The 55,473-nt window shown below is 51.4% G+C and carries 56 protein-coding genes; 29 read left to right on the top strand and 27 right to left on the bottom strand.

The window, feature by feature from the left end; genetic code table 11:
• Positions 1-225 precede the first annotated feature (225 nt).
• Together kamA and AC01YT_RS07570 are read left to right on the top strand one after the other, a co-directional pair.
• A complete protein-coding gene (gene kamA, locus AC01YT_RS07565) occupies positions 226-1,581 on the top strand; it encodes a lysine 2,3-aminomutase (RefSeq protein WP_476674187.1) in 1,356 nt (451 codons plus the stop codon).
• 35 nt (positions 1,582-1,616) lie between these two features.
• Positions 1,617-2,582: a potassium channel beta subunit family protein gene (locus tag AC01YT_RS07570; protein WP_476674189.1), complete on the top strand. Its 966-nt coding sequence runs from the start codon at positions 1,617-1,619 to the stop codon at positions 2,580-2,582.
• Between the two features lie 61 nt (positions 2,583-2,643).
• Here the strand turns inward: AC01YT_RS07570 and AC01YT_RS07575 are convergent, their stop codons facing one another.
• A complete protein-coding gene (locus AC01YT_RS07575; RefSeq protein WP_476674191.1) occupies positions 2,644-3,057 on the bottom strand; it encodes a hypothetical protein in 414 nt (137 codons plus the stop codon).
• A 367-nt stretch (positions 3,058-3,424) separates the two neighbouring features.
• On the opposite strand from AC01YT_RS07575, the gene AC01YT_RS07580 reads away from it, so the two are divergent.
• The 6 genes from AC01YT_RS07580 (at position 3,425) to AC01YT_RS07605 (ending at position 9,616) form a co-directional block, all read left to right on the top strand.
• Complete coding sequence (locus AC01YT_RS07580) at positions 3,425-4,591, top strand: ABC transporter substrate-binding protein (RefSeq protein ID WP_476674193.1); 1,167 nt, start codon at positions 3,425-3,427, stop codon at positions 4,589-4,591.
• 100 nt (positions 4,592-4,691) lie between these two features.
• A complete protein-coding gene (locus AC01YT_RS07585; protein ID WP_476674195.1) occupies positions 4,692-5,813 on the top strand; it encodes a branched-chain amino acid ABC transporter permease in 1,122 nt (373 codons plus the stop codon).
• Between the two features lie 12 nt (positions 5,814-5,825).
• A complete protein-coding gene (locus AC01YT_RS07590) occupies positions 5,826-7,184 on the top strand; it encodes a branched-chain amino acid ABC transporter permease (protein ID WP_476674197.1) in 1,359 nt (452 codons plus the stop codon).
• A gap of 12 nt (positions 7,185-7,196) precedes the next feature.
• Positions 7,197-8,000 carry an ABC transporter ATP-binding protein gene (locus tag AC01YT_RS07595; protein WP_476674199.1) on the top strand — a complete coding sequence of 268 codons (804 nt, stop codon included), beginning with the start codon at positions 7,197-7,199 and terminating at the stop codon, positions 7,998-8,000.
• Entirely contained in the window at positions 7,990-8,697 is a 708-nt protein-coding gene (locus AC01YT_RS07600; protein WP_476674201.1) for an ABC transporter ATP-binding protein, read from the top strand. Before AC01YT_RS07595 ends, AC01YT_RS07600 begins: the two co-directional genes overlap by 11 nt.
• 13 nt (positions 8,698-8,710) lie before the next feature.
• Positions 8,711-9,616 carry a radical SAM protein gene (locus AC01YT_RS07605; RefSeq protein WP_476674203.1) on the top strand — a complete coding sequence of 302 codons (906 nt, stop codon included), beginning with the start codon at positions 8,711-8,713 and terminating at the stop codon, positions 9,614-9,616.
• 5 nt (positions 9,617-9,621) lie between these two features.
• Here the strand turns inward: AC01YT_RS07605 and glgX are convergent, their stop codons facing one another.
• Positions 9,622-11,706: a glycogen debranching protein GlgX gene (gene glgX / locus AC01YT_RS07610; protein WP_476674205.1), complete on the bottom strand. Its 2,085-nt coding sequence runs from the start codon at positions 11,704-11,706 to the stop codon at positions 9,622-9,624.
• Positions 11,707-11,777: 71 nt separating this feature from the next.
• Between glgX and AC01YT_RS07615 the strand changes: the two genes are divergently transcribed.
• The 9 genes from AC01YT_RS07615 to AC01YT_RS07655 all read left to right on the top strand — a co-directional run bounded on the left by AC01YT_RS07615 (position 11,778) and on the right by AC01YT_RS07655 (position 21,170).
• Positions 11,778-12,770, top strand: a complete 993-nt coding sequence (locus AC01YT_RS07615) for an aldo/keto reductase (protein WP_476674207.1) — start codon at positions 11,778-11,780, stop codon at positions 12,768-12,770.
• 66 nt (positions 12,771-12,836) lie between these two features.
• Positions 12,837-14,702 carry an HD domain-containing protein gene (locus tag AC01YT_RS07620; RefSeq protein WP_476674209.1) on the top strand — a complete coding sequence of 622 codons (1,866 nt, stop codon included), beginning with the start codon at positions 12,837-12,839 and terminating at the stop codon, positions 14,700-14,702.
• Between the two features lie 73 nt (positions 14,703-14,775).
• On the top strand, positions 14,776-15,306 hold the full coding sequence (locus AC01YT_RS07625; RefSeq protein ID WP_476674211.1) for an FKBP-type peptidyl-prolyl cis-trans isomerase: 531 nt from the start codon (positions 14,776-14,778) through the stop codon (positions 15,304-15,306).
• 123 nt (positions 15,307-15,429) lie between these two features.
• Complete coding sequence (gene rfbC, locus AC01YT_RS07630; protein ID WP_476674213.1) at positions 15,430-15,978, top strand: dTDP-4-dehydrorhamnose 3,5-epimerase; 549 nt, start codon at positions 15,430-15,432, stop codon at positions 15,976-15,978.
• A gap of 21 nt (positions 15,979-15,999) precedes the next feature.
• The gene (rfbB, locus tag AC01YT_RS07635) at positions 16,000-17,085 is read left to right on the top strand and encodes a dTDP-glucose 4,6-dehydratase (protein ID WP_476674215.1); all 1,086 of its coding nucleotides are present in this window, start codon (positions 16,000-16,002) and stop codon (positions 17,083-17,085) included.
• Entirely contained in the window at positions 17,082-17,957 is an 876-nt protein-coding gene (gene rfbA, locus AC01YT_RS07640; protein WP_476674217.1) for a glucose-1-phosphate thymidylyltransferase RfbA, read from the top strand. The genes rfbB and rfbA overlap by 4 nt, the downstream gene beginning before the upstream one ends.
• Positions 17,958-17,959: 2 nt before the next feature.
• Entirely contained in the window at positions 17,960-18,838 is an 879-nt protein-coding gene (gene rfbD / locus AC01YT_RS07645; protein ID WP_476674219.1) for a dTDP-4-dehydrorhamnose reductase, read from the top strand.
• A gap of 11 nt (positions 18,839-18,849) precedes the next feature.
• A complete protein-coding gene (locus AC01YT_RS07650; protein ID WP_476674221.1) occupies positions 18,850-19,659 on the top strand; it encodes a YveK family protein in 810 nt (269 codons plus the stop codon).
• Positions 19,656-21,170, top strand: a complete 1,515-nt coding sequence (locus AC01YT_RS07655; protein ID WP_476674223.1) for an O-antigen ligase family protein — start codon at positions 19,656-19,658, stop codon at positions 21,168-21,170. The genes AC01YT_RS07650 and AC01YT_RS07655 overlap by 4 nt, the downstream gene beginning before the upstream one ends.
• Here the strand turns inward: AC01YT_RS07655 and AC01YT_RS07660 are convergent.
• The 11 genes from AC01YT_RS07660 to AC01YT_RS07710 are packed head-to-tail and all read right to left on the bottom strand — an operon-like array spanning position 21,122 to position 31,245.
• Positions 21,122-22,684 (bottom strand): hypothetical protein, encoded by a 1,563-nt coding sequence (locus AC01YT_RS07660; protein ID WP_476674225.1) that lies wholly within the window; start codon positions 22,682-22,684, stop codon positions 21,122-21,124. The two genes, AC01YT_RS07655 and AC01YT_RS07660, sit on opposite strands and share 49 nt — an antisense overlap.
• A 27-nt stretch (positions 22,685-22,711) precedes the next feature.
• Positions 22,712-23,839, bottom strand: a complete 1,128-nt coding sequence (locus tag AC01YT_RS07665) for a glycosyltransferase (protein WP_476674227.1) — start codon at positions 23,837-23,839, stop codon at positions 22,712-22,714.
• Entirely contained in the window at positions 23,820-25,187 is a 1,368-nt protein-coding gene (locus tag AC01YT_RS07670; protein WP_476674229.1) for a lipopolysaccharide biosynthesis protein, read from the bottom strand. The genes AC01YT_RS07665 and AC01YT_RS07670 overlap by 20 nt, the downstream gene beginning before the upstream one ends.
• Entirely contained in the window at positions 25,184-26,161 is a 978-nt protein-coding gene (locus AC01YT_RS07675; protein WP_476674231.1) for a GDP-mannose 4,6-dehydratase, read from the bottom strand. Before AC01YT_RS07675 ends, AC01YT_RS07670 begins: the two co-directional genes overlap by 4 nt.
• Positions 26,158-27,480 (bottom strand): nucleotide sugar dehydrogenase, encoded by a 1,323-nt coding sequence (locus AC01YT_RS07680; RefSeq protein WP_476674233.1) that lies wholly within the window; start codon positions 27,478-27,480, stop codon positions 26,158-26,160. Before AC01YT_RS07680 ends, AC01YT_RS07675 begins: the two co-directional genes overlap by 4 nt.
• 19 nt (positions 27,481-27,499) lie before the next feature.
• On the bottom strand, positions 27,500-28,156 hold the full coding sequence (locus AC01YT_RS07685) for a uracil-DNA glycosylase family protein (protein ID WP_476674235.1): 657 nt from the start codon (positions 28,154-28,156) through the stop codon (positions 27,500-27,502).
• Positions 28,153-28,704 carry a ribosomal protein S18-alanine N-acetyltransferase gene (gene rimI, locus AC01YT_RS07690; RefSeq protein ID WP_476674237.1) on the bottom strand — a complete coding sequence of 184 codons (552 nt, stop codon included), beginning with the start codon at positions 28,702-28,704 and terminating at the stop codon, positions 28,153-28,155. Before rimI ends, AC01YT_RS07685 begins: the two co-directional genes overlap by 4 nt.
• Complete coding sequence (gene tsaB / locus AC01YT_RS07695; protein WP_476674239.1) at positions 28,704-29,369, bottom strand: tRNA (adenosine(37)-N6)-threonylcarbamoyltransferase complex dimerization subunit type 1 TsaB; 666 nt, start codon at positions 29,367-29,369, stop codon at positions 28,704-28,706. Before tsaB ends, rimI begins: the two co-directional genes overlap by 1 nt.
• Complete coding sequence (gene tsaE / locus AC01YT_RS07700) at positions 29,353-29,865, bottom strand: tRNA (adenosine(37)-N6)-threonylcarbamoyltransferase complex ATPase subunit type 1 TsaE (RefSeq protein WP_476674241.1); 513 nt, start codon at positions 29,863-29,865, stop codon at positions 29,353-29,355. The genes tsaB and tsaE overlap by 17 nt, the downstream gene beginning before the upstream one ends.
• An 8-nt stretch (positions 29,866-29,873) precedes the next feature.
• On the bottom strand, positions 29,874-31,034 hold the full coding sequence (locus AC01YT_RS07705) for an MGDG synthase family glycosyltransferase (protein WP_476674243.1): 1,161 nt from the start codon (positions 31,032-31,034) through the stop codon (positions 29,874-29,876).
• Positions 31,018-31,245, bottom strand: a complete 228-nt coding sequence (locus AC01YT_RS07710; RefSeq protein ID WP_315624025.1) for a DUF951 domain-containing protein — start codon at positions 31,243-31,245, stop codon at positions 31,018-31,020. The genes AC01YT_RS07705 and AC01YT_RS07710 overlap by 17 nt, the downstream gene beginning before the upstream one ends.
• A 48-nt stretch (positions 31,246-31,293) precedes the next feature.
• On the opposite strand from AC01YT_RS07710, the gene AC01YT_RS07715 reads away from it, so the two are divergent.
• Complete coding sequence (locus AC01YT_RS07715) at positions 31,294-31,950, top strand: site-2 protease family protein (protein ID WP_476674246.1); 657 nt, start codon at positions 31,294-31,296, stop codon at positions 31,948-31,950.
• Complete coding sequence (locus AC01YT_RS07720) at positions 31,947-32,930, top strand: prephenate dehydrogenase (RefSeq protein ID WP_476674248.1); 984 nt, start codon at positions 31,947-31,949, stop codon at positions 32,928-32,930. The genes AC01YT_RS07715 and AC01YT_RS07720 overlap by 4 nt, the downstream gene beginning before the upstream one ends.
• A gap of 15 nt (positions 32,931-32,945) precedes the next feature.
• On the opposite strand, the gene AC01YT_RS07725 is transcribed toward AC01YT_RS07720, so the two are convergent.
• The 4 genes from AC01YT_RS07725 to AC01YT_RS07740 are packed head-to-tail and all read right to left on the bottom strand — an operon-like array spanning position 32,946 to position 35,150.
• The gene (locus AC01YT_RS07725; protein ID WP_476674250.1) at positions 32,946-33,137 is read right to left on the bottom strand and encodes a ferredoxin; all 192 of its coding nucleotides are present in this window, start codon (positions 33,135-33,137) and stop codon (positions 32,946-32,948) included.
• Between the two features lie 33 nt (positions 33,138-33,170).
• Entirely contained in the window at positions 33,171-34,307 is a 1,137-nt protein-coding gene (gene galK / locus AC01YT_RS07730) for a galactokinase (protein WP_476674252.1), read from the bottom strand.
• Between the two features lie 27 nt (positions 34,308-34,334).
• Complete coding sequence (locus AC01YT_RS07735) at positions 34,335-34,889, bottom strand: phosphoribosyltransferase family protein (protein ID WP_424914358.1); 555 nt, start codon at positions 34,887-34,889, stop codon at positions 34,335-34,337.
• A gap of 27 nt (positions 34,890-34,916) precedes the next feature.
• Positions 34,917-35,150 carry a DUF2905 domain-containing protein gene (locus AC01YT_RS07740; protein ID WP_476674254.1) on the bottom strand — a complete coding sequence of 78 codons (234 nt, stop codon included), beginning with the start codon at positions 35,148-35,150 and terminating at the stop codon, positions 34,917-34,919.
• A gap of 167 nt (positions 35,151-35,317) precedes the next feature.
• On the opposite strand from AC01YT_RS07740, the gene AC01YT_RS07745 reads away from it, so the two are divergent.
• The gene (locus tag AC01YT_RS07745) at positions 35,318-36,661 is read left to right on the top strand and encodes a nicotinate phosphoribosyltransferase (protein ID WP_476674256.1); all 1,344 of its coding nucleotides are present in this window, start codon (positions 35,318-35,320) and stop codon (positions 36,659-36,661) included.
• A gap of 10 nt (positions 36,662-36,671) precedes the next feature.
• Here AC01YT_RS07745 and prmA read toward each other — a convergent pair whose 3' ends face one another.
• The 5 genes from prmA to hrcA form a co-directional block, all read right to left on the bottom strand.
• Entirely contained in the window at positions 36,672-37,592 is a 921-nt protein-coding gene (gene prmA, locus AC01YT_RS07750; RefSeq protein ID WP_476674258.1) for a 50S ribosomal protein L11 methyltransferase, read from the bottom strand.
• Entirely contained in the window at positions 37,585-38,703 is a 1,119-nt protein-coding gene (dnaJ, locus tag AC01YT_RS07755; RefSeq protein WP_476674260.1) for a molecular chaperone DnaJ, read from the bottom strand. The genes prmA and dnaJ overlap by 8 nt, the downstream gene beginning before the upstream one ends.
• 87 nt (positions 38,704-38,790) lie before the next feature.
• Positions 38,791-40,683 (bottom strand): molecular chaperone DnaK, encoded by a 1,893-nt coding sequence (dnaK, locus tag AC01YT_RS07760; RefSeq protein ID WP_476674262.1) that lies wholly within the window; start codon positions 40,681-40,683, stop codon positions 38,791-38,793.
• Between the two features lie 13 nt (positions 40,684-40,696).
• Entirely contained in the window at positions 40,697-41,362 is a 666-nt protein-coding gene (locus AC01YT_RS07765) for a nucleotide exchange factor GrpE (protein ID WP_476674264.1), read from the bottom strand.
• Positions 41,355-42,428: a heat-inducible transcriptional repressor HrcA gene (gene hrcA / locus AC01YT_RS07770; protein WP_476674266.1), complete on the bottom strand. Its 1,074-nt coding sequence runs from the start codon at positions 42,426-42,428 to the stop codon at positions 41,355-41,357. The genes AC01YT_RS07765 and hrcA overlap by 8 nt, the downstream gene beginning before the upstream one ends.
• A gap of 191 nt (positions 42,429-42,619) precedes the next feature.
• Between hrcA and AC01YT_RS07775 the strand changes: the two genes are divergently transcribed.
• From AC01YT_RS07775 to AC01YT_RS07795, 5 genes are read left to right on the top strand one after another with little or no spacing between them, the layout of a single operon-like run.
• Entirely contained in the window at positions 42,620-44,416 is a 1,797-nt protein-coding gene (locus AC01YT_RS07775) for an SLC13 family permease (RefSeq protein ID WP_476674268.1), read from the top strand.
• 7 nt (positions 44,417-44,423) lie between these two features.
• Positions 44,424-45,542: a tRNA guanosine(34) transglycosylase Tgt gene (tgt, locus tag AC01YT_RS07780; RefSeq protein ID WP_476674270.1), complete on the top strand. Its 1,119-nt coding sequence runs from the start codon at positions 44,424-44,426 to the stop codon at positions 45,540-45,542.
• Between the two features lie 10 nt (positions 45,543-45,552).
• Positions 45,553-46,371, top strand: a complete 819-nt coding sequence (uppP, locus tag AC01YT_RS07785; RefSeq protein ID WP_476674272.1) for an undecaprenyl-diphosphatase UppP — start codon at positions 45,553-45,555, stop codon at positions 46,369-46,371.
• A gap of 47 nt (positions 46,372-46,418) precedes the next feature.
• Complete coding sequence (udk, locus tag AC01YT_RS07790; protein WP_476674274.1) at positions 46,419-47,084, top strand: uridine kinase; 666 nt, start codon at positions 46,419-46,421, stop codon at positions 47,082-47,084.
• Complete coding sequence (locus AC01YT_RS07795; RefSeq protein ID WP_476674276.1) at positions 47,081-47,623, top strand: VTT domain-containing protein; 543 nt, start codon at positions 47,081-47,083, stop codon at positions 47,621-47,623. Before udk ends, AC01YT_RS07795 begins: the two co-directional genes overlap by 4 nt.
• Before the next feature lie 30 nt (positions 47,624-47,653).
• Here the strand turns inward: AC01YT_RS07795 and AC01YT_RS07800 are convergent, their stop codons facing one another.
• From AC01YT_RS07800 to AC01YT_RS07820, 5 genes are all read right to left on the bottom strand, one after another.
• The gene (locus AC01YT_RS07800; RefSeq protein WP_476674278.1) at positions 47,654-49,072 is read right to left on the bottom strand and encodes a DUF4129 domain-containing protein; all 1,419 of its coding nucleotides are present in this window, start codon (positions 49,070-49,072) and stop codon (positions 47,654-47,656) included.
• The gene (locus AC01YT_RS07805; protein ID WP_476674280.1) at positions 49,069-50,277 is read right to left on the bottom strand and encodes a DUF58 domain-containing protein; all 1,209 of its coding nucleotides are present in this window, start codon (positions 50,275-50,277) and stop codon (positions 49,069-49,071) included. The genes AC01YT_RS07800 and AC01YT_RS07805 overlap by 4 nt, the downstream gene beginning before the upstream one ends.
• Positions 50,274-51,212 (bottom strand): AAA family ATPase, encoded by a 939-nt coding sequence (locus AC01YT_RS07810; protein WP_476674282.1) that lies wholly within the window; start codon positions 51,210-51,212, stop codon positions 50,274-50,276. The genes AC01YT_RS07805 and AC01YT_RS07810 overlap by 4 nt, the downstream gene beginning before the upstream one ends.
• 27 nt (positions 51,213-51,239) lie before the next feature.
• Positions 51,240-52,031, bottom strand: coding sequence for an SAM hydrolase/SAM-dependent halogenase family protein (locus tag AC01YT_RS07815; protein ID WP_476674284.1), 792 nt, complete (start codon positions 52,029-52,031; stop codon positions 51,240-51,242).
• A gap of 117 nt (positions 52,032-52,148) precedes the next feature.
• Entirely contained in the window at positions 52,149-52,691 is a 543-nt protein-coding gene (locus tag AC01YT_RS07820) for an SET domain-containing protein (RefSeq protein ID WP_476674286.1), read from the bottom strand.
• Positions 52,692-53,082: 391 nt separating this feature from the next.
• Here AC01YT_RS07820 and AC01YT_RS07825 point away from each other — a divergent pair, with 391 nt between their 5' ends.
• From AC01YT_RS07825 to AC01YT_RS07840, 4 genes are all read left to right on the top strand, one after another.
• Positions 53,083-53,289 carry a dodecin gene (locus AC01YT_RS07825; protein ID WP_315624048.1) on the top strand — a complete coding sequence of 69 codons (207 nt, stop codon included), beginning with the start codon at positions 53,083-53,085 and terminating at the stop codon, positions 53,287-53,289.
• An 89-nt stretch (positions 53,290-53,378) separates the two neighbouring features.
• Entirely contained in the window at positions 53,379-54,302 is a 924-nt protein-coding gene (locus AC01YT_RS07830) for a DMT family transporter (RefSeq protein ID WP_476674288.1), read from the top strand.
• 94 nt (positions 54,303-54,396) lie between these two features.
• A complete protein-coding gene (locus AC01YT_RS07835) occupies positions 54,397-54,984 on the top strand; it encodes an RNA polymerase sigma factor (RefSeq protein WP_476674290.1) in 588 nt (195 codons plus the stop codon).
• The coding region (locus AC01YT_RS07840) for a hypothetical protein (protein ID WP_476674292.1) at positions 54,965-55,473 on the top strand (509 nt) is incomplete at its 3' end. The genes AC01YT_RS07835 and AC01YT_RS07840, both read left to right, overlap by 20 nt.

The following is a 55,473-nucleotide window of genomic DNA, read 5'->3' on the forward strand; positions in this document are numbered from 1 at the left end:
GTAAAATGACCTCTCTGGGTTACACCAAATCACTAGATGCGCCTGTTGACCATGCTCCGTAACGCCCTTAAAATAATTTGTGGTCATGGACTTTCTGCCTGCTGGTTTCTTCCGCCCGGATCATGATCCACCTTAGCGTGGGGGTTCTTTATTGTGTGTCATGATGGATTGTTTCCCAATTTATTGGAGAAAATTTATGGTTAAAAAGCCAAAGGAGTGGCGACCATGTTTATGAACCCTTTCCCTTCAAAGCGAGCCCCGGTTTATGCGGATGTACCTGATGAAAAATGGTATGATTGGCGCTGGCAACTCAGCCATCGTCTAAACACCGTTGAAGAATTTGAACGCGTGTTACGGTTAACCGACAGTGAACGCAAAGCCCTCAGCCAAAAAGGCCTCTTCCGCGTGGACGTAACCCCCTACTTTGTTTCCCTGATCGATCCTGATGATCCTGATGATCCCATCCGCAAACAGGTCATCCCGCGCGAGGAAGAAATCGTCCCGTTTACTGGGATGATGGAAGACTCGCTAGCCGAGGATCAGCATTCCCCGGTACCCGGGTTGGTACACCGCTATCCCGATCGCGTGTTGATGCTAGTGACCACGCAATGTGCTTCGTACTGTCGCTATTGTACGCGGTCACGCATTGTCGGTGATCCTAGCGCTACCTTCTCACGCAGCGAATTCGAAATGCAATTGGATTACTTGCGCCACACCCCGCAAGTGCGCGATGTCCTTCTCTCTGGTGGTGATCCCCTCACCCTAGCTCCCCGCCTGCTGGAGGAATTGCTCCAGAAACTGCGTGAAATCCCACATGTTGAGATCATCCGTATTGGAACCCGCGTCCCGGTATTTTTACCGATGCGCATCACCGAAGAACTCTGCACCATGTTGGAAAAATACCATCCGCTATGGATGAACATTCATGTCAATCATCCCAACGAGATCACCAAAGAACTTGCAGAAGCCTGCGATCGCCTCTCCCGTGCTGGCATCCCATTAGGGAATCAGTCAGTGTTGCTGGCAGGTATCAACGATTGTGTTCATGTTCAACGCAAACTGGTGCATGATTTGGTACGAATTCGTGTGCGTCCGTATTACCTCTACCAGTGCGATTTAGTAGAAGGAGCTGGCCACTTCCGCACCCCGGTCGCCAAGGGGATTGAGATCATTGAGGGTTTACGAGGACACACCTCTGGCTATGCCGTCCCCACCTACGTGGTGGATGCACCGGGGGGTGGGGGGAAAATCCCGGTCATGCCCAACTACCTCATTAGCATGTCCGATCACAAAATTGTTTTACGCAACTATGAAGGCTACATTACCACCTATGAGGAACCTTTAGACTATAAACCCCATGATCCTAAAACCTGCGTTTACTGCCAGAACAAACGCCCTGAACCAGGTCAGAAAGGCATCACCGCCCTGCTCGATGGCGAAGAGATGTTCATAAAACCTGAAGGATTTGACCAGTTGCATCGCCGTGGCGGAGGTATCCATCGCTTACGCGCCGACCCCACGAAGTGGAAACCTCTTGGGATAGGACAAGGTAACGACGAGGTCGAGCCGAAGAATGAGTAAAATCCCAAATAAACAACAAACTTAAGGAGGTATTTATGCATTACCGACGTTTAGGACGTTCGGGTCTGAAAGTCAGCGAAATTTCGCTGGGTGCGTGGGTCACCTTTGGCCATCAAATTGACGAAAAAACGGCCATTGACCTGATCCATGCCGCTTATGACCACGGCATTAACTACTTTGACAATGCCGACGTTTACGCCAACGGCCAAGCCGAAATTGTTATGGGCAAAGCCATTAAAGACTTGCCCCGTGAAGCCCTGGTTATCTCCACCAAGGTATTCTGGCCCACAATGCCTGGACCCAACGGGCGTGGCCTTTCCCGGAAACACGTCATGGAGTCTATCCACGCCTCATTACGTCGCCTGGGCACGGACTACGTAGACCTTTACTTCTGTCATCGCTACGACCCAGATACGCCCCTGGAAGAAGTTGCACGGGTCATGGACGATTTGGTTCATCAAGGCAAGGTGCTCTATTGGGGTACTTCGGAATGGCGCGGCGCTCAAATCACTCAGGTATATGGTATATGCCGTCAATACGGATTAATTCCCCCGACCATGGAACAACCTCAATACAACCTGTTCCATCGCCGCCGGGTAGAAGAAGACCTGGCGCCGGTATGCCATGAGTTGGGGATCGGCTTGACCACCTGGAGCCCACTTGCCTACGGTATCCTCACCGGCAAATATAACGAGGGGATCCCCGCAGGTAGTCGCGCTTCGCTTCCCGATATGGCGTGGATCCGAGACATGATCACCCCCGAGCGCATCGCAAAAGTGCGCCAGTTGACCGACCTAGCCAAAGAACTCGGAATCACCCCCGCTCAATTGGCCATTGCCTGGATCCTCCGCCGTAAAGAGGTTTCCAGCGTCATTACCGGAGCAACACGCCTGGAACAATTGGATGAGAATCTAGGTGCAGCAGAAGCCGTGGAAAAACTTACCGATGACGTGCTGGAGCGCATCGACCGTATCGTCGGCGTTCCCAGCGAGAACGATTAATGGCTCAAAAACGAAGACGCGGGCCAACACCCGCGTCTTTTTATTCCCTATGCGAGGAAACTCACACTTCTTTCTGTTTTACACCCCCCAACATAACCATGCGCACCTCGGGCAAATCAGTATACCAGATCAAAAAGGCCGAGAGCAGCATGGCAATGATTGTCATAAGCACGTAAGGCGCATTAAACACCTGAACGCCATTGACATTCACTGTGCCGCGAGAGAGCACTAGCATTAGCCGGCTAATGATATTGAAACCCTGCGAAAACGAAATCAGATACCACGGCCAAGGAGCAAGACTACGGCGCAGGATCTGAATCGCTCCGATTAGAGCCAAGACGGCTAGCACCACTGGTAACCACCATTCCTGCGAAGCAGGATCAAACGAGGCAGCAGGGTATAAAACCAACGGAACAACCTGAAGGATCAAAAAGGTAGCAATAACTCCCGGCCGAAAGAAGAACCTGGGTAACATGTTGGCTCTCCCTAAATTAAAGATCAGTTTCTTGGGGGATAATGATTTTTGATATTAGTGCACAATCTTGCCTTTGTCAAGCAAAAGCGCTAGAATATATTTATATTCTTCACAAGTTTATCCTCAAACTCTTGACAAATCCCAGAGGCTCACCTATTATTGTGCGCAATTAACCCCCTTGAGTTACAAGCCATCTCAATACAATCATTTCATTCCAGCCCCTGTAAGTCTAAAAATAAAGGCGTTGCACTCAAATTTTTTGAGTCAAAGGAGGTGGTTGGCTTACGCTTAGTCAAGATGATTTTCCAAATTTAACATCCCCAACCTCGTTGTACTTGCGATAAATCTAAAGCCATAGGAGGAGAGTATGCGCTCGGTTAAGTTTCTATCTATCATTTTGCTATTGGCAGTTATCCTAACTGCCTGCGCCCCTGGAGGCGGTGGCGCAGCCCAGCCCAAGGAACTAAAAGTCGCCATTCTTGCACCCCTCTCAGGCCCAGTACCAACGTTTGGTGTCTCTACCCGCGATGGTGCTCTAATGGCTATTGACGAGTGGAATGCCAAAGGCGGTGTCTTAGGCATGAAGATCGTGCCCATCGTCGAGGATAGCCAGTGCACCCCTGATCCAGCCGTCAACGCGGCGAACAAGGTAATTGACCAGGATGGCGTAAAATTCATCATCGGTGAAGTCTGCTCAAAAGCCTCTATCCCCGTCTCTGAAATTGCCAATGCGAAGGGTGTCATCCAAATCAGCCCCACCTCAACTAATGTCAATGTCACCGTTGACAGTCAGGGCAAGGTGAAACCCTACATCTTCCGCGCCTGTTTCATTGATCCCTTCCAGGGACAGGTTGGCGCCAAGTTCGCTTGGGAAAAACTGGGTGCCAAGAAGGCTTTCATCATGCTGGACCAGGCCAACGACTATGTGAAGGGCTTGGCTGAAGAGTTTGAAAAGGCCTTTACCGCTCTGGGCGGCGAGATTGTCGGCAAGGCTACCTACACCGCTAAAGATACGGACTTCTCCGCCATTCTGGCGCAGGTGGCCGAGGCAAAACCGGATGTGGTTTATCTACCTGATTACTACAACGTGGTTAACCTGGTCACCAAACAGGCTAAGGAAAAGGGAATCAATGTGCCCTTTGTCGGTGGCGATGGTTGGGATTCTGCCGATTTGGATCTGGCCGCAGCAGATGGTGGGTATTTCACCAACCACTACTCGCCGGATGATCCACGCCCCGAAGTTCAGAACTTCCGCAAGGCCTATGGCGAGAAATACAAGGATGAAAACGGCAATCCCAAGGTTCCCGATGCGCTCGCCGCGTTGGCCTATGATGCCACTAATCTGCTCCTAGAAGCTATCAATCAGGCTGGTACAACCGACACCGCCAAGGTGAAAGACACTTTGGAGAAAATTAAGTTTAACGGCGTCTCGGGCCAAATCACCTTCGATGCCAATCATAACCCGATCAAGTCCGCCGTAATCCTCGCCGTCAAGGATGGCGCTGTCAAGTTCGAAACGGTTGTCAATCCATGAGTCACGTCTCTTAAGTCTGAAGCAAAGCAGGGGGGCGCCATATCAATAAACTTGGTCGCCCCCCGCATGCTGCAAGATTAGGAGTGGGAGCCCAGAACCTATGCAAAATGTGTCAACATCCTCAACCCCGGTTGTTTATCATCGTCGACAACCTTTACTATGGGTTGGTAGAGGTTTCTTTGCCCTTTTAGGCCTCTTGGTTCTTTATATCCTCGGTGTCAACTTATTCAAAAACCCTACTCTGTTTGCCCAAATCTTTATCAGTGGGTTGCAATTAGGATTCGTCTATGCCATGATTGCCTTGGGCTATACCATGGTTTATGGTATTGTCAAATTGATCAACTTTGCCCATGGCGACGTTTTCATGGTTGGGGCTTTCACCAGTTTCTACGCAGTAGCCAAATATCGCTTGCATCAATGGCCTAATGCTGTCTTTCCAACCTTGGATCCTGGGCTTGGGGTTATCATCGGTGCAATAACTGTGATCCTGCTTTCCATGGTTGTTTGCATGATCCTGGCCGTTACCATTGAACGCGTGGCTTACAAGCCCCTCCGCGATGCCCCTCGCATTTCGGCGTTGATTACCGCCATTGGCGTTTCCTTCTTCCTGGAATTTTACGGAGCGTTAAACTTCGTTTTCTCGCCTCGTTTTATCCCCTACGAACGGCCCTTTGAAGTTGTTGCCTGGTATATCAAAGATGGCATTCACCGCGTTCTACCCGGACAACAAGCGCCAGAGAACAGTATTACATTCTCGAACATTTTCCTCATTATCATCGGGGTCTCTCTTCTTATCCAACTCTTTTTACAATACCTGGTCCGCCGCACCAAAATCGGTATCGCGATGCGAGCCTGTTCTTACGATCGTCAGGCCGCCCGGTTAATGGGTATTGATGTGGACCGGGTCATTTCTTTCACCTTTGCGGTTGGGGCCGCCTTTGCTGGCGCCGGAGGTGTGCTCTACGCCATCGCATATAGCCTTATCTGGACCCAGCTAGGCATCTTGCCGGGTCTGAAAGCCTTTGTTGCCGCCGTGCTAGGTGGTATTGGCAGCATTCCAGGGGCTTTCGTTGGGGCTTTGATCATGGGACAGGCCGAGGCAATGACTATGGGTTATATCTCCACCCCAATGCGCGATGCCGTAGCTTTTACAATTCTGATTGTCGTGCTCTTGCTTCGCCCAACCGGCATCTTTGGCGAACCCGAAAAAGAAAAAGCCTAAGGAGAACCCATTATGGAATTGGGATTTCTACTCGGTTCCCTGGTCAAAATTATCGCCATCATGGCCTATCTCTACGGGCTAATATGGGTGCTTGCCCGCCCCTCTATTTGGGTAAAGATTGCCGGCCTGATAGGGGCGTTTGCGGTGGTGCAACTAGCCTTAACGGATATCAATGGTTTCCGCCTTCTCAATAACTTTGATAATGGACTGCTCTTTCAGGCTTGTGCCATGACCATGGTCGCTTTGGGACTGAACCTGATCTATGGGTTCAACGGCCAATTCAGTTTGGGACAGTGGGGTTTCTACGGCATCGGCGCCTACGCCGCCGCAGACATCACCTATCGCTGGATTAATGGCGATGCACGGGGACTTTTGGTGTTGGGTTTTGGCTCCCTGTTGGGTACTCTGGTATTAATCGCCATCAATAAATGGCTCCAGCGATTCCGCGGAATCCCAGTGCTCTCTTCCTTTACTCTTTATCTGATCGGTGCCCTCGTCGCAGGCGCAGCTGCAGTATACCTGGGTAATCAACTAAACCCTCTGATCACCCCTCTATTAGGTACAGCGGGTGAACCAGGGCCCCTCAATACCCCTGCAGCGCAACAGGTTATTTATTTCCTAGCGGTTATCCTGGCCGGCATCTTCGCGGCACAGATTTCCTTCCTTTTTGGTCTGCCCGTGCTAACCTTGGGAAGCGATTATTTTGGTATCGCCACCTTGGGATTCACCATTGTGGTCAACACCCTCATGGTTAACTCGGATACCATCTTGCCCTTCCCAGAGATGAAGGGGGGACGCGGCATGATCGGTATTCCCAAACTCACCACCTGGTTCTCGGCCTTTTTCTTCATGATGCTGGTCATCATCATTATGCGTAATCTTATTCATTCCAGTACCGGGCGTTCTCTGGTTGCCGTGCGCGAAGACGAGGTGGCAGCTAAAGCCATGGGGATTGACGTCGCCGGGGCAAAATTATTTGCCTTTGTGGTGGGGAGTTTCTTTGCCGGCATAGGAGGTGCCGTTTACGCCCACTACATCGGATTCCTCAGTCCGGGAACGTTCGATTTCCTGGCGGGCTTCAACCCCTTAATCATCGTGGTTTTCGGCGGCTTGGGCAGCATGACCGGCACTATCACAGCCACCTTTGGGTGGATCTTCTTCCTGGAAGGGATGCTGCGAGTGCTTCTGAGCCAAATGGGCACCGAAGCTCCTACGTGGCGCTTTGTGCTCTATCCGATTACCTTGCTACTGCTGATGTTAATCCGCCCTCAAGGGCTGCTCGGTTCTGTGGAGTGGGGCTTTCTCAAAGGGCCAGAATTCACCCCCACCCCACGATCCCATCCTGAACCCGCTCATGAACGCGCAGCTTGAAAGGAGTAGCCCATGGAGATGAAGCCCAACGGAAGCAAACCTACCGTCCTTGAAATTCGCGGCCTCACAAAATTTTTTGGTGGATTGGCCGCTGTGCGTAATTTCGACCTGACCCTGAAACAGGGTGAATTGGTGGGATTAATCGGCCCCAACGGCGCTGGAAAGACAACGGTGTTCAATATGATCACCGGGCTGTATGTACCCACCAGTGGGGAGATATTTTTTAACGGAACGAATATTGTTGGCTTGGAACCTCACGAGATCACCCGCATGGGTATCGCCCGCACTTTTCAGAACATTCGACTCTTTCCTAATCTGACTGTGCTGGATAACGTGCGGATTGCTTACCACCCCCATTGTGGTTACACACTGACCGATGGCCTCCTGCGTACTCCACGTTTTAATATGAGAGAAAAGGAATTAACCGAACAGGCTCTCGATTTTTTGAGCATCTTTCAACTGGATCGCATCCACAACGAAATTGCTAAAAACCTTCCCTATGGTGAACAGCGTCGGGTTGAGATTGCCCGTGCTCTAGCCTGCAATCCCAAACTCTTGCTCTTGGACGAACCGGCTGCAGGCATGAATCCACGTGAGATCATCGAATTGATGGACTTAATCCATTTCATTCGTGAGCGATTTGACCTGACCATCTTGCTGATTGAACATCAAATGCGAGTGGTCATGGGAATTTGCGAGTGGATCACAGTCATGGATTTTGGTCAGGTGATTGCCCGGGGCACCCCCAAGGAGATTCAGGAAAATCCCTTGGTCATTGAGGCTTACCTAGGGAAAGGAGTCACCCATGCTGCTTGAAGTCCATAACCTCAACGTTTACTACGGGGCCATTCATGCCCTCCAGGGTATTTCCTTTCATGTTGACGAAGGTGAAATCGTTACGCTGATTGGCGCAAATGGAGCAGGAAAGTCCACCACCCTACGCACCATCTCGGGCCTGCTCCGCACCCGCACTGGTTACATCCGCTATAAAGGGCGCGATATTACTAACACCCCGGCCCAGGAAATCGTCAAAATGGGCATTAGCCATGTTCCTGAGGGGCGCAAGATTTTCGCTCCCCTAACAGTACGCGAGAACCTGCTCATGGGTGCCTACACCCGAAACGATCCCAATGAGATTCAGCGCACCATGGAACGGGTCTTTACATCCTTTCCACGCTTGAAGGAACGCATTAATCAGTTAGGGGGCACCCTTTCCGGTGGTGAACAACAGATGTTGGCAATGGGTCGCGGCCTGATGAGTCGCCCCACCTTGCTGCTCTTGGATGAGCCATCCATGGGTCTCAGCCCCATTCTGGTCGAAGAAATTTTCCGCATCATTCAGGAAATCAATCAACAAGGCACCAGTATTCTCCTGGTTGAACAAAATGCTCATATGGCACTTTCCATTGCACACCGCGCTTACGTGCTCGAGACCGGGCGCCTTGTGCTCTCAGGCACAGCTAAAGAGGTCGCTGAAAATCCAATGGTCAAGGCAGCATACTTAGGCGTCTAATCTTCCTGCGCCAATGGCGTTCCAACCCGCTTATCTTTACCTCTTGGCAAGCGGTGAACTCAAACGGCGGGTTGAACTCGCCTACGCCCATCTTGAAGCCTGTGATTTGTGCGCTTGGGCTTGTGGCGTCAACCGCCGTGCAGGGCAATTAGGCGTCTGCCGCACAGGCGAAAAAGCCAAAGTCAGCAGTTACGGACCCCATTTTGGGGAAGAAGCCCCTCTGCGCGGTTGGCGCGGCTCTGGCACCATCTTTTTCACGCGGTGTAATTTACGTTGTCAGTACTGCCAAAATTACGAGATCAGCCAAACTGACGAAGGGCAAGAGGTCGAGCCTGAGGAATTGGCCGAGATCATGCTTCGGCTCCAACATCTGGGCTGCCACAATATCAACCTGGTTTCTCCCAGCCATGTAGTGGCACAAATTCTGGCTGCAGTTCTTATTGCCGCTCAAGCCGGGTTACGCCTTCCTTTGGTTTATAACACCGGCGGCTACGATTCAATGGAAAGTTTACGCCTGCTTGATGGGGTCATTGATATTTACATGCCGGATATGAAATACGCCGATCCCGAAATTGCCAAACGTTATTCACGCATCCCCAACTATCCGCAGGTCAATCAAGCGGCCGTGCGTGAAATGCATCGACAAGTGGGTGATTTGCAACTGGATGCGAATGGGATTGCGGTGCGCGGTTTGCTGGTTCGCCATTTGGTTTTGCCCAACAATCTTGCTGGCACTGAGCAAATCGTCCGTTTTCTGGCCCAGGAAATATCGCCCAACACCTATCTTAACATTATGGATCAATACTATCCAACCTATCGAGCACATCTATACCCTGAGATCAACCGCCGCATCACAGCAGAAGAATACCGACAGGCTGTAGAAGCCGCCCATCGTGCCGGATTGCATCGGCTAGATTGATGGATTTAATGCCCAGATCTATGCACCGGCAAAGCCACAAGGATAAGGCTACTGCGCCCTTCCAGCGTATAGGTTAGGGATACAACAGGTGGTGATTGATGCAGGTCGCAGATATCCTCGGGGCTGGCAAGGCTAGTATCTACGAACCGATGCCAGCGCTGATCGGAAGGTAACCAGGGCAATTCAAAGGTTAGTGCTTCCCAATAGGCGTTGAACGCCACATAAACATGTTCCCCTGCTTCAGGCAAACACAGTTCCAACGCCAAGGCATGAGAGATCTCACGCCAATCCGGTTGATTGCGTTTGACCCCATGCCAGGCAAGACGCGGGGTGTTTTCACCTGGCTTGCGTGCCCAGAACGATTCCTCACGAAACATATGGTAAGATTGCGTAAAAGCCACCAGCGTTTGCACAAAGCGCCATAAACCTCGCTCTCGTTCCAGAAGTTGCCAATCCAACCAGGATATTTCGTTGTCCTGACAATAGGCATTATTATTGCCACGTTGAGAGCGCCGCACCTCATCCCCCATCAAAAGCATTGGCGTACCTTGAGCAATCAGCAACGCAACCAGAAAATTACGAATCTGCCGCTGACGTAAGCGCTCCACCTGGGAATCATCGGTAGGGCCTTCAACCCCGCAATTCCATGAGAAGTTTTCCTCAATACCATCCCGGTTGTCTTCTAAATTGGCTTCGTTATGCTTGTGGTTATATGAGACCAAATCATTCAGGGTGAATCCATCATGGCAGGTGACGAAGTTGATGCTACGATTGGGTTCGCGATCGGGTTGGCGGAATAGATCCGGACTGCCTATGAGACGATTGGCAAAATCCCAAATCGTTCGTTCATCTCCTCGCATAAAGCGACGCACATCGTCGCGAAAGCGCCCATTCCATTCTGCCCAACGGTGACCAATGAACGTACCGACTTGATAAAGTCCTGTCGCATCCCACGCCTCGGCAATAATCTTGGTGCCCGCGAGGACGGGGTCAGTTTCGATTTCCCACAAAATGGGCGGATTCTTGAGCAATTGTCCATCTTCGTCCCGTGCCATAACCGAGGCCAAATCAAAGCGAAATCCATCTACGTGCATCACCTGCACCCAATAACGCAAAGCATCCAAAATTAGCCGCCGTACAATCGAATTATTGGCATTGAGGGTATTCCCACAACCGCTAAAATTCAGATACTGCGATGGGTCGTGAGGATCAAGCATATAGTAAATGCTGTTCTCAAGTCCTTTTAATCCGAATACCGGCCCACGATGATCGCCTTCAGCGGTATGATTGAAGACCACATCCAAGATAACCTCAATCCCTGCATGGTGCATTGCCTTAACCATATCCCGGAATTCATCCACCGGGCCCAGGACATCTTTGCGTGAACTATACCCACGGTGAGGTGCAAAGAAGGCCACCGGGCTATAACCCCAATAATTCGTCAACCCGGGGGGTGCATCCTGCTCATCGAACTGTTGTACCGGCATTAGTTCTACTGCGGTGATCCCTAGCGATTTTAGATAGGGGATCTTTTCGATCAATCCTGCATACGTCCCACGCTTTTCCGCCGCCACGCCGGATGACGGATGGCGGGTAAAGCCACCGACATGAAGTTCGTAGATCACCGTCTGAGCGTAGGGCAGACGTAAGTGTTGATCGCCCTCCCAATTGTAGCCGCGGGGATCCATCACCGCGCACTTCAGCATGTGGCCCCAATCCCCGCCTGGTTGTAATGCGGCCTCACGGCGGTAATGTTCGGTATTAACAATCACCCGGGCGTAAGGATCTAACAGCAACTTGCTGGGGTCAAAGCGATGGCCGCGCTCAGGATCGTGGGGGCCAAATACTCGATATGCATAGATCTGGCCGGGTCCGATCCCATGCACATAGACATGCCAGTAGGCAAACGTACGATGTTCCTGGGGATCCAACCGAATCACGTGCGAGGGTTCAGCATCCTCGGGGTTGTCAAAGAGCAAAAGGTCTACCGCAGTGCTGTTCATCGAAAAGAGCGAGAAATTAACCCCTCCATCGTGAATCGTCGCTCCCAAGGGATAACTTTGCCCGCGGTGAATTTTTATCTCAGACATCATAACTCTCCCGCTTGGATGAAAAGGGTTAAAATGAAGCAATCATCTATTTGTTCCTGGGAGTTAAAGCCATGGAATACCGCTTTCTGGGTAAGACCGGAATCAAGGTTTCAAAGTTGTGCTTCGGCACAATGACCTTTGGCAACGAGGCGGATGAAGCAACATCTGTCGCGATATATCGGCGCTGCCGCGATGTCGGCATCAACTTCTTCGATTCGGCAAACATTTACGCTGGCGGTCAATCAGAGGTCATTCTTGGACGCCTGATCGCGGGTCATCGTGATGAGGTGATTATAACCAGTAAAGCCTTCTTTCCAACCGGACCCGATGTTAACGCCCGCGGTGCCTCACGCCGCCACTTGCGCCTTGCGGTTGAAGCCAGCCTCAAACGCCTCAATACTGATTATATTGACATTTACTACATTCACCACTTTGATGACGTTACCGCCCTCGAAGAAACCTTGCGCGGTTTGGAAGACCTTGTGCGCCAGGGCAAAATTATTTACCCGGCAGTGAGCAACTTCGCCGCCTGGCAGATTGAAAAAGCCTTGGGCATTGCTGAACGCCGCGGCTGGACACCATTGGCCTGCATCCAACCCATGTATAACCTGGTCAAACGCCAAGTCGAGGTGGAGATTCTGCCCATGGCTCAAGCCGAGGGTTTGGGCGTGGTGCCCTACAGTCCTCTCGGAGGCGGTTTGTTAAGTGGCAAATATGGGACTAGTCGCCAGCCTGAAAAGGGACGTCTGGTCGAAAATCCCATGTATCGCACGCGCTATGGGGAAGCCTGGATGTATGACGTTGCAGAACGTTTCACCCAATTCGCCCAAGCCCACGGGTATGAGCCGGCCGCATTAGCCGTTGCCTGGGTTGCCAGCCACCCCGCAGTAACTGCGCCGATCATCGGTGCTCGGAATCTTGATCAGTTGGAGGGGGTGTTAAAAGCCCTGGACATCCACATGACCCCTGACCTGCGCGAACAAATTACATCCCTTTCACCCACTCCACCCCCCGCTACAGATCGTTCGGAGGAGCGCACGGCTTATTCTATGGTTTCGCGTTAACGCCACGATCTTGGCATAAGGGTTATAAAGACGTTAAAATTGATTCAAAATGCTAAAAAACACGTTATGGTTGCTAAGGTCACTATAACCCTGGTCAAAGATATTCGTCCCCGGTTGGAGGATGAATTTGCGCCGGGAGAGTTTATCCCGCGCACCCCGGCTATTGCCGAAGCCTATGCATGGGGACAAGAACTCCATAAGGGCCAATATCGCTTGAGCGGCGAGCCCTATTTTGAAACCCATTGCGTGTGGGTAGCAGGGTTCTTGGATAAACTCATTGGCCGCGAAGCCTGGACCATCGCTGCTTTACTTCACGACGCGGTGGAAGATCAGGGCGAAACATTAGACGCCATCCGGGAACGCTTTCCTGGCCCGCTTGGCGAAGAAGTGGCGTACATTGTAGATGGGGTAACTAAAATCAGCAGTCCCCGTGATGGACGAACGCGGGAGATTGAAACCCTGCGTAAACTGGCCCAATTTCGCGACCCCGGCGTTTACCTGGTCAAATTGGCCGATAAAAGCCACAATCTTCTAACGCTTCATCACATGCCAGAACACAAACGCCAGCAAAAGGCTTTAGAGGTGATTCGCGCCTACGGCAAACTGGCGGGCATTTTAAATTGCTATCGCTGGCGGCGGTGGCTTGAAGATCTGGCTTTCCCATATGCTGATCCCGAAACCTACGCGTTTGTCAAAGAGAAAATAGACGCCGATCCCCGCCTAGATCTCTCATTTATCCATCCCATGATGGAACAACTTGGCAACCTCATGGAAGACAGCGGGATCAGCGGAAGCGTGGAATTGACCGTTAATGGATACTGGCAAACTTGGCAAAAGTTGCGCCGAATGGCACGGGCACGCCGAGCCTCCATGGATTCTTTCATGGCTGTCAATGACCTGGTCTCGTTCCGGTTGGTGGTGGAAAGTCAGGATGAGTCAGAATGCTATCAATTATTGTCCAAAGTCAACCGCTTCCTCGGCCCTTATCTAGACCAGAATCGCTTCGATGACTACATCGCTTGTCCTCAGAACGGCTACCGTGCGCTTCAGATCACGGCCTGGCTGCCCGACTTGGGCGCCATCGAAGTGGCTATCGCGACGCGAGAGATGGAAGAAGAAAACCATTGGGGCGTCGTCTATGCGTTGAAACAGGGCAAGGATATCAGCCATTACCGCCCGATTGAAATTTTCACCCCTAGTGGAAGCGCGCGCTTCTTGCCCGAGGGTTCCACCGTCCTGGATGCTATTGCGTCTATCCAACAGGAATTTCTTCTGGATAAAATCAGCGCTGTTAAAGTCAACGGCAATCTTGCTCGCCTCTCAGATCATATTCAACCTGGTGACATCGTCGAAGTGATCACCGGTAACAACCGCCTGTCGCCCTCCGAAGAATGGTTGGCCTTTAGCAACCCATCCACCGCGCGCCTGTTACGTGGCGTGCTGGTGACTGAGGCGCTTAAACGTAGTGCCGAGAAGGGGCGTCAAATTGCCAAGCAATTGCTCAAAGAACGAGGATTATTGGCTCTTGAGGACGTGCAAGCCTTAGAACCAACGCGGGTAGATAATTTGTTGGAACAACTTGCCTGTGCCAGTTTAGAGGATTTCTACGCTGCTCTCGGTAGCGGCGCCATTCGGCTGCAAGAAGTCTCACAAACCCTGGATCGTGTTGGAATCACCAACGATACACTCCAATGGACCACTATTCAATTACTGGGCAGTGCACAAGCCAATCGCCCCGGCACATTAGCCCGTTTGGCCAGCCTTGTTTCTCAGGCTGGCGGGAATATCTTACGTTCAGTCAACAACACGTTGCCCGATGGTCGATTCTCGTTGCGCTTGGTGGTAAGTAATTTATCTCCTGAACAATGCGAACCGCTCTACCAAGCGTACCTAAAATGTGGTATTGAATTAGAGGTGGTAGAAATTACTTGAAGGATGAGATTAATGGTATAATTTACAAAATTCATGCCCCTCAAACGCATGAAATCTAGAACGGAGTAAAAAGTTGAATCCTACACCCAAACCCACCCAAATCGCCGATGACGTTGTCGTTTCTCTGGCATATACTCTCAGCGTCAACGGTACCGTTGTGGACTCTTCCGACGAGTCCAATCCGGTTGTCTTCCTACAAGGCTACGGTAATATCATCCCTGGTCTCGAACGCGAACTGTACGGCTTGCAGGTTGGGGACGAGAAGCACATTGTTGTACAACCCCGCGACGGCTACGGCGAGGTAGACCCCGACGCCATTATGCGCATTCCCAAGGAAGAATTTCCTCCCCAAATCCCCCTGGTCTCGGGGGTGGAGTTGGAAGTGCGCGATATGGAAGGAAATATTCTCCATGCCACGATTGTTGGCGTGGACGAGGAGGCCGTTACTCTTGACTTCAATCATCCCCTTGCCGGCCAGGAACTGGTCTTTGATGTTAAGGTCGTTGACCTGCGCGAGGCAACTGAGGAAGAACTACGTCATGGCCACGTTCACGAAACGGATATGGAAGAAGAGGAATTCCTCCCCGGTGACGAGGAGGAATAACTCTTATCTCTTGGACCGCACGAGCCGCTACGGGAAACCAGTAGCGGCTTTCTATTTACCAGGAGCAATTGCAATTTTGGTATAATCCTATCGCACAATAACAGCATCGAGAATTCATCCAACATGCGCTTCTTACCCACTTCGATCCCCGACGTCATTGTCATTGAACCCCAGGTTTTCAGCGACGCGCGCGGCTTTTTTATGGAAGTATTCCAAGCGCAGAAGTTTGCTTCAGCCGGATTGCCCACTCACTTTGTACAAGATAACCACTCGGGATCGCGTCAGGGTATCCTGCGTGGTTTGCATTACCAGATTCAAAACCCGCAGGGCAAATTAGTCAGAGCAGTCGCAGGCACAATTTTTGATGTCGCTGTTGACCTTCGTAAAAGTTCCCCCACTTTTGGTAAATGGGTGGGGGTGATTCTTTCGGCTGAGAACCACCTTCAACTTTGGATTCCGGTTGGCTTTGCCCACGGTTTTTACGTCCTGAGCGAATGGGCTGAGGTCCACTACAAAACCACCGACTTCTACAACCCTCTGGGTGAGCGTACGCTACGGTGGGATGATCCCCAGATTAGCATTGCGTGGCCGCTCATTGACCATCAGCCTCCCTTGCTATCCGAAAAAGATGCGCAGGGGAAGTTTCTTTCCGAAGCCGATCTTTTTGACTAACTTGGAGAGGCAAAGATAACGATGCAACGAGTACTGGTTACAGGCGGTGCCGGATTTATTGGCTCAAACTTCGTGCGTTACCTCTTACGTCACGAGCCTGAGGTGCAAATTATCAACCTCGATCTTCTGACCTATGCCGGCAGTTTGGAGAATCTGCGTGATCTGCCGGATGAGCATAGGCATATCTTCATCCGTGGCGATATCTGCGATTCCGATCTGGTTTACCACTTATTTATCCAATATGAGATAGATACTGTTGTGCATTTTGCCGCCGAATCGCATGTAGATCGCTCCATCCTCGGTCCGGCTCAATTTATCCAGACCAACATTGTTGGCACGTTTACACTGCTGGAAGCCGCACGCAGAGCATGGATAGAGGATAAGATTGTTCCCTTGGAACGGTGCCGCTTCCATCACGTCTCCACAGATGAGGTTTTCGGTTCCCTTGAGCCACATGATCCCCCGTTCCGTGAGACGAACCCCTACGCTCCGAACTCTCCATATGCCGCCTCTAAAGCATCCAGCGATCATCTAGTGCGCGCCTACGCTCACACTTATGGGGTACCGATGACCATCACCAACTGCTCCAATAATTATGGTCCTTACCAGTTTCCGGAGAAACTAATCCCTCTAATGATCCTAAACGCCCTACAAGGGAAGCCTTTGCCTGTCTATGGAGATGGACAGCAGATTCGCGATTGGCTTTATGTAGAGGATCATTGCGATGCTATTCACCGGGTCCTGCGACAAGGCAAACCAGGCGAAACCTATAATGTCGGTGGCAATAATCAACCCACAAATTTACACATTGTTCACACGATTTGTGATCTACTGGACGATCTACGTCCCGAATCCCCATACCGACCTCACCGCAACCTGATTCGTTTTGTTGCCGACCGGCCTGGTCACGACCGTCGCTACGCAATGGATATAGGCAAAATTCAGCATGAACTTGGCTGGCAGCCCCGCGAAACACTAGAAAGCGGGTTACGCAAGACAGTGCTTTGGTATCTAAATCATCTCGATTGGGTATCTGCCATCCTCAAACGGCCTGATTTCCAAGCCTGGCTAGAAAACAATTATGCTTCCCGAGGAGTAAAACCATGAAAGGGATCATTTTGGCCGGGGGTAAAGGCACCCGCCTTTATCCAATCACACGAGCCATTAGCAAACAGATCCTCCCGATCTACAACAAGCCAATGATCTATTACCCTCTTTCCATGCTGATGCTAGCAGGGATTCGTGACATTCTGATTATCAGTACACCTCAGGATCTGCCTCTATTTGAACGCTTGCTCGGCAACGGGGCACAATGGGGGTTGCGCTTTCAGTATGCCGAACAGCCCGAACCGCGCGGTTTAGCCGAGGCTTTTTTGATTGGACGTTCGTTTATCGCCGGTGAACCTTGTGCGCTTATCCTCGGCGACAACATTTTCTACGGGCGCGGGCTGGCTCGTCTGCTCCAAAGTGCGGCTCAAGTGCAAGAAGGCGCGGTCATCTTCGCCTACCCGGTCAATGATCCTACGCGTTATGGCGTCGTGGAAATTGACAGGGACGGACGTGCCTTGAGCATTGAGGAAAAACCCAAAAAACCGCGCTCCAACCTGGCTGTGCCGGGCATCTATTTTTATGACCATCATGTTGTAGAGTATGCTGAAACCCTTCAGCCTTCTGCGCGTGGTGAACTTGAGATCACCGACTTAAATCGCATTTATCTAGAAAAGGGTCAACTTAAGGTTGAAGTCCTGGGACGTGGTATTGCTTGGCTAGATGCCGGGACTCACGAAGCATTGCTTCAAGCCAGCAACTTTGTCCAAACCGTTGAAGAACGCCAAGGGCTAATGATCTCCTGCCCTGAGGAAATTGCCTATCGCATGGGGTATATCACCGCAGAGCAACTTCGCGAACAAGCCCAAACCATGGCAAACAATGGCTATGGAGCCTATCTAATCCGACTCCTTGAAGAGTCACCTCGGTGAGGATGCGCATCCTGCTTCTTGGACACTTAGGACAACTGGGATGGGAAGCCCGCCGAGCCCTGGCCTGCCTGGGCGAGATCGTTGCGTTGGATTATCCCCAAATTGATCTTAGCCAGCCGCAAACCCTGCCTACTCTGATTCGAGATATCAAGCCCTCAATTATCTACAATGCCACTGCTTACACTGCGGTGGATAGAGCCGAGCAGGAATCTTATCTCGCCAGGCAAATCAACGCCATTGCCCCTGGCGTGTTAGCCGAATGTGCCCGAGAGGTACGCGCTGTATTGATCCACTTTTCAACGGATTATGTCTTTGACGGCACGAAAGGCAGCCCATACGTTGAGGACGACGTCCCTCATCCTCTCAATACCTATGGAATGACCAAATGGATGGGGGAGCAGGCTATCCAAGAGATCAATGATGTATACTTAATCCTTAGGACTAGTTGGGTTTATAGTTTGCGCCGAGAGAGTTTCGTCACCAAGGTTCTGGAATGGAGCCGTAAACAAGAAACTTTGCGCATCGTGGATGACCAAATCGGCAACCCTACTTGGGCGCGGATGCTGGCCGAGATTACTGCAAACCTGTTAGCCAATTACCGCGAAGATCCCTATGCTCAACTCCAAGACAAGCGTGGTCTCTACCACCTGGCCGGTGATGGCTGGGCAAGCCGGTTTGATTGGGCACAAGCCATTTTGAGATTAGATCCACAGCCGGAGCAACGCGCAACACGCCACCTTTTGCCGGCTAAAACCTCCGAGTTTCCAACCCCCGCAATTCGGCCTCTGTTTTCGGCTTTAAACTGTGAACGTTTTAAACACACTTTTCATCTCAGCCTACCCCCTTGGCAAGACGCCTTAACCCTGGCTTTGCAACCATAAAACAAGCCGCCATGCATCCGTTTTCATTCTACGAAGATCGCCTTCTATTATCCTCCCAGCAAGAATTGCAGCGAGTACTCCACTGGTGGTGGATTATTTCTTTAATGGCACTGTTAGGCGCGTTATGCGGTTGGACCATTCACGCCTTTAAACCCCCAGTTTATGAAGCACAGGCGGTTTTCAGCGCCGCAATTGACTATACGCAAACTGGTCTGATGACTCAGTTCGAACAGGATCAAGCGCTTAACGCCGTTGGTCACTTAATCGCCTCAGGTGAGGTGCTTGACCGGGTGGTGGCCCAAAGTCAAACGAAGGGTCTGAGTCTAACCGTGGCAGATTTGCGGCGTATGGGTACCGTGGAGCGCCAGGTAGACGCCTTTATTCTTCGCCTGCGCACCACGAATGCTGAACAGGCGGCTTACCTCGCCAACCTATGGGCCAGCGAGGCCAACGCCCTACTAAATGACGCTCAAGCCCACGCTCTCCAAGCAGCACACTTGGCGCGTTACTTGCAGTCATTAGAAAGTTGCCTCCAACGCTCTCTCGTCATCCCTCCAGCACCCACCTTGTGCTACCAGCGATCCCCCACAGAGATTCAAAACCTGATCACTGAGACTTCCCAGCAACTTCAGGCCGAGCGCCGAGCCAGCCGAAATCTTTTCCCCGGGCTTCTAATTCAGTGGGTCGAGGAAGCCACCCCACCCACCCAACCTACGCAATTCGGGCGCAATGACTTAATGTTAGCCGGTGCACTCATCGGCTTGCTTGTGGGTATTGTTTCGATTGAAGTTCTGCCTCCGTTTCACCGCGCAACATCATGAAAGCAAAACTTTTTTTCATTTACCAAGGGTTGCAATGTGGTCTTTGGGGAGCAGTAGGGCTTCTGCTCCCATTAACCAGTTTTCCCTGGATTACACAGAGGTTTAATATCCATTCTGTTGCTCCTGCCGCGGCTCTTCCTCTGGGGCTATTAATTCTAGTCTGGTTTCTTCCCTACACAATTACACCGGTGGGACGTTTGCCGCGCCAGGCTATTCCGTTGTTGGTGTTCATTTTTATCGCTCTCCTTTTTTCCTCCCTGCTCTCACTCACACTTCCCCTACCTCCCTTCCGTTCCCCCAATGTATGGGGTAACATTCGCGAAGCGTTGCTAACTTTAGGGGTGGGCAGTGCATTCTATCTCTTAACAGCCACCTGGTTCAACACCTCTAAACGCATTGAATTCCTACTTCAGACCATTCAAATCGGCGGAATCGTCATAATCCTCTGGTCGTTCGTGCAGGCTTTTTTCTGGTACACCCAAAAGGGCTATCCAGCCTGGATGTTCACCATTCAATCCCACCTAACGTCCAACGGACGCCTGTTTGAACAGCGCGTTACCGGTTTGGCATTCGAACCTTCTTGGTTAGCACATCAATTAAACCTGTTGTACTTGCCCCTCTGGTTAGCCGCCACCCTCAAACGCTGGTCTGTGTTTCGCTTCCACATCGTCGGCTTAAGTGTAGAAAACCTGTGTCTCCTCGCTGGCGGCGCAGTTCTGTTTCTCTCCTTTTCTCGTGTGGGCTGGCTCGCTTTTTTGTGCGCCCTGGCCTATGTGATTCTCCGTGCTCACCTGGCACTAATCCGCTGGCTACGGGATCAACTTCAAAAACATCTCCATCTAAATCTGGCGCGTTGGGTTATGAGACAAGCTATTCCCATTGGAATGGGTATTTTGTTAATCGGTATTTATGTTGGCCTCTTTTTCAGTGCTGGTTACGTATTAAGCCGACTTGATCCGCGCATGCGTGACCTCTTCCGTTTTGAGTTCCTGCGCACCGAAGGACTGGCCGGTTACGCCAATCGGCTGGTTTTTGCCGAACGCTTAGTATATTGGCAAACCGGATACCGCATTTTTGCCGATTACCCCTGGCTCGGGGTCGGTTTGGGCAATGCCGGCTATTTCTTCCCTCAAAAAATGGTCGCTTTCGGTTGGGCATTAACGGAAGTACAAGATCTGATGTTTCGCCAGACTTTCATTCCCAATACGAAGAGTCTATGGGTGCGCCTGCTGGCTGAAACTGGAATTGTTGGCTTTTCCCTATTCATCACTTGGCTTTATGTCCTTTGGGTTACCGGACGCTCGCTCTCACATGCCTCTTCAGGATTACAACGCACACTAGGTTGGGCACTCTGGTTGGGCTTGATCGCATTACTGGTAGAAGGTTTCAGCGTGGATACGTTTGCACTGCCCTATTTTTGGACGCTATTTGGAATCGCCACTGCAGCCTCAACCTTGAAGCCTCATCCTTCTGGCGGTTTATCACCTAACGAATCCACCCGCTTCGCCTGACGCCGATCCCACCACCACCCCCCTATTAAAATCAAACTCGCTAAACTCACTATAGCACCGACCATCATCCAGAAAGGCAAACGGGGAAGCACACGATACGTGCGACTGACATACCACTCAGTAAAAAAGATCAGTCCCACACCCTCGACGGATAGCCATCGCCCCAACCAAGGATCACGCGCTTCTCGCGCTAAGTGATAAACCCAAGCCACAGTTAACGCGAACATTGGGAGCAACATGGCGCGGTAGCGAGGGTTGTCCCACAAGTCGCCCCCGGCCCGCAAGGAAGCAAGAATCGTCCAACCCCAAGCCAATCCAATTAACCATAGAAGCACAAATCGCCACGAACGCTCCCGAACATGCCTTAATGCCCATGGGGTATAGAAAAGAAATGGCAATACAGCGTACCACCCCAGTGCTCGTAAGGTGCTAATCGCATTCCAAACAGGAAGCGAGGGGTCAAATATTGCTCCGGGTAAGACCGGTTGAAATACACCATAAGCCACAATAAATGGGAGTTCAAGAAATGTGGGCAATTCTCCCAATAACTTCTGAACCCAGCCCGAGCCGCGTTGGGTTAAGTAGGCATCCCATAACGCTACCCGTTCCAACCATCCGCCAAAAGCAACCAGCCCGAGGATCACCAGAACCCCTAATCCTGTACCGACCCACTGCCAACCCCGCTTTACCTTAAGCTGGGCAAGATAAAAGATCAAACCTCCGCTAAGAAGAACCAACAGCCAGACCCCTGCAGCCAACCAGGAAAAAAAAACCATCACCCCCAACGCCAACAGCCCACCACCGATGCGTGTTTGTAGCCTACTTTCCTGATCCCACAACGCCCACAGGATCACGCTCCCAAAAGCAATGAGAAAAGGATCACGCATCTGAGAAGCCGCTAGAAACAGCGCCTCGGGATAAAAAGCCAAGATCATAACCGCCAGACGGCGACTGCGCTGAAAAACCTCCCTTTTTAATGCCTGTGCCAAAAAGGGGAGTCCAATAACCCCTGCCCAAGTCGTCAGGATCAGAATAAGCCAGGGGCGGTGTTGCCCTGGGCTCAGGTAACGATACACCAAAGCACTCACAGCCAACATCCCACCATATTGATCCGAAACATACCGCCCACCCAAGGCTGAGAGGACGGGCTCAGAAGAGGTTGCCAGCGCCCACGCCTCTTGATCGCGCCTGAAGGCATCATAGTAGAGATACCCCTGGTTCTGCTGAGGAGTATCGTAACCCCAATGAGGCAAGCTCAACGTAAGCCCAACCCCAAGCATTAACCGCACCAAGAAAGCGGCTATGATAACTCGACCCAACCACTGTTCGCGCCCACTCCAGCGCCATAATCCATAAAATGTTCCCCACGCCAGGCTAAATAATAGAGAGGACGCTAAAACGCCTTGAACGTCGAGACCACCAGTCATCACCCAGGTGGTGATCCCCCCCAAACAAACTCCCAAACCGATGACTCCTAAGACATTGAAAAAGAGCGTAGACTTTGATGTCACCATAGACTTCCCTCCATGCCGCGGTTCGGGTCATAACGCCCAATTCGCCAGAATGCGATGCGCCCGCGCGACCCAAGTATAACGTTCGGCATCCACGCGCGCCTGTTGACCTAACACCCCGCATACATTCGGGTGACGAAAGAGATCATCCAGGGCTCTCGTCCAGGCTTCCACATCCTCCGGCGGGCAGAAACGTGCATTCCCATCATTCAACACCTCATGCAAAACTGGCAAATCGCTTGTGAGTATGGCCCGTCCACAAGCTAGATACTCAAACATTTTCATCGGACTGCAAATATCGGCAGAGTTACCCCCACTGCTACCAGCCACTGCGCGCTCATAAGGCATCAGCAGCACCTCGCCAGCGGCCTGATAAAGGGGTAAAACCCGATTTTCGACAAAACCCGTTAAAATCACATTGGTTAAGCCCTGTCGGCGTACTTCATTGCGCCAATAGGTCACTGCCTCATCGCGTCCACCCACCCACAAGAATTGAATTTGGGGGAGGTTGCGCGACACCGCCATTAAGAGCCCCATTCCACGCCCGGGATAAAAGTGCCCGCTGTAAACTGCGGTGAACTGTTCCTTCAACCCCAGCCTCTGCCGGGCTTCCGACGGATCAGGCAGTCCCTGATAACGTTCTAGATCAACCCCGTTGGGAGCAATCACAACCTGGTCTTCCCGGAAGTTAAGCCCAAATTCCTCCCGTAGAACGCGACAAAGTGCTTGGGTGATGATCGCAAAGCGTTTTTCTCCATTACGATTAACCACCCACCGCAAAAGTTGTGGACCGATTCGTCCGCTGGGGCGGTCGTGAAGTTCTAGAACCAAAGGGAGTCCCGCTCGTAACGCCATAAATCCGATTTGAGGCAACCAGGTATAAACGATATCCGCTTTCCAACCCTGTGCCCGCTTCCATGCACGATATACAAAATCATAGCGTTTGAGCCATGGTCGGCTTGGTATCCACTCCACCTCAAAAGAATGATTCAAACCGTAATGTGCCGCCAGTTGGGACCAGGGAGTGGAACTTTCGCCGGGTATCCATAATTTAACCACATGACCAGTTTGTACTAATGCCTGGCACATTTTCATCACCTGAATGCTATTAGCCGTGCTCGAGGGGACCTGAGACGTGCTAAAGCAGGCGATGCGCATTCACCACCTCACCATGGTCTCGTTCCAATTGGGAGAGATCGCGTATTCCGCGCCAGATTATCATACTCACCGAAAGGATGAAATAACTGCTTAAAAGCAAGGCAAGCGAGAGAACTCCATAGCGTTTTACCAAAACAAACATAAGTAGAGTTTTCAATATTCCAACTACCAGAGTTATCATCAATGGATCATTTGGCTTACCTAATGCTAACAATAATGGACGATTCCAATAAAAAACATTCGCAAAGCCATAACCAATTAGGAGCGCTAGGATCAGGGGAAAAGCTGGCAAGTAGGCACCATCCTTAAACCAGGATAAGAACCACGGCCCCACCAAAACGAGCCCCACCCCAACGGCTGTGGTCCAGCCCAATGCAATCAAACTGGTGCGTCGTAATAGGGTGCGCAGGGTTTTCCACGTCCGCTGAGTGACTGAGCGCGTAATCTCAGGGTAAGTGGTTTGGATGAACGGAAGGATGGGCAACATGAGCACATTCATCAACGCCAGGGCAAATTTATAATATCCTGCTTCCAGACTGCTCAAAAAAAGGCCCGCCCACAATACTTCATTATCCCGAATGAGCATGTTCACCGTGCCACTTAAGTTTGTGCTCAGGGCAAAACGCCCAAGAGCCGCTTTTTCAGGTACACGCTGCATGGGGGCCCGCCACCACACCGGCCCAAGGATCCTGGCCGCAGATTGCCACCCCATAACCATCATGGCCAGACCAAAAACCATCTTGCCGGCTAAGTAAGCCAGCATAACCTCAAACACCCCCCATCTCATCATAAACGCCAGTGTAATCCCGACTGCAGTGGTCATGTTTTGCACTAATGTGATAATCGCCTGAACACGAAAGCGTCCCCCAATTTGTAGAAGTGCCGTCGAAGTCTCGGTAAAGAGATTGCCCAACAGCGCCAATCCATATAACGGAATCCAGGGTTGGGCAATGGGATCTTTGATAAACCATCGTATGGCGAGGGGCGAAAGCAAGACCAGCAACAAAAAAGCCAGAATTGAACTGGCCCCTTCTGTCAACGCGGCTAACTTTACTATCCCCGCGGCCAGGTCTTTGCGTTCCTGAGCCAAGTACTGATTGACGTATTTGATAACCGGTTCACCCATACGAAAAGACAGCAAACGATTCATATTGGACGCAAAGGTGATCACCAACCCCAGTACCCCATAAGATTGCGGCCCGAGTAAGTAAGCGGCTAATAAACCCTGATAAAGGCTCAATCCCAAGCTAAGAGTGTTTGCACTAAAAAGATAACCGGTATTACGGACCACCTGCCGCAGCAAGCGGTCTTCTTTCCAACTCGCCCACACGTAGGCAAAACGTTTCATACCGTTTGGATTTGGCTGGCCCATGACCGTTCGGCCAGGTACCATTGAACCAAACGGTTCAGGCCTTCTTCCAATGAAATTTTGGGCTCCCAACCCAACAGGTTGCGCGCCTTGGTAATATCGGCCCAGGTTGCCGGCATATCCACCGCCTGGGGAGGGTGATATTCGATCTGTGCCGGTTTCCCGAGAACCTTTTCTAGAATCGTGATGGCTTCCCGCATGGTATGGGGTTGATCACTGCCCAGGTTGATGACCTCATAACCTATGGGCTTCAAACCCAAAAGAGTACCATAAGCAATATCATCCACATAGGTAAAATCGCGCGAGAAACTACCATCGCCATATAAATGCAGAGGACGCCCCTCTGCAATCCATTGGCAAAAGCGAAACAGGCTCATATCCGGGCGACCTGCTGGTCCATAAACCGTAAAATAGCGGAAAACCGTCACATCCAAGCCATAGAGATGGTGATAAGTGTAACAAAGTGTTTCCGCTGCCTTCTTGCTGGCGGCATACGGCGAGAGGGGATGACTGGTATCCGCATCCTCACGAAAAGGCATGGGATTCATCACCCCATATAAACTGGATGTTGAGGCAAGCACAAATTTCACTACCCCAAAACGGCGACTTGACTCGAGCAAGTTCAGTGTTCCAGTGACATTGGTTTCAAAATAAACCCATGGATCGCTTACACTGTAGGGTACACCCGCTCGGGCAGCCAGGTTAATCACCGCCTCAAAGGGGGCGAAACGTGTAAACACCTCGTCTAGCCCTTCGCGGTCACGTATATCCAAGTGTAAGAAATGAAAGTTGGTGCTTTTCTTTAACCGTTCTAATCTCCAGTTCTTTAAGCGTACATCGTAGGCATCGTTAAGGTTATCTATCCCGACAACCTCCACTCCTGTTTCAAGCAACAGTTCCCCTACTCTAGCCCCAATGAAGCCAGCCGCTCCGGTTAACAAATACCGCTTCATAAACGAACCACCTTAGGATGATTCCGTCCTAATTTTCCCAATGCGTTACGCGTATCCACAATCAACTGCGCCGCCTCAAGGATGGCAGGATAGTCATAACGACTATGGTTGGTGATAATGACTACGCAGTCCGCTTCACGGACGGCCATCATCAAGTCCGGCACCGATTCCAGGTTGATTTCCTCATGCTGGATTACCGGAATGTAAGGGTCGTGATAAGAGACTTGCGCACCTTTCTCACGCAAGAGATGGATTACGTCTAAAGCGGGTGATTCACGCAAATCGTCAATATCGGCCTTATAGGCAGCTCCCAAGACCAGAATCGTGCTCCCCTTTACCGGCTTGCCGTGCTGGTTAAGCGCATCCTGTATTTTACCCACCACAAAGCGCGGCATGTTGGTGTTGATTTCTGAGGCCAGATCAATAAACCGAGCCGTATATTTGACCGATCGCAACTTCCAGGAAAGGTAGAGTGGGTCAATGGGAATACAATGTCCTCCTAAACCTGGCCCCGGGGTAAATTTCATAAAACCAAAGGGTTTGGTCGCTGCAGCTTCAATCACTTCCCACACATCAATCTTAAGACGATCACACATGATGGCCAATTCATTTACCAGGCCAATATTGATCATTCGAAAGGTGTTTTCAAGCAACTTGGTCATCTCAGCGACCTCAGTCGAAGACACCGGCACAACCGTTTGGATCGCCTGCTGATACCACGCCGTCGAGACCTCACAGCAAGCCGCAGTAATCCCACCGATAACTTTGGGAGTGTTATAGGTCGTCCAATCCTTGCGTCCCGGATCTACCCGTTCAGGCGAGAACGCCAGGAAGAAATCTCTTCCCACCTCTAAACCGCTTTTCTCCGTTAATATCGGAAGCACCAACTCGCGCGTTGTTCCCGGATACGTACTGGACTCCAGGACAATCACCATGCCCGGGTGCAGATAAGGCGCCAGGCTCTCTGCCGCACTGACAATATATGAGAGATCAGGGTCTCCTGTTTTGCGCAATGGTGTTGGCACACAAATGGAAACCGCATCAATCTCACGCAGCACTGCATAATCCGTTGTGCCCCGTAGACGCCCTTGATCCACCAAGGTACGCACCTGCTCAGAGGGAACGTCTAAAATGTAACTTTCCCCTCGGTTTAATGCCTCCATTTTGGAGGTTATGGGATCAATACCGGTCACATCAAAACCGGCTTCGGCAAAAACCACCGCCAGAGGGAGACCCACATACCCCATACCGACGACAGCCACTTTTGCCTGACGAGCGGTTAATTTCTCAATCAATTCACCCCGATAATCGCGTTCCATAAAATAGACCTTTCCTCTTTCAAAATAGGCTAAGTTGCGTTGGTTGCTCGTCCTGACCCGTTTGAGATTCTGGCAATGATGTTATCTCTTCAGGCTGAGACGGTTGAGGCGGACCCTGTCGTGCCATCTCTAAGTATGCCGGTAAACGCCCAAAGTCCTCAATCACCGTCGCTTTCAAAGAAGGTTGATGTAATGCAGCCGCCGGATGATACATTGGAATGATCAAACGACCGTTGACCCATAGGGCTTTACCATGAACCTCGCTGATCTTCGCATTAGGTAAGAACTTGGCCATTGAAAACCGCCCCAAAGTGACAATAATTCGGGGATTAATGGCCTGTAATTGACGTTCTAGATAAACATCGCAGGCTGCCAGTTCTTCCGGCTGCGGATCGCGATTGCCCGGTGGTCGGCATTTGACCACATTCGTGATAAACACATCCTCTCGTTTCAATCCCGCCCGTTGGAGCAACTCATCCAGGAACTTTCCTGCCGGCCCTACAAACGGTCGCCCTTGCTCATTTTCATAAAAGCCCGGCCCTTCACCAATCATCATAATTTCGGCATCAGGACGCCCTTCACCCGGCACCGCATGTTTGCGGGAATAGTGCAAAATACACTTGGTGCAAACCGAAACTTCAGATGCAATCTGTCGAAGAACAGACTCTGGATTCAAGGCTGACCTCCTCGCATAGATAGACTACCCGTTTCATCTTCTTCATGCAAAAGGCGCTCAATTTGTGCAACATCAACATGATCGAGATTCATGATCAAAGCGTCTTCATGATTATCACGATAATACCCGGGACGCACCGATATGACCTCAAAACCGAACTTGCGATATAGAGATTGTGCCGCAAGGTTTGAGCGCCTCACTTCCAGGGTATAGCGCTGAGCTCCCATACGATGCATCTCAAGTAGCGCCTGTGCCAAAAGACGTTGTCCAATGCCAAATCTTCGATGGGCAGGATGAACGGCAAACGTGGCAATGTGGGCTTCATCAATGATCAGCCACACCGCGATCATGCCCACAATCTCAAATTGACCTTGGTCATTCTGCTTTTCAGCCACCCATAAATGTGCAGACGGGTTGGCTTCGATCTCAAACCGGTATGAACTTTCCGGCCAAGGTAATGTAAAAGACGCCACGTCAATCTCATGCACGTGCGGAACGTCTTCCACCCTCATGCGTCGAATCCAAACCTTAGATGTCGCCATTTTCATTATGAGGGGATCCCTTCCGCCTGGTGAAGATAAAGTGGCGCCAAACTATTAATATCATCCACCTCGCCTTTTTTCCACCGTTGCCAGGCCAATTCGGCCAGGAACGCCGGATGACGCATGGAATGAGCCGGTGAAACCAATGCAACGCCAGGTTGACGGGATAGGCGTTGACGTTCTTGGGCTGTCAACTCACCGCATACAATCACCGGTTCATGCAAAGTTTCGATCAAACCGTCCATTGTCAGGACACGCGGATGGTTCTCCGCCCACCATCTTCCCTCTCGAAAGCGGTAATCTCCAACCGCTAACCGTCCCCGCCCTGCCTGTAAAACCGCCACTAAGCGGCGCTCATCCGGCGGTTGGCCATAGGCAAGAATATCTAGGGTGGGGATCCCGATCACAGGCAACTTCTCGGCCAACGCTAAACCTTTCACCACCGCCAAACCAATGCGCAAACTGGTAAAAGAGCCGGGTCCTAACGCAACTCCCAGTGCCTTTAGTTGCTTGATAGAAACCTGAGTGCGCGCTAGCACCCATTCAATGGCAGGTGCCAATTCAATCGTATGGTGGCCTCGGCTCAACCAGGCGTGCTCGGCCATCACCATATGTCCATCATAAATGGCAATGCCCAACCATTGGGTGCTGGTATCAACGGCCAACAGCATGCACAACTCCTAATACCTGCCGCCGCAAATGCTGCACCAGATGCCGATAGCGTGTCCCCACTGGCGTAAAAAGCAGGCCACGCTGTTCTTCTGAGACCCAGGTCAGATTAATCCACAACCGTTCAGAGGGAAGAATTGGGACAATTCGCTCCGGCCACTCAATCACCAATGCCCCCTCTTGGATCAAGTTATCAATATCCAAGTCAACGGCTTCCTCATAGGTGCTTAATCGGTAAGCATCCAGATGAAAAAGAGAATGCCCCTCAGGGCGGCGGTACACATTGACTAAAACAAACGTGGGGCTTGAGACGACGTCGAGTGACCCCCACCCACGCGCGATCCCTTGCACCAAAGTCGTCTTACCTGCCCCCAAATCCCCTTGCAAGCAAACCACATCACCAGGGCGCATTAGAGCCCCTAAACGCATCCCTAGACGGCGGGTTTGGTCTGGACTACGACTAAATAATTCTAGCGTGTGCGCATCTAGAATGGGCATATTTCAAATTATACCTGCGTTCGCATCCGTTCTTCAAAAGAACGCCGCGCCCAGTTCATAAGCACACGCGCAATTTCGCGAGACGCATAGGGACGAGCCAGACGGTGGGAGTTAAGGGCTACTCTTTGGAGTTCTTCGGGTTGCTGGAGCCAAGTATTGAGTGTCAAAACAACTTGCTCCGGCTCTGGTGCCCACACCCCTGCCTGCTCTTGAATCACATACTCCACATTACCATCTTCCTGTCCAGGCATACGGCTATATAGGATGATCGGCAACCCCACGATAAACGCCTCGCTAATTGTGCCCGGTCCTGCTTTGGTAATCAAAATATCTACCGCCCGCATAAAATTATGCATCTCGCGCACAAAGCCATAAATGAACGTTGGGGACTTCCAGGCTACTTGTTCTAATCTCTGCCGAAGGGCCTGGTTTCGGCCACAAACGACAATCAAGCCAGCCTGCAGATTGGCCTCATTAATCGCTATCGCAACCGCCTCTAAAGGTCCCATGCCCTCCCCACCCCCTACCAGTAGAATTAATGGCAACTCCTGTGGCCACCCCAAGCGGGCGCGAATCTCCTCAGGGGTCTCGGAGGCGTGGTTGAAACGTTCTGCCACTGGCAATCCGATCACCTTTAAGCGTTCCTCCGGCACACCAGCAGCAATGCCTCGTTCTCGCGCCGCTAGAGTAGGCACAATGATCAAATCAGATGAGCCGCAATACCATGCTGTATGCGTTGAAACCAAATCGGTAACCACCGTTATATAAGGCCGCCCAAACTTTCGTGCCGCACGAGAAATCGGATCATTGAAAAGGGGGTGGACGGAGACAATCAGATCACATGGATGGTCAATTAACAATCGCTCAGCCGATCGTCGTACATAGGGCCATATGGCGTTAAAGACGAAACGGGTGCGCCGCCGACCATCACTCAAGCGATATCCCCAATGCCATACTTCAGGCACGCGTGAGAGTACTGGATAGGCCTCAGGTGCCAAATCAAACGGTGGGGGGGCATAATCGCGAAAGATATCCACCATCTCTACCGTTACCTGATCACCAAACTCCAGACTTAATGCTTCAATGATGGCTTCGGCTGCACTCCGATGTCCCCCGCCGGTATCTGAGAAAAGGAAAAGAACATGAGGGCGATCAGGTGTGCGATTCATAATTCTCCCGGGGTAAAATGGCTTTTAATCGGCGAGCCAGTTCGCGCCGTGGCATCAGCACACGGCGACCGCACTTCAAACACTCTAATCCAATATCCGCGCCCAAGCGCACAACACGCCACACGTAGTTTCCGCAAGGATGGGGTTTCCGCAACCGCACAATGTCTCCAAGTTGCAATTCCGTCAACATCAATCGGATTATACCACCCATGTTATAATCCCTACGGCTAACCCTACCGGTTACTAATTAGGACTCACAATGCTAAATCTGGATCCGTCTACTCTGATCACCCGCATCATTACTCTGATTGTGGCCTTCACGGTACACGAGTTTGCCCACGCCTGGACGGCGACCCGTTTTGGCGATAATACTCCCCGCCAATACGGGCGGCTATCTCTGAATCCCCTGGTTCACCTCGACCCATTGGGATCCTTGGCTCTCCTTCTGGCCGGGTTTGGCTGGGCAAAACCCGTGCCCGTCAATCCCTATATCCTGAATCGTCGCTCTTCTAGCGCCCTGATGTGGGTTTCCCTTGCAGGTCCCCTCTCAAACCTAATGCTAGCCATCCTTGCTGCAATTCCCCTTCGGTTTGGATTAATCCCCTATTCCCCTTGGTCATTGAGCCGCGGATGGCTACCATCACCAGGTGAGTTTTTGATCGGTTTTATCTGGATCAATCTGGTCTTGTGCTTATTCAATCTCATTCCCATCGCGCCACTGGATGGAGATAAAATCCTGGAATATTTTGCACCACCATCTATTGCACGGGTTTTAGAAACCATCCGTCCCATGGGACCGCTTTTGCTTATGTTAGTGGTGTTTGTTCTTCCCACCCTAGGCATTGATATTCTCGGATTTATCCTTTACCCTGCTTTATCCAATTTGCTTTCGCTCCTTTTGGGAGGATCACTATGACCATTCGAATGACAATAGTCGGCCTAGGCCGTATCGGCCTTTCCATTGGGTTAGCGCTCAAAGATAATGCGCACCAGATTGTACGCATTGGTAACGATGCTGATCCTCAAATTGAGCAAAAAGCCCTCAAGATGGGCGCCCTGGACGAAGCCATTCACAACCTGCATACTGCAACTGCGGATGCCGACATTGTGATCCTTGCAGTGCCAATGGACGAGGTGCGGGAAACACTGACCACGATTGCCCCCAACCTTAAACCCGGTGCCGTTATTCTAGATACCTCACCGTTGAAAACTCTGGTCACACGATGGGCCAAAGATTTACTTCCGGCTGAGCGTTATCTCGTTTCCTTCTCACCAAGCCTTAACCCTGAATGTCTCTACCCACTGGTTCCAGGAAGCGAGACACCACGCCCCGACCTATTCAAAGGCGGGGTTTTCGTTATCACTAGCCCTCCTCACACCCATAGCGACGCGCTTAAGTTGGCCAGTGATCTCGCCGTTCTTCTAGGAGGGCAGCCCTATTTTGCTGATCCCTATGAGGCCGATGGATTAATGGCGGCCGTTCACGGTCTACCTCAGCTCAGTGCCGTCGCCTTGCTCACTGCGATCACCCGTCAGCCAGGTTGGCGTGAGGCGCGCAAATTGGCCGGCCAGGCTTTTGTCGAAGCCACAGAGCCCATCACCCATCTTGATGATCACACTCACCTGGGTGAATCCATCTTGCTCAACCGCGAGAATTTATTACGCCTGTTGGACAATTACATCGCCACTCTGCAGGAGATGCGAGATTACTTGGAGACCGAAGACCGAGAAAGTCTGGCGGCTTTCCTCAAGGAAGCAATCCAAGCCCGTACCATTTGGTGGCAACAGCGTCAAAAAGGGGATTGGGAGGCCACACCACCTCCCGAGATTCCAAGTAGCGGGCAATTTTTCGCCCGTTTGTTTGGGTTGGGCGGGAAACCGACCAAAAAAGAGTAGTTTCTCCGGGGATTTTTATCCTTCAACCCGAATGGCGTGCTCAGGGCATTCTTCTGCTGCCTGACAAACCAGGTCTTGGAGATACCATGGGATAGGTTCGAGGATGATTTGGGCATGCGGAGCGCCATCCAGACTAAACACCTCAGGGGCAATTGTCTCACAAAATCCGCAGCGAATACACCGGTTTGCATCCACAGCGACGATCATGTGTACCCAATTTAATAGAGAGATTCACACGGTTTATTCAATACGATACGCACTGGCCCCATCGCTTGCCTGGCAGACATAGACTTCAGCCACGCGTCCAGTTTCATGTTGATAAGCCTCTTTTAGATTGCGAACGAATGACTCAACCCACTCTCGCTGCACCAAATTAACCGTACAGCCTCCAAAGCCAGCCCCGGTCAAGCGCGCCCCCCAACATCCCGGTTGGTTAAGTGCAAACTCTACTAAAAAATCCAATTCCGGTGTACTAACTTCATAGAGATCGCGCAACGAACGGTGTCCTTCTTGCATATACTTCCCCAACAGTGCCACATCACCTTGCTTTAGCGCCTTCACCGCCGCTTCAACCCGCGCAATTTCCTCCACCACATGCTGGGCACGGCGGCGCACCATTTCCGGCAAAAGATGAGCGAGCCGCATAAAATCGCCCACGCTGACGTCGCGTAACGCTTGAATCCCGGGCAGATGAGGCTTGAGTCGTTCAACCGCCTCTTCGCAAGCCGCACGACGTTCGTTATACGCCGAGGTCGCCAACGAACGTCGCACCCCTGAATCCGCAATCACCAACATCACATCCGCCGGCAGAGGCACTGCCTCATACCTCAAATCACGCACATCAAAGCATAAGGCATGGCCGGCAATTCCATGAACTGAGGCAAATTGATCCATCAACCCACAATTAACGCCCACGTAATCATTTTCCGCTTGTTGACAAAGGCGAGCCAGATCCATGGAACGGATCGCCCACATTCCGATGGCGTTCCATAAAGTTGCAAAAGCCACCTCAACCGCTGCCGAGGAGGAAAGCCCTGCGCCAACCGGTACATCCGAAGTATATGAGGCCTCAATTCCTGCTACCGGATACCCTGCCTTTAATAGTTCCCATGCGACCCCCGCCGGGTAAAGTGCCCAAGATGGCAACGGGTTCCCATACAGATCTTCTCGCGCTTCTAAGGCCTCTAAGGAAAGCGAAAATTCCACCTGCTGTGATAAATCCATGGCTTGCAAGATAGCCCGTGGTTCATTTAGGCGCCGGGCGTGGATCTTCACGTACCGATTGACTGCCGCCGGCAAGACAATGCCTTGGTTATAATCCACGTGCTCACCCAGTAAGTTAACCCGCCCTGGCGCCGTAGAAACAAAGCGTTCCATAACCCCTCGGAGATGATCGGGTTTGAATTAGTCCACAAACAGGGGCAGATGATGAAGCGCCACGATCCCCTTCCAGCGCTCTTGATCGCCCTCTGTGCAAATCGCAGCCTCAACAGCCACAATGGCCTCCGCTTGCGCCATTAAGTTGCGCATACCTTCCAGGGTTGATCCGGTGCTGACAACATCATCCAACAACAACACCTTTTTTCCCTTCAGCATGGCGCGATCTTTTTCGTCCAAATAGAGGGTCTGAGGAACACCCGTTGTGATTGAAACCGTCTCTGAGTGCAACGCCTCACCCATATAAAATTTATATGCCTTTCGCAGAACAATGTAAGGCTTATCCAACTCCAGCGAAAGCGCATGGGCTAAGGGGATACTTTTGGACTCGGCGGTGACAATTACATCAAAATCATACCCTATAAGGCGCTCACTCAGTGCTTTGGCACTGGCCTGCACCAACGCCGTATCTCCTAGGATATTGAGGATTGCGATCCTTAAACCAGGTTTGACCTCAAAAAGCGGCAGGTCGCGTTTAAGACCGGCCAGTTCAACGGTATAGACGGGACGCGATTTGGACATGACGTACATCTCTCCTTATCTTCAATGTTAACGGTTGAGAAGACGAACAATGATATTCAGAACTACGGTCAAGACCAGACTGATAACCACCGAGGCCAGCAAGGGGAAGATGCAGGTAAAACCAGAGGTTTCGATTTTGATCGTCCCTGGCAAATTTGACAACGAGGGAATCTTAGCCAACCCCCACACAATGCCCCCAACGATGATCAGAACCACGCCCGCAAGCACCAAAAAACGGCCTATAATTTCTAAGCCCTGCATTGGCTCATCTCCTCACGGGGAGTATTTTACCGCAAATTTACTAATACCCTGACAAAAATGATTTTCCTTTGCCTTCTATTCAACTTGACCCGTCTTATAACCCTGCTTATAATCCTTTCGTGTAAATCTTACACTTACGGAAACGCTATTGTCTAAAGGGAACAACCATGAGCATATTCGATGGACAACGCTTGACCAATGCCACGTTTAAGCTTGATGTTGAACGCATGCGCCGTGGTTGGTACACGGATAAATACTTTGTCAATATCGCTTACATGCTCACCCGCCTATCCGAAATGGGCTATACCTACCAGGGAAAAGCGCATCGCCTTCCTGAAGGAATCAGCCCTGAAGGAGTGAAGTGCGGTGATATCGAGGTTGAAATGCAATGGTTCACCCGTCGCCCTGGGCGCACCATCGTTGTGGGTGTGGATAAAGCCCTAACCATGCTCCGTCATTGCACTGGATATTGGGATGGGGACCAATTCGTCAACACGGCTGACCAACTCGAGGTTTGGGCAGTTCACGATGGGGCCGTGGTCCATGGAAACGGCGACCCGATGAATGCCCAGCCCGTGATGCGAGTGCGTGGACGTTACCGTGATTTTGCCATCTTGGAAACCCCTACGCTGGGTATCTTGACCCGCGCCAGTCGGATTGCGACAAATGTCTATGAAACATTAATTGCTGCCCGCGGAAAGCCGGTGCTGTTCTTCCCGGCGCGCTTCGATCTGCACGAAGTTCAGGCTGCCGATGGCTACGCTTACCAAATCGCAGTTCAGCGTTATAACATGGATTATGGTAGCACTTTGGGTCCCTTTGTCTCTACTGACGCTCAGGGCGATTGGTGGGGAGGATCCGGGGGTGGTACAGTGGCCCATGCAGCTATCGCTTCGTTCCTTGGGGATACCGCAGAAGCCATGCTTGCTTTCGCCCAGGTGTTGCCGGTGAACATTCCGCGCATTGCGCTGGTGGATTTCAATAACGATTGTGTCACCGACTCCCTGGCAGTCTGCCGGGCCATGTTTGAACGTTACTACCGTTTCCTCGAGGAAGGAAACGAGGAAGAAGCACGCCGCTACATCTTGTATGGCGTGCGTTTGGATACCGGTGGTAATCTACGAGATCGCAGCGTGCCTCCACTTGGTGATCCCAGCCTGGATTTAGGGGTTACTCCAAGGCTAGTGTTTAACGTCCGTCAGGCCCTAGATACTCAATGGGAAACCTGGGATATTCCGACCAAATGGCGCGATGAAGCCCGAAAATACTGCCAACGGGTGAAAATCGTGGTTTCCGGAGGCTTCAACCCTGAAAAAATCAGCCGCTTTGAAAAACTCCATGTCCCGGTGGATATTTATGCCGTCGGCTCAGCCCTTTTCGATAACCATGGCCCGACTGTGACCGACTTTACCGCAGATGTGGTGCGGGTCAAAGTGCACGGGCAATGGATAGACATGGCCAAAGTAGGACGTCGTCCATTGGATAACCCCGATTTAGAACGAGTCTGGTGAGGCGCCTTTCCTAAGCCTTGCGAAGCGCCAAACCCACCCAATCCCCACTGGTACGTTGTTCCAGTGGGGTTAATTTTTTTGTCATTGCCACATGTTCAATCTCCGCGGCTTGCTCTTGAAGCAACCCTGAGAGAATTAACACCCCACCTGGCGTTACCAAATCCGCTAGACCATCTTCAAAAAGCGCTTTGATCACCGGTGCCAAAATGTTTGCTAAGACTATGGGAGCACGACGCAGACTAAAACGCCCCTGCAAGATCTCGCGTACCGATCCTAAACCCACTTCAATCTGGGGCGCCACCCCATTGAGATGCGCATTTTCCTCGGTAGCACGCACCGCAGCCCGATCAATATCTACGGCTAATGCTCGGGTTGCCCTTAATTTAATTGCTGCGATGGCTAGAATGCCAGAACCACATCCAACATCAATCACCTCTTGACCGGGCTGTAAGTAGTGTTCTAAGAGTTCCAGCGATAATTGGGTGCTGGGATGGGTGCCAGTACCGAATGCCATGCTGGGATCAATACGCACCACTACCCGCCCCTGTGGATCAAACTCTGCCCATGGCGGTGCCACAAGCAATCGTTCTCCAATTGGCAAGGGATGATAGTGTTGCTTCCAGGCTTCCATCCAGTCCTGATCCTCAACCCAACGATAGGTTGGGGATGGCAGTGGTTGGATCTGACCGAGATGCCAGAGGGCTTCTTCCAAACGCTGACGTGCTTCTTCAAGGTGAGCATCAACCACCAGATACCCGAATACTCTTATTGGCCCCACCGGTTGGCCTTCGACCTCATAAACATCATAGGTAACCGCTTGCTCCATGGCTACCCCGCCCTGCGTTGTGAAACGCGCCAGCACCTCAGCAACCGCTTCAGCCAGTTCCTCATCTACCGTTAAGGAAACCTCCAACCAGCGTGGCTCAGCCACCTAGAACCTCCTTGAGCAAATCAAGGAAAGACTTCTCCTGCGGGCGGGGTTCTGTACCCATGGTTTTGGCCAATTTCTCAAATAACTCCCGCTGCTCTGCGGTCAGACGGGCGGGAATTTCCACGTTGACGATCACCAACTGGTCGCCCCGACCATTCCCGCGCAAGTGGGGCACACCTTTACCTTTGAGACGGAAGATTTTACCAGGTTGAGTCCCCGGTGGAATGGTCAGTTTGGCTTTTCCATCTACGGTTGGTACCTCAATTTCGGCCCCCAACACAGCCTGGGGAATGTTGATATTAAGATCGAGCAAGATGTCATCATCCTTGCGCCGGAAATATTTGTGCTCTTTAACGCGAATCTCAATATACAGGTTACCATTAGGACCACCGTAGACTCCTGGTTGTCCTTCACCTGCCAGTCGAATCTGGGTGCCGTTATCTACACCCGCAGGAATGCGCACCGTCTTGCGCACTGTGCGCCGCTCCAGACCGCGTCCACGGCACTGATGACAAGGCGTTTGAATGACCTCACCACTGCCGTTGCAAGTTGGGCAGGTGATGACCTGCACCAGTGACCCTAAAAAGGTCTGGCGAGTTTGGCGCACTTCCCCACGTCCCCCACAAGTCGGGCATCGCGAGGGTGAGGTACCCGGCTCCGCACCGCTTCCATGACACGCGCTACACGTCTCATCGCGGGTAATTTCGATTTCTTTCTCGGTACCGAAAATAGCTTCCTCAAACTCAAGCCATAGGGTGGTATGCAAATCGGCGCCACGACGAGGAGTACGGCGCTGGCGTCGCGTACTCCCACCCATGCCAAACCCGAAGAATTCCTCAAAGAGATCGGCAAAATCAATGGTAGTGAAATCGGGCATTCCGCCCATTCCACTTACCCCAGCATGACCGTAACGGTCATACGCCGCTCGTTTTTCGGGATCTGAGAGCACGCTGTATGCTTCGTTGATTTCCTTAAAGATATTTTCCGCGTCCGGCGACTTATTGACATCTGGATGGTATTTCCGCGCCAGACTGCGAAACGCAGCCTTAATTTCATCCAGAGTTGCGTCGCGGCTTACCCCTAATACCTCGTAATAGTCACGTGGTGTCATGGTTTCTTATTCTCGCCTGCATAAAAAATCCCGGCTTCGAGTAAAGCGGAGGATTTTATCCACATCGCACGACATCTGCGATAAAGGTTACTCTTTTTCCTTGAACTCCCCATCAACAACTTCGCCATCATTTGCCGATGAGGGAGAGGTTGGGGCGCCACCTGCTGCCGTCTCCTGCGCTGATTGATACATGGCACCGCCAACCCGCTGGACAACCTGACTAAGCGCATCATTGGCCTGGCGGATGGCCGAAATATCTTGGCCCTGCATCATTTCACGCAGCTGATTCACCGCTTTCTCGACTTGCTGCTTATCCGCATCCGAAATGCGCCCACTGTGTTCCCGGAGCAACTTCTCGGCTGCATAGATCATGTTATCAGCCTGGTTACGCACCTCAGCCAGTTCCTTGCGACGTCGGTCAGCCTCTGCGTTGGCTTCAGCCTCTTTGCGCATGCGCTCAATTTCCTCTTCCGTCAGCCCCGATGAGGCCTGAATAGTAATATGCTGACTGCGTCCTGTCGCCTTATCCCGAGCCGTAACGGTCAGAATACCATTGGCATCAATATCAAAACGCACTTCGATTTGGGGTACGCCCCGCGGAGCTGGTGGAATGCCATCCAGGATGAACCGCCCCAGGGATTTGTTATCAGCCGCCATGGGACGTTCGCCTTGAACCACGTGAATCTCAACCTGGGTTTGGTTATCCGTAGCCGTGGTGAAGATCTGACTCTTGCTGGTGGGAATGGCTGAGTTGCGCTCCACAATTGGAGTCGCCACTCCGCCCAACGTCTCCACCGAGAGCGTCAGCGGGGTTACATCCACCAACACAACATCACGCACCTCACCCCCGAGCACTGCCGCCTGAATAGCCGCACCAATCGCGACCACTTCATCGGGATTGACACCTTTATGGGGTTCTTTACCAAAAAGGCGACGTACAGCTTCCTGCACCGCCGGCATACGGGTCATCCCCCCTACCAACACTACCTCATTCACATCCGAGGGTTGAAGACCAGCATCACTTAATGCCCGCTTGACCGGTTCAATCGTCCGTTCTATCAAGTCAGCGGTTAATTGCTCCAATTTTGCACGGGTGATGGTCTTAACCAAATGTTTAGGTCCGGTGGCATCGGCCGTAATGTAGGGCAAATTGATCTCGGTTTGTAACATAGTGGAGAGTTCAATCTTTGCTTTCTCAGCCGCTTCTTTGAGGCGTTGTAAAGCCTGGCGATCTTGCCGTAGATCAACCCCGGTTTCTTTCCTGAATTCCTCAATGAGATAATCCATCAGGCGTTGATCAAAATCATCTCCTCCCAAGAAGGTATCCCCGCTGGTGGATTTAACCTGAAACACGCCCTCACCAACATCGAGGATCGAGATATCAAAGGTACCACCGCCCAGATCATAGACAGCAATGACCTCATTTTTCTTTTTATCCAAACCATAAGCCAGGGATGATGCAGTCGGTTCGTTGATAATGCGCAAGACCTCCAAACCGGCGATCTTACCAGCATCTTTGGTCGCATTGCGCTGGGCATCATTGAAATAGGCCGGCACGGTGATCACCGCCTGGGTTACGGGTTCACCCAGGTAAGCCTCGGCATCAGCCTTAAGTTTGGCCAGGATCATGGCCGAAATTTCAGGTGGAGAATACTCCCGTCCATCCAGGACGACGCGCGCATCACCATTAGGGGCTTTCGTGACCTTGTATGGTACGCGGCTGATTGTGCGTTGCACTTCGGGGTCGTCAAATTTACGCCCCATCAAGCGCTTGATCGAGAAAATGGTGTTTTCCGGGTTCACAATAGCCTGGTTGCGTGCTGCACGTCCCACCAGGCGTTCATGGTTTTTATTGACGGCTACCACCGAAGGAACCAGACGTTCTCCCTCCGCCGAAGGGATAACGACCGGCTCCCCGCCGATCATCACCGCCACCACAGAATTGGTCGTGCCGAGGTCAATGCCTACGATTTTACCCATGTCAAAATTCCTCCTAGCGTGCAACTCTCACCAGCGCCGGTCGGAGCACGCGATCGCCGATGGTATATCCTTGTTGAACCACTTCAATGATCTGGCCACTTTCGTGCTCGGGGCTTTCGTCGTGCGAAATGGCTTCATGTAAATTCGGGTCAAACATTGCCTCTTCTGCAGGAATGCGCTTGACCCCTTCGGCCTCTAAAATGGCCATCAACTTTTTGTAAATCAATTCGATGCCCTCCAGCCACTGTGGATCAACGTTTGTCGGGCGATTCTTAAGCGCTCGTTCTAGATCATCCACAATGACCAGATACTTTTTAAGAATATTCGCCGCAATGGTCTCAGCCAGTTGGCTCTGCTCGCGCTCAATGCGCTTCTTGTAATTGATGAAATCCGCTCGTTCGCGCTGCCAGCCCTCAAAATAGGCTTTCTCTGACTGTTGAGCGCGTTCAAGCTCCTGTTTCAAGGCTTCGTATTCGCTTAATGGAATGGTGGTCATTGGTTCACTGGTCGCTTCGGTTGTTCCTTCCTGAAATTGTTCAATGGCTGAAGCCGTCTCCTCAGTCGTTTCTGCCGGCATAGAAGCCGTGGCATCTGAGGACACGGCTTGAGGTTCAGCAGCAGCCTGTGTTTCTTCTGCGCTGATTGGGATTGCTTTGGACTCACGCTCATCTTTATTCATGGCTCACCTCGCCCTCCGGTTTTATCGCCGAATCATCCATCAATGTTTCGGTTACCAAATCGCTCAGTAAGTTGGACATAAAACGCACCACGGATATCGCCCGGCCGTAGGACATCCGCATCGGGCCTAAGACCCCCAGCGTGCCCACGGCCACCCCAGGTGCGCCGTAACTGCCTAACACGATGGAACACTGCCGTAACTCTTCCCAGGTTCCTTCACCACCGATAAGCACTTGAATCCCACCCGGTGTGTGGGTCAAAACGGTGCGAGCCAAAAGGTCTTGAAGTAGGGTGGGTTCCTCCAACAACTTGAGCGCTCGACGGGCTTCATCCGAGGCAGTAAATTCGGGTTCGGAGAGCACATTGGTAAGACCGTCCAGATACACCTCCCCCGCCACTACCGAATCTACTTGCTCCATTTCCTCCAAAACCCACTCTAACACATCTGCCTCTAAACCCTCGACCGACGAACGCAGAGCGCGGATTTGCTCCGCATCTTTCCCTTGATAAAGAGTCGTAATATGGTGAGCGGCTTGGGAGAGTTGATCTTGCCCCACCGGTTCGCTTAGAATCAAAATACGTTGATGAATTTCACCACCCACCATGACCAGCACCATCAACACCTGGCGGCCACGGGTGGCAATCAGTTCCAGATGCTTTAGACGTGCTTTCTCGGGATGCGGTGCGGTCACTAATGAAGCAGCCCGCGATTGATGCGCCAAGATCGAGGCCGCCAAACGCATCCACTGCTCCACATCGTAGCGCATTTGGTAGAATTGATGACTAATCATGCGCCGGGTCGAGTCGGGCAACTCGGTAGCCTGTATCAAGCGGCTCACAAAATAGCGGTAACCCTTTTCAGTGGGCACGCGCCCTGCCGAAGTATGAGGTTGACGTAGATAGCCCCGCTCGGTAAGTACGGCCAACTCATTACGCACCGTGGCCGATGACATATCCAGTTTATAGCGTGCCACCAAATGCTGAGAGGCCACCGGCGTTGCGGTGCGAATATATTCGTGAATTACTAAGGTCAGAATAAACTTCTGACGTTCGGTAAGGTCATTCATCGCTTTGTTCACCTATAATTAGCACTCTCGAAGTGAGAGTGCTAAAAACATTTCGAATTTCATCATACCATGCTTAAAGGAAAAACGTCAAGTCGAATGCAAGATTCTTACAAAATGCTAATATTTCGCCAAACCTTTAATCGTCTTGCTGCCATTTCTACCGCCTTTTAGGCTATAATCCTGCCTGACCCATGACCACAACTTCCCTATTTGTTTTGGGAATAACACTGATTGCCGGGGGGCTCCTGATCTCCGGACGTCTGCGTCCTGACCTAATTGCCCTACTGATCATGGTTGTTTTGGGATTAAGTGGAACGGTTGCGCCACGCGATGTTTTTTCCGGCTTCAGTTCTTCTGCCGTCATCACCATTTTAGGGATTTCGATCATTTCCACTGGGTTACAGCAAACTGGCGTCACCTTGCGCCTGGGGCATTGTATGCGACGCCTAGGGCACCGGTCTGAAGCAGGTCTCGTACTTACCGTAACCCTGGTGTCTGCTGCACTTTCTCTCTTTATGAATAACATCGCGGCGGTTGGTGTGCTGCTTCCTGCGGTGATGAGTGTGGCCCGTCAATCCAATACCCCCCCATCAAAACTGCTTATGCCGCTGGCATACGGCACCATTTTGGGAGGAATGGCCACGCTGTTGACCACGTCGAACATCATTGCCAGCGGTGCTCTACGCGAGGCCGGTCTGCAGCCCTTTGGTCTGCTCGACTTTCTCCCAGTCGGTGTACCCATCGTTGTGATTGGCAGTCTATATATTACTTTCGTAGGTCGCCATTGGCTACCCCGTGAAAGCCCAGGGTTAGCATCACGCACCATCATCCAACTGAGCGCAGAACTCGCTAACCTTTATCATCTGCATGATCACCTTGAAACCCTAGAAATCCTGCCTCATTCCCCCCTCGCGCATCACTCGATTGCCGAGAGCGATTTTGCCAACCGCCTTGGGCTGATTATTGTGGGTGTCTTATCCAATGGCGCCTTAAAGCCCGCCCCACCCAAATCGTACATCCTCTCCCCCGGCGACCATCTCTTGGTCAAGGGGCATTGTGATCCTGCCACTTTAGAAATGCTAGGGCTGAACCTTGCCTCTTCCCCTACCCCTGCTTCTATGTTAATCAGCGAGAGTGTGCGACTGGCAGAAGTTGTGATCAGTCCGCATTCGACACTGATTGGACGCACCCTAAAATCCACCCACTTCCGCGAGAAATATAACTTAAACGTCATCAGCATCTGGCGTGAGGGTCACCCTCTACATGCCGATTTAGGTAATATTCCCCTGCAAGTTGGTGATGCCCTGCTCGTGCAGGGCTCGGCCGCCCGCATCCGTATGCTGCGTGAAGATTCGGACCTAATCTTACTTGAAGAAGATCCGGACGCAGTGCTTATACCCCATAAATACCCCTTGGCCTTTTGGATCACCCTTTTAACTTTGAGCATTGCGGCTCTAGGTATTCTGCCGGTAGCAGAAGTGGTTCTGGCGGGCGCTGTCCTGCTGTTGCTTACCCGTTGTCTCAGCATGGATGACGCATATCGCAATATTGAATGGAAGGCCATCTTCGTCATAGCCGGGATGTGGCCGCTCAGCATTGCTATTCGCACCTCTGGGCTATCTGACTTTATAGCCCTGAAAATGATTGATCTGGTTGGTCAAGGTTCCTCCACGCTTATTGTGCTCACCCTCATTCTGCTCGCCCTTGGTTTTACCCAATTATTGGGAGGACAAGTGGCCGCGTTGGTTTTGGCACCGCTCGCCCTTTCTTCCGCCACCCAAACCGGCTTGGACGCCCGCGGCCTAATGATGGCTGTAGCCTTGGGTTGTTCATTAGCCTTCCCAACCCCATTTGGTCATCCGGTCAACATTATGGTCATGAGTTCAGGTGGTTATACTCTAAAAGACTTTGTGAAGGTAGGAACACCGTTGACCATCCTTACAATTATTACCATTCTGGTGGGATTGAAACTCTTCTGGGGAGTATAACTTCAGCATGAGTCCAAAATCCTTCGCCTTTGAGGTTACCGCCCGTCAGGGGCGCGCCCGCGCCGGAATAATTCATACCCCACATGGGACAATTCCGACCCCTATCTTTGCGCCGGTTGGCACCCAGGCCACCGTCAAAGCCGTCACCCCGGCTCAATTAGAGGAACTTGGGGTATCCCTAGTGCTCTCAAACACCTATCACCTTTATCTCCGCCCCGGTGCTGAATTAATCGCCGAGTTGGGTGGTCTGCACCGGTTTATGCATTGGTCTCATCCCATCCTGACCGATTCGGGAGGGTTTCAGGTCTTTTCTTTAAGTGAAACCCGCCAGGTAGATGATGATGGGGTCAATTTTCGCAGCCACATTGATGGTTCACGCCATCGCCTGACTCCCGAACTGGTCATTGAGGTTCAAGAGAAACTTGGGGCCGATATTATCATGGCTTTTGACGAATGTGCACCGCCCTATGATCGTGCCTATAACGAGCGCGCTCTCGAACGAACACACCGCTGGGCGGTCCGTTGCCTAGAAGCCCATACTCGCACCGACCAGGCGCTCTTCGGGATTGTCCAGGGCGGCGTTTTCCTGGATTTACGTGAGAAATCAGCGCAGTTTTTGGTAAGCCTGGATTTTCCCGGTTATGCCATTGGTGGGCTCTCGGTCGGCGAAACCAAGGGTGAGATGCATGCTGTCCTCGAACTGGTGGACGGCATCCTCCCCGAGGATAAACCACGCTACCTGATGGGAGTAGGCACACCACAGGATATTGTCAACGGCATCTTACGTGGGGTAGATGTGTTCGATTGTGTCCTGCCCACCCGCCTCGCCCGCCATCATGCTGCCATGACTCGCAACGGACGGTTAAACATGATGAACGCTGTTTATGCTCGAGATCCCTCCCCCATTGATCCTCAATGTTCCTGCTACACTTGCCGCAATTTCTCACGCGCCTATATCCGCCATCTTATTGTGGCGCGCGAAATGTTAGCCGCCACGTTGCTTTCAATCCACAATATTTCCACCCTGATCCAGTTGGTAAACGAAGCCCGTGAAGCTATCTTGACCGGAACATTTGACCAATTCGCCGCAGCATTTTTTGCTTTACAAAATCAATCCAACGTTTGAGGTATGGTTCATGACTATCACCCAGGCTCTCATTTTAGGTATTGTCCAAGGGGTTACCGAGTTCCTCCCTATTTCCAGTTCAGCCCATCTTGTAATCACTCCTTTCCTTTTAGGTTGGCAATTACCCGCAGACCAGGTCTTTCCCTTCGATGTCCTGGTACAAATTGGCACTCTGTTCGCCGTGATCCTTTATTACCGCGTCGAATTGTGGCGCATCCTCACAATTTGGCTAAAAGATCTGCTTGCACGTGATCCCTTTGCCCATCTTGAATCACGGTTGGGCTGGCTGCTCCTGCTATCCACAATACCTGCCGGTTTGGGGGGCATTTGGCTTAAGGATGCCGTTGAACACGCTTTTCTCCGCCCGGACCTAACCGCACTTTTCTTATTTGGCACAGCCATCCTGCTAAGCCTGGCGGAGAAGATTGGGCGCCAAAACCGCACACTGGCGGAATTGAACTGGCGCGATGCCCTATGGGTGGGTTTTACCCAGGCTCTGGCGCTTTTCCCGGGAATCTCCCGATCTGGTGCATCCATTGCGGGAGGAATGACCCGTCACTTGGAACGCCCTGCTGCAGCGCGCTATGCTTTTCTTATGGCGGTGCCGGTCATGCTGGCGGCAGGGGCCATGGGGGTGTGGGACTTGCGCACCGTGAATAACCTGGGTGAATTTTTGCCGGTCATGGCAATCGGTTTCATCACAGCAGCGGTTGTTGGCTACCTGAGCATTCATTGGCTGTTACGCTATCTCTCCCGTCACAGTTTATTGATCTTTGCCGTTTATTGTGTCCTTTTGGGCGTGCTCACCTTGGGTGTCTATTTTTTCTAGCATAAATTCTCCTCAGTGTTTTTCCCTTTCGGTATAATGAAATCAGGATGAACAAGCAGCGACCAGTACCACTCGTAATCGGAATAGCTGGGGGTTCGGGGTCAGGCAAGACCACCGTGGCCAACGTTATCTTGGAACGTGTAGGACGAGATCGCATTGCCTACCTACCTCATGACGCTTATTATCGTGATTTGGCTGACTTGCCGCCCAACCAGCGCGCCGAGGTCAATTTCGACCACCCCGATTCGCTGGAAACCAGCCTGTTAATTGAGCACATACAGCGCTTGAAGCAATGGCAGCCGATTGATTTGCCGGTTTACGACTTCACTACTCATACCCGAACCTCACGCACGATTCGGGTTGAGCCCAAGCGGGTCATTATTGTCGAAGGGATCCTGATTTTTGCCGAGCCGGCCCTGCGTGAACTGTTTGATGTCAAGATTTTCGTGGATACCGACCCTGATATCCGTTTTATTCGCCGTTTGCAGCGCGACATCACCGAACGAGGTCGAACCACGGAGTCGGTCATCAAACAATACCTCACGACTGTCCGTCCCATGCACTTAGATTTCGTCGAACCCTCTAAACGTTACGCCGACGTCATTATTCCCGAAGGGGGTATGAATACCGTTGCTCTGGATATGGTGATCTCTCGCATCCAAGCGCTGCTTCAAGAGGATGATCCCCCAGCGCAAGAGGGGATCTCCACATGACCCAAGAACAACGTACTCGTCTCTTACGTGTTCTTGCTCTTGTCTTTGCTCTCGGTTTGACCCTGGCTCTCTACTTAAACCGTGACAAAGTACAGCACCTACAAGGGTATGGTTATTTTGGGATTTTTTTGATTTCCTTGTTGACGAATGCTACCCTCATTCTGCCGGTTCCCGGTGTATTGATCACCTCGGCAATGGGTGCTGTCTTCAATCCTTTTTGGGTTGCTGTTGCTGCCGGAAGTGGAGCCGCCCTAGGGGAACTCTCGGGATATTTAGTGGGTTTTAGTGGACAGGGTCTCATTGAGCGCACCCAGTGGCACGAGCGCTTTGAACCGTATATTCGCCGCTATGGAGGGCTGGCTATCCTGGCCCTGGCATTTGTCCCCAATCCAGCGTTTGATGTTGCAGGAATTATCGCCGGGGCACTCAAAATGCCGCTGAGGATTTTCTTCTTCTGGTGTTGGGTGGGAAAAGTGCTCAAGATGTTAATCTTTGCGTATAGTGGAGCTTTGATCCTGGGTAGCCCGCCGGCGGGTTGATCTCTCAGCAATCTAACCGTCAGAGCACTATTACTTTTTAGCGCTTACAACTTGTTTCTCTTGTAAACGGCGGTGCCCTTCCGATGCCACCTCTGTCCATGCGCGCTCAACCCGAGCAATGTCCTCCGGATCTTCTGGGATCTCGCCGTAACGAACTTGGATATAGGTGTGGGTTAAGAGCTTTACCGCTTCAGTGTGTTCGGGGAATAGATCCATAAGGGTTGGTAGAAACTCCAATGGCGTTACCGCAGGTGGGCGAGAATACCCCAAGGCTTCTGCTAGATCCAGCAGTTGCTGGTAGATAGCCCGGATCCGGTTGGCAATGTACTGACGTGAAGCCCGCCTGACATTTCTTGGCCGCTTGCGTGTGCGGCTTAGGTTTTTGACTAAGCGCGAAAGCCGCAATCGTTCCTCCACTCCACCCTCAACTCGAATAGGAAGCAACAGCGCCCCCGGTGAACGCATTTCGATCACCACCAAAGCTAGTAAGAGTAAGATAGTTGCTAAAGCCAGCCCGGGTAAAAGGCGATCAAAGATAGACCAATTACTCCCCGTCTCGATGCCCTCAATTAATTGCTCCACTACCTTTGGAAGTTGCTCGCCCCCCACGATATCCGGAAGAGGCACAGCCGGGGCGTTACCTAAAAGCGGGATCAGCCAGGAGATGAACAGCAACACAATGCCGCCAAAGAGAAAAGCCATTAAGACCATGGGGATAGCCATCAAAGCCATCATCCCCCAACTTATCCACTCCACAGGTTGTTCTAAAACGGTCCCCATTACCACACCACCAAATGCAAGCACAAAGCCCAACGTAATGATGAAGAGCCACCATGGCATCGCCGCAGAAGGCGCATATCCTCCCCGGCTTTGGAATAAATCTATCATGTGCCAAATGCCAATGCTACTTAGACTAAAGGCCAGGAAGAGGAAAACGGGCATCATCGTGGTCAGTGTAGGCCTCATCCCTCGAAAGAGGCCATATGCCAGTAGCATCACAATCCCCAAACGCAACGATGCCACCGTTGCATCGCTATCTATATGCAGTTTACTCAATCGTATCCCTCGCCAGACCAGGAGGAGCACAGAAACCCCATGCCAGAACCAGTGCCCCAGGGATACCCGACCGACTTCAACCACATTCAGATCCCTATTCGCCCCCAAATCGTTGATGGAAAACCCGGCTAGGAGCACCCCCAGAATTAATATCGCTCCAACAATATACCCCACCATGACCAAGCCTCGGACCCAAAGGGAAAGCCGATTTCGATGCCTTTCCAACTCGCGGCTTAGCCGCTCAGCGCCCCAAACCACCAAAAAAAGCACTATGGCTACTTCAATAATACTTAATCTCGGAGAAACCAATGCCTGATACCACAAAGCCGCCCAAACAACCTCAGCAAGGGCTTGAAAAATAATCCCAATTTCAGCCCACTGCAGTAAACTCATTCTTTCTTACCCTTGACCTCGCTGGATAATGGATAGTGAATAGTCTTCACACCTGCGAGTGAAGGTGGTGGTTCCTCACTCAAAGCCACCAAAACCAGATGATGGCGATATCGCTTAATCAGGGTTATTGCCTCGATCAAAGAGGGATTAATCACTGCGGTTAAAATGACCAAGGTTGCTCCCATTGCTACATGAGACGCTGTATGAACGAGAAATCGCTCAAACGGATGGGTGATCAAAGGAGTAACACCTGCCAACGCCTGTAATAATGTAGCCAGATGGTCCATGGTGCGACCAGGTTGAATCTGCATTAACTGATCCGCTGACGTCAATCCGCCGTTAACAGCAAGCCCTACCGCATAACCGTCTTCAATCCCGTAATAGCAAAAAGAGGCTGCCACGCGAATGAGGTGTTCCAGCACTTCGGGGAGGGTGCCCAACCAGGGATGCTCCGAGGTTGCTACATTAACGCACAGCATCATGATCTGCGCAGCAATCGGCTGATATACTCGCGTTTGCAGTTCTCCGGTGCGCGCCGTTGCCGGCCAATGAATCTGACGAAATGTATCTTCCGGGGTATAAGGACGAACACCAATGGTTAAATTGGGATCCTCAAACAACCGTTTGCGCGTACCCCGTTCGCCATATGGGTCTTCCGAGAGCAACTCTAAATGCGACCGGGGCACCAATTGGGGAAAAACGGTCACCGTCGCCGGCATTTCAATTTCTTCGTGGCATTCCTCAAGGCCAAAAGGATCCCCTGATTCTAGAGTTACCGGACCTAAGGAATAAACCCCGCGCCCTCCGAGGCGTAAACGAAAGTCTCGAACAACGCGACGGTATCCCCACAAATGGTAAATGTTCGTTAGATACCCGCGGCCAGGCACATGGGAAGGAGCGAGAGAATATCTCTCTTCAGGGGCCAGGCTTAATGGCCATGAGTCGCGAATGCGCAACCAGGTGACCGGCAAACGCTTCAGGTTTTCGACGCTTAACCGTAATGGCAACGTTTCTCCCGGAAAGCCACGCGTGTAAATTAAAGAACGACGATACACAATGTTCTGCAAAACGCGCACCCGCCAGATATAGGCAATACCTAACACACCCCCTGTGGCTATTCCTAACCCTACCAGCCACTGAACACGAAACAACGTCCCAACCAAGATCAAGGCCAAAATCAGAATAGCCCAGGCACGGATTCTCACCTTACCTCCACCGGGACAGGCACCGCAGCGATGATTTCATTTATCAGGTCTTCACGCCGGCGCCCGCGCAGCATAGCCTGAGGAGAAACGATTAGGCGATGCCCCAGCACATACAGCGCCACATGCTTAACATCATCGGGTAAAACAAACTCCCGCCCATCCAGCGCCGCCCAAGCTTGGGCCATGTAGAACAGGTTCAAGGTCGCCCGTGGACTGGCCCCCAATTGAATCTCGGGGTTCTCGCGCGTCGCTTGAGCTATGCGCACAATATAATCTCGTACCGAAGCCTCCACCCCTACCTGACGCCGCACGGCTTGCGCCTCTTGAATCGCCTCAGGATGAGTTACCGCAGTTAGAGTTTCTAGAGGATCTGATCGTTGAAAGCGCTCAAGTAGGGCGTTCTCTTCTTGATGTGATGGGTAGCCCAAGCCAATTTTGATCATAAAACGGTCAATTTGGGCTTCGGGAAGCGGAAAGGTACCTTCTAATTCCACTGGATTCTGGGTCGCAATAACTAAAAACGGGCGTGGGAGCGGGCGGGTAATACCATCGCTGGTCACCTGGCGTTCCTGCATTGCCTCCAATAGAGCCGATTGGGTCCGGGGAGTGGCACGGTTAATCTCGTCCGCCAGGACAATATTCGCCATAATCGGGCCAGGCCGGTATTCGAATTCCTGTGTCTTTTGGTTGAACCACATTAAACCAGTCACATCTGAGGGAAGCAAATCGGGTGTAAACTGGATGCGGCGAAACGTACATCCCAAAGAAATTGCCAATGCTCGGGCTAAGGTCGTTTTTCCGGTACCCGGCACATCCTCAAGCAACACATGACCTTCGCATAAAATAGCCGCCAGGACCAATCGAATAACTTCTTCCTTTCCAACAATTACGGTTTGAATATTCTTTAGCACTTGCTCTACCAATGGTCTTATCAACGTACACCTCCAGAGAGCAGGTATGTATCAAGATCGAAATACTTTGAGAGGATCTCCCACCCGAGCGTTTAGCGTCATTTCGGCGTTGCCGTTAACAATACACAGACTCAGGTAGCCGGTGCTATCAAACATGGCAATCAGATCACCCGGCCGCCCCTCACCAAATGTGTTGACCAGTTTATTAATCTCACGGTCTTTATAATAAATCTTCCAGTGAAAGTCACCCGCTAAATGATGGGGTTGGATGTTCGTGATCAAATTACCAAAGACGTCAATGTAAATGATTTGACCTTGCCACCCTCCCTCCTCCGGAAAGGGTTCGGGCACCGGCAGCAGGATCGGATCCTCAATTCGAGGGCCAAGAGCACCTAAAGGCACTCCCTTAGCCAGGTGAGCGGCGACCGGGGCAAAAATGTCTCGGCCGTGGAATGAACGGCTGACATTCGGCAGCCAATATGCAGACTGTGTAAGATGAACAAATTCCATCGGCCACCTGTGGATCTCACCCTCCCGAATAACAAATGTCAACAACCCGTTATCGGGTGCCACAAAGAAGTAATCACCCAACTTTGCTGCCAGGGGACGTCGCTGCGTTCCTACGCCTGGATCCACCACCGCCACAAAGATGCTCTCTGGCGGAAAGTAAGCGTAGGCCTGCGCTAGCAAAAAGGCACCTTCAAAGACATTTTGCGGCCTTACGGCATGAGTGATGTCTGCAATTTGCACCGAGGGCGAAATGCCCCAGATCACTCCTTTCATGACCCCAACGTAATGGTCACGATATCCAAAATCCGTCAGTAAAGCCACGATACTTGCCATGTTTTCTCCCATTTCGAAGAATCACCTAACGTCACGATCCAATTCTGACAGAATCTTACCACGGTCGGGGAAAGAAATTTCCCCACCACTTCCTCATAGCACTCATAGTTCCCAGGGCTAACTGCCCATCAATGGCGGATTGGCTATCGCCTGGCGCATTTTTTCAATCCGCCGCTGTAAGTAAGGGGAAAAATACCCCCAATATCGTTCCTGAAGGCTGGGGAGCATCCAATCCTGACCCGTGACGATGCGCCGACAATGGGGAGAACCACAATGGCATTCAAATTCATCGTAATCGCTGGAATCGCTCATTGCATAATCAAAACATGCCTCTTCCCCCACCGCAATATCTCGCATTGCTACCAGCGTGATTGGTGAACTCAAGCCACAATTAGGATCACAAGAATGGTTAAAGTAGTCTGCCGGTTCACCATGGGCTAGAGGCACCATATAAAGATCCTCTTCAATTTGGATGCTGTGAATGCGGCGCTCAACGGGTAAAAGGCGCACTTGTGCGCCGGTCAATACCTGACCACCCCAAACTGCCAAGAGTTCCCCCGCCATAATGGGTTCTCGTGCAAAAAGTCCCAATCCTTTTTTGTCCGGGCAAGGTCGCAGTTCCAATTTAGGTGAACAATAAGAAAATGTGGTGAACTGCATAACATCCTCTCTAAAAGAAGGAATTGAAATAGTGTCCCTTAAAATCCGAACCAAAACTATTGTGCCTATTTGTTGTATAATCCTAACTCACCTCCACGATCCTTCAAACACCTATTGAAGACAAACGTGCAAATCCAAAATAAAAATCACCCCACAGGGGTGAAAGGTACATTAGATTTTCGATTGACCTCAGCCGAGAAGGAACAAATCGGTTGAAACAACCAAAACGTCGCTTGACCGGACAGACTCCACCTTCAAGGTCGAAACCCGTTTATAAATTAATTATACCAGGCTATCCACCGCCCTTCGATGTTTTGGCTTAGAATTAGATTGTCTAGAGGTTAACTCGAGCACTGGGATCAATTGTATAAATAGCCAAAGGAGGCAAGCGATGAACAAAGTCTATAAAACCATCGAAATTACCGGCACATCCGACGTCAGCATTGAAGATGCCATTCAAACCGCCATTGGGCGGGCTTCGCGCACCGTGCGTCAATTACAGTGGTTCGAGGTGAGCGAAATCCGGGGGCGAATTGAGAATGATCATGTCGGGCAGTGGCAAGTAACAATAAAAATTGGGTTTACTCTAGAGGATTGATCCCCCGATCAATCCTCGTGTCTCAAGACAAAAATAGGATCAAAAGCTGGGGACGAGTGTGGACGAATCTCCAGGGCGAGATTATTGCGATGAAAAATTCTCGTTTGAAATCCGATTTAATTTTGCTGCTGGTGGCTGTTATTTGGGGCAGCGGCTTTGTAGCGCAAAAAATTGCCGCCGCTGAAGTTGACAATTTCGTATTCAATGGCCTGAGATTTACTATCGGGGGACTTTTATTAGTTCTCGGTTTACGCTTGCGCCTCCCTTCTAAACCTCAAGAGTGGAAATGGATCTTTCTGGGCGGCACGCTCCTCTTCGGGGGAAGTACGCTCCAGCAAATTGGAATTACCTCCACGACCGCCGCAAATGCAGGGTTTATCACCGGTCTGTATGTTGTTATCATTCCCCTATTACTCTTCATCTTCGGGCGTCAACGCCCAGGCTGGTACGTTTGGCTCGCCGCCGGGATGGCCGTCTTGGGCACATTGCTACTCAGTAGCGGTTCTCTCCAGGTTCGACTGAATCCGGGTGACACCATCATCCTAGGAGGCGCCTTTATCTGGGCCCTCCATGTGATAATAGTCAGCCAAGCCGCTCAGCGCATGAATGCGTTTATTTTTGCTGCCGGTCAGGCACTGGTTTGCGGTTTGCTCAATCTCGCCATTGTAGGAAATGTTCTCCCCCAAAAACTTCATGCTATAAGCCCGGCAACCCTGAGCGCCATTATTTACTCGGCCGTATTCATCGTCAGCCTTGCATTTACGTTACAGGTCATGGGTCAACGCCATGCCCCACCAGCGGACTCCGCCATCCTATTCAGCAGCGAAGCCGTATTTGCCGCCCTTTTTGGCGCATTATTCTTAAGAGAAACACTTCAGCCAATGCAGTGGTTAGGCGCCCTCTTGATTTTTGCGGCTATGCTTCTTTCGCAGGGCCAGGTATTGCTGACGGCTTCTCCGCAATCGCCCGCAACAGCCAAGGCTCAACCTGCAGAATCGGCCTCAGACGATTAGTTGTCATAAACCATCTGCGCATAGAACTAGAAACCCAACTGAACTTTCTGCGTAGATTAAAACAGAAAGCACAAGAGGTAAATGGAGCATCGCGGTGGCTGAATTTGACCCGGGCATCTTAAAGGATGTTTCCCATGATATAAACGCCTTTAGCCAGATCGTAGCCACCTACCAGACTCAGGTCTATAATCTATGCTTTCGTATGCTGGGTGATGCACAAGAAGCCGAAGGTGCGGCGCAAGAGACGTTTTGGCGTGCTTTTCAAGCCCTGTACCGCTACGATCAATCTCGCCCGTTTTTGACATGGCTGCTCTCAATTGCTGCCCACTACTGTATTGACCAACTGCGTAAGCGTCGCACCTCGGTGGAAAATATCCAGGAATGGATGGAGGAGGTACTACCCAGCACCGAATCCAGTCCCGAGAGCCAATATGCCCGGCGCGAAGAGCATCAATATATCCAACGTCTTCTTATGCGTTTGGAACCCCACGAACGTGCCGTCTTGATCTTGCGTTATTGGTATGAAATGAGCGAACTTGAAATGGCTGAGACGCTCTCCCTTTCCGTAAGCGCTGTAAAAAGTCGTCTGCATCGCGCCCGTCAAAAAATTGCTCACATGTGGAAGGAACAACAACGCCATTTTGCCCAAAAGGAGACCACCCATGAAGTACCCGCCTATTGAACCCTGGTTTTGTGAAATAGATAAGGCGGAGATCCAGCCACAGGATTTGGAACGCCATTTAACCACGTGCTCTTATTGTCTCGAAACCTATCAGGCTTGGCAAGAGGTAAGACGGGCGCTTCTTCGCCTACCCTTGCGTGCACCTATATCGGGCCTTGCCAATCGCTGGCAGTCTTATGCTCTTGTCCGCTCCCAGCAGACCCGGGAAACATTCTGGAAATGGAGTGTGGGACTAGTCAGTATGGCATTGTTGGTAATCGCTAGTGTGGTTACTTTGCTGATCCTATTCTCTGATTCGGCCTTCGTTGCCGAAACGATTTCAAATATTATCCGCATGCTCTCCCGTCTTCCCCTCACGTGGCTTCAACTGCGCTATGCTTTCACCTTCTGGTTGCGTGAGATTCCACCTTATTGGATAGCCGCCTTTGGTTTATTCCTTTATGCGTGGACTATTCTCCCACTTGGTACCTGGTTATACGCTTTAATCAA

The sequence above is a fragment of the Thermanaerothrix sp. genome (genome assembly GCF_056331585.1).

Bases quoted from the DNA above. Each gene is read 5' to 3' on its own strand.
- AC01YT_RS07735 (WP_424914358.1), bottom strand. From the start codon at position 34,889: ATGTCCAAATCGCGTCCCGTCTATACCGTTGAACTGGCCGGTCTTAAA.
- AC01YT_RS07815 (WP_476674284.1), bottom strand. From the start codon at position 52,031: ATGGCAAGTATCGTGGCTTTACTGACGGATTTTGGATATCGTGACCAT.
- AC01YT_RS07570 (WP_476674189.1), top strand. From the start codon at position 1,617: ATGCATTACCGACGTTTAGGACGTTCGGGTCTGAAAGTCAGCGAAATT.
- AC01YT_RS07585 (WP_476674195.1), top strand. From the start codon at position 4,692: ATGCAAAATGTGTCAACATCCTCAACCCCGGTTGTTTATCATCGTCGA.
- AC01YT_RS07710 (WP_315624025.1), bottom strand. From the start codon at position 31,245: ATGGGTGGTATAATCCGATTGATGTTGACGGAATTGCAACTTGGAGAC.
- AC01YT_RS07680 (WP_476674233.1), bottom strand. From the start codon at position 27,480: ATGGAACGCGATTATCGGGGTGAATTGATTGAGAAATTAACCGCTCGT.
- AC01YT_RS07740 (WP_476674254.1), bottom strand. From the start codon at position 35,150: ATGCAGGGCTTAGAAATTATAGGCCGTTTTTTGGTGCTTGCGGGCGTG.
- AC01YT_RS07795 (WP_476674276.1), top strand. From the start codon at position 47,081: ATGACCCAAGAACAACGTACTCGTCTCTTACGTGTTCTTGCTCTTGTC.
- tsaE (WP_476674241.1), bottom strand. From the start codon at position 29,865: ATGCCCATTCTAGATGCGCACACGCTAGAATTATTTAGTCGTAGTCCA.
- AC01YT_RS07665 (WP_476674227.1), bottom strand. From the start codon at position 23,839: ATGCGCATCGCCTGCTTTAGCACGTCTCAGGTCCCCTCGAGCACGGCT.
- AC01YT_RS07660 (WP_476674225.1), bottom strand. From the start codon at position 22,684: ATGGTGACATCAAAGTCTACGCTCTTTTTCAATGTCTTAGGAGTCATC.
- AC01YT_RS07590 (WP_476674197.1), top strand. From the start codon at position 5,826: ATGGAATTGGGATTTCTACTCGGTTCCCTGGTCAAAATTATCGCCATC.
- AC01YT_RS07725 (WP_476674250.1), bottom strand. From the start codon at position 33,137: ATGATCGTCGCTGTGGATGCAAACCGGTGTATTCGCTGCGGATTTTGT.
- rimI (WP_476674237.1), bottom strand. From the start codon at position 28,704: ATGAAAATGGCGACATCTAAGGTTTGGATTCGACGCATGAGGGTGGAA.
- kamA (WP_476674187.1), top strand. From the start codon at position 226: ATGTTTATGAACCCTTTCCCTTCAAAGCGAGCCCCGGTTTATGCGGAT.
- AC01YT_RS07595 (WP_476674199.1), top strand. From the start codon at position 7,197: ATGGAGATGAAGCCCAACGGAAGCAAACCTACCGTCCTTGAAATTCGC.
- AC01YT_RS07580 (WP_476674193.1), top strand. From the start codon at position 3,425: ATGCGCTCGGTTAAGTTTCTATCTATCATTTTGCTATTGGCAGTTATC.
- tsaB (WP_476674239.1), bottom strand. From the start codon at position 29,369: ATGCTGTTGGCCGTTGATACCAGCACCCAATGGTTGGGCATTGCCATT.
- AC01YT_RS07620 (WP_476674209.1), top strand. From the start codon at position 12,837: ATGGTTGCTAAGGTCACTATAACCCTGGTCAAAGATATTCGTCCCCGG.
- AC01YT_RS07745 (WP_476674256.1), top strand. From the start codon at position 35,318: ATGAGCATATTCGATGGACAACGCTTGACCAATGCCACGTTTAAGCTT.
- AC01YT_RS07705 (WP_476674243.1), bottom strand. From the start codon at position 31,034: ATGAATCGCACACCTGATCGCCCTCATGTTCTTTTCCTTTTCTCAGAT.
- uppP (WP_476674272.1), top strand. From the start codon at position 45,553: ATGACTATCACCCAGGCTCTCATTTTAGGTATTGTCCAAGGGGTTACC.
- AC01YT_RS07775 (WP_476674268.1), top strand. From the start codon at position 42,620: ATGACCACAACTTCCCTATTTGTTTTGGGAATAACACTGATTGCCGGG.
- AC01YT_RS07615 (WP_476674207.1), top strand. From the start codon at position 11,778: ATGGAATACCGCTTTCTGGGTAAGACCGGAATCAAGGTTTCAAAGTTG.
- AC01YT_RS07575 (WP_476674191.1), bottom strand. From the start codon at position 3,057: ATGTTACCCAGGTTCTTCTTTCGGCCGGGAGTTATTGCTACCTTTTTG.
- AC01YT_RS07825 (WP_315624048.1), top strand. From the start codon at position 53,083: ATGAACAAAGTCTATAAAACCATCGAAATTACCGGCACATCCGACGTC.
- glgX (WP_476674205.1), bottom strand. From the start codon at position 11,706: ATGTCTGAGATAAAAATTCACCGCGGGCAAAGTTATCCCTTGGGAGCG.
- tgt (WP_476674270.1), top strand. From the start codon at position 44,424: ATGAGTCCAAAATCCTTCGCCTTTGAGGTTACCGCCCGTCAGGGGCGC.
- AC01YT_RS07675 (WP_476674231.1), bottom strand. From the start codon at position 26,161: ATGAAGCGGTATTTGTTAACCGGAGCGGCTGGCTTCATTGGGGCTAGA.
- AC01YT_RS07605 (WP_476674203.1), top strand. From the start codon at position 8,711: ATGGCGTTCCAACCCGCTTATCTTTACCTCTTGGCAAGCGGTGAACTC.
- udk (WP_476674274.1), top strand. From the start codon at position 46,419: ATGAACAAGCAGCGACCAGTACCACTCGTAATCGGAATAGCTGGGGGT.
- galK (WP_476674252.1), bottom strand. From the start codon at position 34,307: ATGGAACGCTTTGTTTCTACGGCGCCAGGGCGGGTTAACTTACTGGGT.
- rfbB (WP_476674215.1), top strand. From the start codon at position 16,000: ATGCAACGAGTACTGGTTACAGGCGGTGCCGGATTTATTGGCTCAAAC.
- AC01YT_RS07830 (WP_476674288.1), top strand. From the start codon at position 53,379: ATGAAAAATTCTCGTTTGAAATCCGATTTAATTTTGCTGCTGGTGGCT.
- AC01YT_RS07715 (WP_476674246.1), top strand. From the start codon at position 31,294: ATGCTAAATCTGGATCCGTCTACTCTGATCACCCGCATCATTACTCTG.
- rfbC (WP_476674213.1), top strand. From the start codon at position 15,430: ATGCGCTTCTTACCCACTTCGATCCCCGACGTCATTGTCATTGAACCC.
- dnaK (WP_476674262.1), bottom strand. From the start codon at position 40,683: ATGGGTAAAATCGTAGGCATTGACCTCGGCACGACCAATTCTGTGGTG.
- AC01YT_RS07670 (WP_476674229.1), bottom strand. From the start codon at position 25,187: ATGAAACGTTTTGCCTACGTGTGGGCGAGTTGGAAAGAAGACCGCTTG.
- hrcA (WP_476674266.1), bottom strand. From the start codon at position 42,428: ATGAATGACCTTACCGAACGTCAGAAGTTTATTCTGACCTTAGTAATT.
- AC01YT_RS07650 (WP_476674221.1), top strand. From the start codon at position 18,850: ATGCATCCGTTTTCATTCTACGAAGATCGCCTTCTATTATCCTCCCAG.
- AC01YT_RS07800 (WP_476674278.1), bottom strand. From the start codon at position 49,072: ATGAGTTTACTGCAGTGGGCTGAAATTGGGATTATTTTTCAAGCCCTT.
- dnaJ (WP_476674260.1), bottom strand. From the start codon at position 38,703: ATGACACCACGTGACTATTACGAGGTATTAGGGGTAAGCCGCGACGCA.
- AC01YT_RS07720 (WP_476674248.1), top strand. From the start codon at position 31,947: ATGACCATTCGAATGACAATAGTCGGCCTAGGCCGTATCGGCCTTTCC.
- rfbD (WP_476674219.1), top strand. From the start codon at position 17,960: ATGCGCATCCTGCTTCTTGGACACTTAGGACAACTGGGATGGGAAGCC.
- AC01YT_RS07820 (WP_476674286.1), bottom strand. From the start codon at position 52,691: ATGCAGTTCACCACATTTTCTTATTGTTCACCTAAATTGGAACTGCGA.
- AC01YT_RS07655 (WP_476674223.1), top strand. From the start codon at position 19,656: ATGAAAGCAAAACTTTTTTTCATTTACCAAGGGTTGCAATGTGGTCTT.
- rfbA (WP_476674217.1), top strand. From the start codon at position 17,082: ATGAAAGGGATCATTTTGGCCGGGGGTAAAGGCACCCGCCTTTATCCA.
- AC01YT_RS07765 (WP_476674264.1), bottom strand. From the start codon at position 41,362: ATGAATAAAGATGAGCGTGAGTCCAAAGCAATCCCAATCAGCGCAGAA.
- AC01YT_RS07600 (WP_476674201.1), top strand. From the start codon at position 7,990: ATGCTGCTTGAAGTCCATAACCTCAACGTTTACTACGGGGCCATTCAT.